Here is a 54,200-nt window from a genome sequence, read left to right as displayed (position 1 = left end):
CGAGACTGGCAGCTTCTCGGACAGGTGCTTCAGCACGGCATTGGCCAGGCCCAGGTTGCCTTCCGAGTTTTCGAAGTCGATCGGGTTGACCTTGTGCGGCATGGTTGACGAACCGATTTCGCCGGCTTTCAGCTTCTGCTTGAAGTAGCCCAGCGAGACGTAGCTCCAGATGTCGCGGTTCAGGTCCAGCAGGATGGTGTTGACGCGGGCGAAGGCGTCGAACAGTTCGGCCATGTAGTCGTGCGGCTCGATCTGGATGGTGTACGGGTTGAACACCAGGCCGAGGCGCTGCTCGATGACGTTTTTCGAGAACGCCGGCCAGTCGAACGATGGGTAGGCCGACAGGTGCGCGTTGTAGTTGCCGACCGCGCCATTCATCTTGCCGAGGATTTCCACCTGTTCGATGCGCTTGACGGCGCGTTGCAGGCGGGCGACGACGTTGGCCATTTCCTTGCCCAGCGTGGTCGGGCTGGCGGTCTGGCCGTGGGTGCGCGACAGCATCGGCAGTTCGGCGTTGGCGTGGGCGATGTCGGTCAGCCGGGCGATCACCTTGTTCAGCGATGGCAGCATGACGTTGTCGCGCGCGGCCTTCAGCATCATGCCGTGCGAGGTGTTGTTGATGTCTTCCGAGGTGCAGGCGAAATGGATGAACTCCGATGCGGCCACCAGTTCCGGCACGTCCTTGACCTGTTCCTTCAGCCAGTACTCCACGGCTTTGACGTCATGGTTGGTGACGGCTTCGATTTCCTTGATGCGGGCAGCGTCTTGCTCGGTGAAGTCGGCAGCGATCTTGTCCAGCAGGGCATTGCCCTCGGCCGAGAACGGCTTGATTTCGTCGAAACCGGCCAGCGACAGCGCTTGCAGCCAGGAGATTTCTACTTTGACGCGGTGGTGCATGAAGCCGGATTCGGACAGGATAGGGCGCAGCAGATCGGTTTTACCAGCGTAGCGGCCGTCCAGTGGCGACAGCGCCGACAGCGTGGAGTAAGGAGTAGTGGTCATGATGGAAAGAGCGAAGTTGAAAGAGCAGAGCGTGATTTTACCATTGGCGGGCGGCCAGCCCGCCGATGTTATACTGAGGCCTGTTCTTCCTCTATAAGTGTCTATGAAACTCATCGGTTCCCTCGCCAGCCCTTATGTCCGCAAGGTGCGTGTTGTTCTCGCGGAAAAAAAGCTCGATTACCAGTTTGAACTGGAGAATGTGTGGGCGGCAGACACCACCATCAGCCAGTTGAATCCGCTCGGCAAAGTGCCCAGCCTGGTCATGGAAGATGGCACGGTGATGTTTGATTCGCGCGTCATGGTCGAGTACCTGGATACGCTGACGCCGGTGTGCAAACTGCTGCCGCCGAACGGCCGCGACCGTGCCGACGTCAAGTGCTGGGAAGCGCTGGCCGATGGCATGCTGGACGCCGCCGTCAGCGTGCGCCTGGAACGCACCATGCGTCCGAAGGAATTGCAAAGCGAAGAGTGGATGGCGCGCCAGATGCGCAAGGTTGACCTCGGCCTGAAGGCGCTGTCGGAGAAACTGGGCGAACAGCCTTATTGCGCCGGCATCCATTACTCGCTGGCCGACGTCGCGGTGGGCTGCACGCTGGGTTGGCTGTCGTTCCGCTTCCCGGACATCAGCTGGCGCGACGATTATCCCAATCTGGCCAAGCTGCATGACAAGCTGGCCGAGCGCCAGTCGTTCAAGGATACGGTCCCGCAATGAAAAACGCCCCGCAAGGGGCGTTTGCTTTCTTACTCGTCGATGCTCATCTGGCTTTGCAGGTAGTTCTGGATGCCCACTTTGCCGATCAGGTCCAGCTGGGTTTCCAGCCAGTCGATGTGTTCTTCGGTGTCTTCCAGGATCATCAGCAGCAGGTCGCGCGACACGTAGTCAGCGGCCTTTTCTGCGGCGGCGATGCCTTCCTTGACGGTGATCTGCGCGCCTTTTTCCAGCTTCAGGTCGCAGCCCAGCATCTCTTCGGTGTTTTCACCAACCATCACCTTGTGCATGGCTTGCAGATTAGGCAGGCCGTCCAGCATCAGGATGCGGTCGATCAGTTTGTCGGCGTGCTTCATTTCGCCGATCGACTCTTCCCACTCTTTCTTGCCGATCTTTTCCAGGCCCCAGTGCTTGTACATCTTGGCATGCAGGAAGTACTGGTTGATTGCGGTGAGTTCGTTGGTCAGCTGCGCGTTCAGCAGACGGATGACTTCTTGATCGCCCTTCATGGCTGTTCTTTCTGTATTAGTTACGAATGGCGCCATTGTGCACGAAATTCCGGAGGATGTGTAGCGAAATTCCCGGTAATTTCGTCGAAATCCTATCTAACTTCGGTTATTGAGAGCATTGGTGCAAATGAAAACTATTAGCATTCGTGTGTGAGGCATCCCACTGTCGGTGGTCGCCCGCGCCGCTACCATGGAAGCTCAACTAAAGGAGCAATGCCATGGATTCCATCAACGCCCAGCAACCAGAACACAATCATCAGGACCTCGTTGGCGAAGACGCCGTGCGCAAGATCCGCGAGTTTGTCGACAGCACCGCAGGCTGCTTCTTCTGTACCAGCGATGCCAGCGGCGGTCCCGGCGATGCCCGTCCGATGACGGCGCTGGATGTGGATGAGCTGGGCAACCTGTGGTTTATCTCCGCCAGCGACAGCCTGAAGAATCAGGAGCTGGCGGCCGATCCGTCGGCCACGCTGTATTTCCAGGGCTCGGCGCATTCCGAATTCATGCACCTGGAGGGCATCGCCACGGTGCTGCGCGATCCAGTCAAGCTGAAGGAGTTGTGGAGTTTTACGATGAAGACGTGGTTCACCGGTGGCGAGGACGATCCGCGCGTGACGCTGATCAAGTTCGCGCCGACCTATGGCTACTACTGGGATACGAAACACGGTAAAGCCGTCGCCAGCGTGAAGATGCTGTTAGGCGCCGTGATCGGCAAGACCCTCGATGATTCCATCGAGGGCCGCCTGGACCTCTGATTAACCGAGCTGGAAGTTGATGGGCACCAGCGCATAGACGGGGATGGCCTTGCCGTCCTCGACATGCGGTTTGTACAGTGCGCGCAGCACCGCCTGGCGGCCAGCTTCGTCCAGGTTGGCGGAGCCCGACGATTTCTGGATCGTCACCTGCTCCGCATTCCCCTTCTCACCGATCAGCACACGCAGCGTGACCGTGCCGCTCTCGCCCATGCGGCGGGCGATGCTTGGGTACACCGGCTGCGGTGCACGGATATATTCGACTCCCGATACCGTTTTAGGCGTGGCCGGCGCTGGTGGCGCTGGCGGTGCTGCCGTGTACGATGGCACGGCATTGGCCGGCGCCGGTTCGCTTGGGCGCGGCTGCGGTGGCGGCAGCGTGATGGTTGGTTCGGTCTGAACGATGTTCACCTGCGGCAGCGGCGGCACGAAGGTCTGCTTCGGCGTAACCAGCGGCACCTCTTTCGGCGGCGGGGTCGGCTTCAGCGGCTCAGGCGAGGCCACGAAGGAGACGTTCACAACTTGCGGGATGATGGCGTGCGTAACGGTACGCAGCAGGCCGGAGTAGGCCAGATAGAAGACCACGGCGTGACCGACAACGATCGCGGTCAGTGGGGCCAGTTTACGGGTGCGGCGTTTGAATTCCAGTGCAAGGCCGGCGTCGTCCGCGGACAGCGGCGACGCCGTCCGACTGTAGCTCATTGTATTCATGATTAGTTGGTGAAGACTGGGCGTTTCAGCACAGTTTCTTGCATGTCGGCAGCGGCTTGCGCGGCCAGGTGTTCATTGAGGATGTCTTCGGCGCAGGAGAAGCATTGACCGCAGCAGGTCGCGACGCCCAGGGCGTTGCGCAGCTCGTCCATCGACGTGATACCAAATTCCATGGCTTGACGGATTTCGCGATCGGAGATGTTGTTGCAAACACAAACAATCATTGATGCACCTTCTGGCTTGGGTAATAAGTTCGGGTTAAGACTTTTCTGACATGATTGCCAGCAACTTAATGCGAATCATTATCATTAAACGTATACTGCCGTAAACCGCAGCAGTATGCAAGCTAAATAGTAGTCATTCGCATTACCGTTTATAATGCTAGTATCTAATTCCATGCCGCAGCCAATCTTGCCAGCGGCAATCTGACCGGATTTGCTCATGACGCATGCTGTTCCCCCGATTACCCTGGATGCACTGAAGGTAGGCGCGACTGCCACCGTGGTGCATGTTTCTGCTGGCGAGGCCGCCGATGATGGCGTCAGCCTGTCGCGCCGCCTGATGGAGCTGGGCTTTGTGCCTGGCGAAAAAATCCGCATGCTCAAGCGTGGCATGCCGGGCGGTGAACCGTTGGCGATCAAGGTCGGCAACGCCACTTTTGCATTGCGCCGCTTTGAAGCTGCGTTGGTCTCGATTCAACCGGAATAAGAATATGGGTGCAGTAGATAAAGAGGTGGCGCAGTCGCCGAATGCGTCCCGCACGCCGATGCTGGCGCTGCTGGGCAATCCGAACTGCGGCAAGACCGCCTTGTTCAACCGCCTGACCGGCGCGCGCCAGAAAGTCGCCAACTACGCCGGCGTCACCATCGAGCGCAAGGAAGGCGCGTTCACCACGGCCGCCGGCAACGGCTTCCGCGTGCTGGACCTGCCGGGCGCCTACAGCCTGAACGCGCAAACGCCGGACGAGGAAATCACCCGCGACGTGGTGGCTGGCCTGCGCAAGGGCGATGCCGCGCCAGACGTGGTGGTGTGTGTGGTCAACGCCACCAATCTGCGCCTGAACCTGCGCCTGGTGCTGGAGATCAAGCGCCTGGGCCTGCCAATGATACTGGCGCTGAACATGGTCGATGTCGCCAGGAAGCGCGGCATCAGCGTCGACGCCGACCGCCTGTCGCAAGAGCTGGGCATGCCGGTGGTGGAAACCGTGGCGGTGCAGGCTGGGGGCGAGAAGTCGCTGCTGCGCGCGCTGGACCAGATGTGGCCGCTGCCGGCGGCGACGCCGAATCCGCTGGCGGCCATCGATGCGGTCAGCGTGGAAGATACGCAGCGCGAGGTGCGCCGCATCCTCGACCTGACGCTGACCGAGCCGGCGCATGCCACCGACAGCCTGAACGAAAAAATCGACAACGTGGTGCTGCATCCGGTGGCCGGCCCGATCATTCTGGCGGTGCTGATGTTCCTGGTGTTCCAGGCCGTATTCAGCTGGGCGGCAGCACCGATGGAGATGATCACCGGCGGTGTCGAGGCGCTGGCCAAGTGGATGACCGCCTCGCTGCCGGAAGGCGTGCTGCACAGCCTGCTGGTGGACGGCGTCATGGGCGGCGTCGGCGGCGTGCTGGTGTTCCTGCCGCAGATCCTAATCCTGTTCTTCTTCATCCTGTTCCTGGAAGACTGCGGCTACTTGCCGCGCGCGGCCTTCTTGCTGGATCGCTTGATGGGGGGCGTCGGCCTGTCCGGCCGCGCCTTCATCCCGCTGCTGTCGAGCTTTGCCTGCGCGATTCCTGGCGTGATGGCGGCGCGTACCATCCAGAACCGTCGTGACCGCCTGGTGACCATCATGATCGCGCCGCTGATGACCTGCTCGGCGCGCCTGCCGGTGTATGCGCTGCTGATCTCGGCCTTCATTCCCGATCGCGACGTGGCCGGCCTGTTCAACCTGCAAGGCCTGGTGCTGTTCGCGCTGTACTTTGCCGGCATCGTTTCGGCGATGGCGGTGGCGTATGTGATGAAGCGCTTCATGGGCGCGCAGGGCAAGCATCCGCTGATGATGGAACTGCCGGCGTATCACTGGCCGCATATGCGCAACCTGGCGCTGGGCCTGTGGGAGCGCGCCAAGATCTTCGTCACCCGCGTCGGTACGGTGATCCTGACGCTGACCATCCTGCTGTGGGTGCTGAGCTCCTTCCCTGGCGCGCCGGAAGGAGCGACCCATCCGCCGATTTACTACAGCCTGGCAGGCATCATCGGCCGTGGCCTGGAATTCATTTTTGCACCGATCGGCTTCAACTGGCAGATCTGTATCGCGCTGGTGCCAGGCATGGCGGCGCGTGAAGTGGCGGTAGGTGCGCTGGGCACGGTGTATGCGCTGTCGCAGACCGGCGATGAAGTGGCGCAGACGCTGGCGCCGATCATCTCGTCGACCTGGTCGCTGGCGACCGCGCTGTCGCTGCTGGCCTGGTATGTGTTTGCGCCGCAGTGCATCGCCACGCTGAGTACCGTGCGCCGCGAAACCGGCAGCGCGCGTTATGCGTGGCTGATGGCGGGTTATCTGTTTGCGCTGGCGTATGTGGCGTCGTTCATCACCTACCATCTGGCCCGCGCGTTGGGAGGCTAATATGTGGCAAGAACTGATTGTGGCATTGATTGTGGTGGTGGCGCTGGTGCACTTCAGCACCAAGTACCTGCCGGTGGCGTGGCGTCGCCGCATCGTCTACACGCTCGGCAAGCGCGGCTTCAATGAGGCCAGGCTGGCCAAGTTTTTCAAGACCAATGGCGGTGGCGGCTGCGGCAGCGGCTGTTCAGACTGCGGCCCGTCGACCACTGCGTCGTCGTGCGACAGCAAATCCACCGCGCCCAAGCAGCGCGTCATCAAGCTGCACGTGCAGCGCTAATCAGCCGCAGAACGGGTCGAAGGATGCGGCTTGGGCCATCGGCCAGTAGTGACCGAAGACTGGCGGCAGGCGCGATAGCTGGCTCGGGTCGAGCAGTTCGCCTGGTTCGAGGTAGGGCAGCAGCGCCGAGGCCAGCTTGACCTGGTTTTCCGAGATGCGCCGCACCAGGTGGCGCGGGCGCAGCTGCGATGGATGCGTCAGGCCGGCGGCAGCGATCAGCTGGGCCAGCGCTTCCATGGTGTTCTCGTGGAAGTTGGCGACGCGCTGAATCTTGTCCGGCACCACCAGCGCGCGCTGGCGTGACGGGTCTTGCGTGGCGACGCCGGTCGGGCAGCGGTCCGTATGACAGCTTTGCGACTGGATGCAGCCCAGCGCAAACATGAAGCCGCGCGCCGAATTGCACCAGTCCGCACCCAGCGCCAAGGTGCGTGCGATATCGAAGGCGGTGATGATCTTGCCGGAAGCGCCGATCTTGATCTTGTCGCGCAGGTTGGCGCCGACCAGCGTGTTATGCACCAGCAGCAGCGCTTCCTGCAGCGGCGTGCCGACGTGGTCGGTGAACTCCACCGGCGCGGCGCCGGTGCCGCCTTCGCCGCCATCAACGACGATAAAGTCCGGTACGATGCCGGTCTCCAGCATGGCCTTGACGATGCCGAAGAATTCCCACGGGTGGCCAATCGCGAGCTTGAAACCGGTCGGCTTGCCTCCCGACAGATTGCGCAGGCGGTCGATAAATTCCAGCATTTCAATTGGCGTACTGAAGGCCGAGTGGCGCGATGGCGAGATGCAGTCACGGCCCACCGGCACGCCGCGCGTGTGGGCGATTTCGATCGTCACTTTCGCGCCCGGCAGCACGCCGCCGTGGCCCGGCTTGGCGCCTTGCGACATCTTCAGCTCGATCATCTTGACTTGCGGCGCGGTGGCGTTGGCGACAAAGTTCGCTTCCGAGAAGCTGCCGTCATCATTGCGGCAGCCGAAATAGCCGGAGCCGATTTCCCATACCAGGTCGCCGCCGTTCTGGCGATGGTAAGGGCTGATGCTGCCCTCGCCGGTATCGTGCATGAAGCCACCCTGTTTGGCGCCGCCGTTCAGCGCCAGGATGGCGTTGGCCGACAGCGCGCCAAAACTCATCGCCGAGATATTGAAAACGCTGGCCGAGTAGGGCTGCGCGCGGCGGCAATCCGGATGGTTGCCGATCTCGATGCGGAAGTCGTGCGGCTGCTCGGGCGCCGGCGCGATCGAATGGTTGATCCATTCGTAGCCGGGCGCGTAGACATTCATCTGCGTGCCGAACGGGCGCTTGTCGCTGTCCTGCTTGGCGCGCTGGTAGACGATGCTGCGCTGGTTGCGCGAGAACGGTTCGGCCACCGTGTCGTCTTCCAGGAAGTATTGGCGGATCTCCGGGCGTATCGATTCGAAGAAGAAGCGGAAGTGCGCCAGGATCGGGTAATTGCGGCGCAACGCGCGCCGTGTTTGCAGCAGGTCGGTGATGCCGACCACCACCAGCGCGGCAGCCACGACGGGAATTTCCCACGGTGCGTGCAAGGCCAGCGAGACCACCAGCGTGACGATAGAAGCATTGAAGGCAAGGTAACGCGGTGACAGCAGATTCATTGACGCTCCGGCGACGGCTCTGGAATTGTCGAGTGTACTGCTGTTTCCAGATGGAATCCATCTCCGAAGCGGGTAGGGCATGGCCGGGGCAACAATGTTAAGCTAGCGGCATTGCGGCGCACGGCCGTTCTTTTTTCAGGATATTCCACATGATCGTCGTTCATCACTTGAATAATTCACGCTCGCAGCGGGTGCTGTGGCTGCTGGAGGAGCTGGGCCTGGAATACGAAATCGTGCGTTACCAGCGCGATCCCAAGACCATGCTGGCGCCGCCGGCGCTGAAGGCCATCCATCCACTGGGCAAGTCGCCGGTGATCACCGATAACGGCATCGTGGTGGCGGAGTCCGGCGCGATTGCCGAGTACCTGATCGACACGTACGGCAATGGCCGCCTGGTGCCGCCGGCCGGCAGCGAGGAGCGTCGCCGCTGGACCTATTTCCTGCATTATGCGGAAGGCTCGGCGATGGCGCCGCTGCTGATGAAGCTGATCTTCGACCGGGTGGAAAGCAGCCCGGCGCCGTTCTTCGTCAAGCCGATTGCGAAAGCGATCGCGGGCAAGGTCAAGGGCAGCTACATCCTGCCGCAGATCGCCATGCACCTGGATTATCTGGAGGCCGAGCTGAGCCAGCGCCCCTGGTTTGCCGGCAGTGAATTCAGCGCCGCCGACATCCAGATGAGCTTCCCGCTGGAAGCCGCCTCCGCGCGTGGCGGCCTCAACGAAAGCCGCCCGCAGCTGGCTGCCTTCCTGCAACGCATCCACAGCCGCCCCGCCTTCCAGCGCGCCCTCGAACGCGGCGGCCCCTACGAGCTGCTTAAATAATTAATTACCAAATGGTTTTTACATATGGATAAGCGTGAATTTTCTTATCCGCCGTCACAAGGGGAATGTCTGGGACTGCACTCCCGCCACCAGATCAGCGCGTGCCTGTCTAGCATAATCATTTGAATGGCTCATATCCATCAGGCTCGATCGGGAAAGTAATATCCTCATCGTTTAGCCTCACGCCCTCTTGGTGATGGGATAGTTGGGGGGCGTGTTGAAATTTTCGGATTTCTATAATTGCACGGCCATTGGTCTCGACGTAAATCGGCCCATCTGATTCGATCAGACGCTGGTAAATTTCTGGCGCATTTTTCTTAAAATCTGATAAGGAAATTGCGGTGGCCACGATGAGCTCCCTGGATTTAGGTGACAGACAAATCATAGGCTTTTTATGAGGTGGAGCAAGGCCGATTCGGCTGAAGTTTGAGATAGGTCGGGTAGAATGACGGCTTGACCAAGCCCGGATGATGTTGAACATGGGTAGACTCCTTGCCATCGACGGCCTCAATATTGTGCGCCGTGTCTACGAAGCCAGTCCTGAACCTGATAGCCCGGAAAAGGCGGACATCGCGCTGCGCCACGCGCTGTCCTCGTTGCGTACGCTGGTCAACGACCACGAACCCACGCATTTGCTGTCGGCCTTCGATTTCGGCGGCCGCACCTGGCGCCACGACCTGTACGGCGGCTATCGCGAAGGCCGCGCGCCGATGCCGTCGCCGCTGCGCGATGCGCTGCCGGCCTTCTATGACAAGCTGCGCGACTTCGGCATGCATGTGGTGACGCTGCCCGAGGTGGAAGCCGATGACGTCATCGGCACCGTGGTGCTGCGCTGGCTGGCCGAGGGGCGTGGCGAAGCCACCATCGCCAGCACCGACAAGGACCTGCATTGCCTGATCGGCCAGGGCGCGCGCGTCTGGGATCACTTCAAGTCGGAATGGCACGACCATGCGTGGGTCGAGAAGAAGTGGGGCGTGACGGCCGAGCAGCTGCCCGACCTGCTGGCGCTGATGGGCGATGCCACCGATTCGATCCCGGGCGTATCCAAGGTGGGCGCCAAAACCGCCGCCAGACTGTTGCGTACTTACGGCAATCTGGACGCCATCATGGCTGGCGCCGGCATTCTCAAGGATACCTTGGGGGAAACACTACGAAAAGAACGTGAAATGCTGTATCTTTCTCGACAACTGGTTCAGTTAAAAACAGATGTGAAGATCGGCGTCACGTGGAAGATGTTGGCCTGGTCCCACTAAGAACAAGGTTTGCAAGATGTTAAAAGCAGTCATTATCGACCCTAGCGCCGTCGCGCGCGGCCTGCTCAACACGGTGCTGCTGGACGGCGGCTACGACGTGGTGGGCGCCACCCATACGTGCGCCAGCGCCATGGTGCAATTGATCAAGCACCACCCGCACATCGTCTGCATCGCCAATGAGCAGATGGTCACCGAGCAGGAGGCGATCCGCGAAATCCGCGCCAAGTGGCCGAAGACGCTGATCTTCATGGTGTCCAGCGAACTCGATGCAGCCACCATCCAGGCGGCCCATGCGACGGGCGTCAGCGGTTTCATCGTCAAGCCGTTCAAGGCCGATACGGTGCTGAACACGATACGCAATGTGGTGATCGCGATGGTCAAGCGCCAGCGCGCAGCGCTAGCCAAGGCGGAAGCGGATGCCGCCGGCGACACGCCGCCGGCAGAGCAAGGCGGCGAGCCCAGCGCCGGCTAGCTATAGCAATGATCAGGCGGCGAAGGTCGAACTGTCGATGATGCCGCCGCCCAGGCACACGTCGCCGTCATACAGCACGGCCGACTGGCCTGGCGTGACCGCCCACTGGGCATCCATGAATTTCAGCGCGAAGTCGGACGCGCCTTGCGGCGCGATTTCGCATGCCACGTCGGCCTGCCGATAGCGGGTCTTGGCCGACATCGCACGCGCTTCCGGCGGCACGCCGGCGATCCAGCTGGCCTGGTCGGCGCGCAAGGTCGACGACAGCAGCCACGGATGGTCATGGCCCTGCACGATGTACAGCACGTTGTTGAGCACATCCTTCTTCGCCACATACCAGGCGTCGCTGGAGCCGTCGGCGTTCTGGTACGACTTCACGCCGCCGACACCGATGCCCTTGCGCTGGCCCAGCGTGTAGAACGACAGGCCAACGTGCTCGCCGACCACCTTGCCGTCCGGCGTCATCATCGGGCCCGGCTTGTACGACAGGTAGCGGTTCAAGAACTCGCGGAACGGGCGCTCGCCGATGAAGCAGATGCCGGTCGAATCCTTCTTGGCCGCATTCGGCAGCTTCAGTTTCTCGGCGATCTTGCGCACTTCGGTCTTCGGGATTTCGCCCAGCGGGAACAGCGTCTTCGACAGCTGCGCCTGATTCAGGCGGTGCAGGAAGTAGCTCTGGTCCTTGGTGTGGTCGACCGCCTTCAGCAGTTCGGCCTTGCCGTTGTGCTGGCGCACGCGCGCATAGTGGCCGGTGGCGATCAGGTCCGCGCCCAGCGACATCGCGTGGTCGAGGAAGGCCTTGAATTTGATCTCGGCATTGCACAGCACATCCGGGTTTGGCGTGCGGCCGGCCTGGTATTCGCGCAGGAAGTCGGCGAACACGCGGTCCTTGTATTCGCTGGCGAAGTTGACCGCTTCAATATCCACGCCAACCACATCGGCCACCGAGGCGGCGTCGATCCAGTCCTGGCGGGTGGAGCAGTATTCGGAGTCGTCATCGTCTTCCCAGTTCTTCATGAACAGGCCGATGACTTCATAGCCTTGTTCCTTCAGCAGCCATGCCGAGACCGAGGAATCTACCCCGCCCGACATGCCGATAACGACCCGTTTTTTGCCCGACCCCTTGCTCATCACTTATCCATTCGCAGTGCTAACCGCTTCCCGATAGACGGAAGCGTGTGTTTGTATCAGTTCCAGCGGCGCCCGCAGGCCCGCAAGGTATTCGTCCACGCATTGCAGCACGGTGGGGCTGCGGTGACGGTCGGCGCAGGCGGCCAGTTCGTCGCGCGTCAGCCACATGGTGCGCAGGATGCCTTCGTCCAGTGGACGGTCATGCTTTTCGCCCGGATAGCCGCAGAAAGTAAAACGCAGATACGTCACTTCCTCGCCGGTGCGGTTGGAGGTGTAGCGCGACATATACATGCCGACCAGCGCGGTCGGCGTGAAGTCGTAAGCGGTTTCCTCCAGCGTTTCGCGGATGACGGCCTGCTGCAACGATTCATACGGGTCGAGATGGCCGGCAGGCTGGTTGATGCGGATGCCATCGCTGGTTTCTTCTTCGATCAGCAAGAATTTGCCATCTTTTTCGACGATGGCGGCAACAGTAACAGAGGGTTTCCAGATACGCGGCATGAGTCATCCTTGAAAGAGCCGATATTTTAGCTTGTTCCAGCCTTTTGGTTTGCGCTGGAACAAATTTACAGGGTAATTAATGACAAATAGTAATACTTGAAATGATGAAACTGGCGTTTCACGGCCTAAAAAGCGTGATAAATTGTAGTCAGTTTATTAATCCTCTGGAGGCACCATGAGAATAAGCGTACCGGCCGAGACCAGGCCGGGGGAGACCCGGGTAGCAGCCACGCCGGAGACCGTTAAAAAGTTGGCGGCCAAGCATCAGATCCTGGTGCAGTCCGGCGCCGGCGCTGCCGCCTCCGTCACCGATGAAGCCTATGTTGCGGCTGGTGCACAGATCGTGCCTGCCGGCGAGGTCTGGTCGGCTGACGTGATCCTCAAGGTACGCGCCCCGAATCCAGAGGAGCGGGCGCAGATCAAGCCGGGCACGGTGGTGATCGGCATGCTCAATCCGTTTGATGCGGACAACAATGCCGCCATGGCGAGCGCCGGCCTGCAAGCCTTCGCGCTGGAGGCGGTGCCGCGCATCACGCGCGCGCAGTCGATGGACGTGTTGTCGTCGCAGGCCAACATCGCCGGCTACAAGGCGGTGATGGTGGCGGCCAACACCTACCAGCGCTTCATGCCGATGCTGATGACGGCGGCCGGCACGGTGAAGGCGGCACGGGTGCTGATCATGGGCGTCGGCGTGGCCGGCCTGCAGGCGATCGCCACCGCCAAGCGCCTGGGTGCGGTGATCGAGGCGTCCGATGTGCGGCCGCCGGTAAAGGAGCAGGTGGAATCGCTGGGCGCCAAGTTCATCGACGTGCCTTACCTGACCGACGAGGAAAAAGAGATCGCCCAGGGCACGGGCGGCTACGCGCGGCCAATGCCGGCCGACTGGATGCGCCGCCAGGCGGAACTGGTGCACGAACGCGCCAAGCTGGCCGACATCATCATCACCACCGCGCTGATCCCGGGCCGCCCGGCGCCGGTGCTGATTTCCGAGGAGACGGTGAAGGCGATGAAGCCGGGCTCGGTGATTGTCGATCTGGCGGTGTCGCAGGGCGGCAACTGCCCGCTGTCGGAACTGAATAAAACCGTGGTCAAGCATGGCGTGCATATTGTCGGCGAGCCGGACCTGGCGACGCTTGTGGCGGCCGACGCGTCGGCGCTGTATGCGCGCAATGTGCTGGATTTCCTCAAGCTGATCATCGACAAGGACGACAAGTTGGTGATTGATCGCGAGGACGAGATCATCAAGGCCACGCTGCTGTGCGCCGGCGGCGAACTGCTGCGCAAATAAGGAGACCGACATGGAAATCAGCCACACCATCATCAACCTGATTATTTTTGTCCTGGCGATCTACGTCGGCTACCACGTGGTCTGGACCGTGACGCCGGCGCTGCATACGCCGCTGATGGCCGTGACCAATGCGGTATCGGCCATCATCATTGTCGGCGCCATGCTGGCGGCAGCGCTGACCGAGGGCCTGGTCGGGCAGATTGCCGGCACGGTCGCGGTGGCGCTGGCCGCCGTCAATGTGTTCGGTGGCTTCCTGGTCACACAGCGCATGCTGGAGATGTTCAAGAAAAAAACCAAACAGGGAGATAAGCAATGAACTTCATCTCCATGAACCTGGTGACGATGATGTATCTGATCGCATCGGTGTGCTTTATCCAGGCGCTGAAAGGCCTGTCGTCGCCATCGACGGCACGCGCCGGCAATGCATTTGGCATGACCGGCATGGCCATCGCGTTTATCACGACCATTGCGCTGATCCTCAAGTTGCAGTCGGAAGCGGCGGCCGCAGCGGCCGCTGGCACTGGTGGTGGCATGGGCCTTGGGCTGGTGGCGGTGGGCGTGATTGTTGGCGGCGGCATCGGCGCGGTGCTGGCCAAGAAAGTCGAGATGACCAAGATGCCGGAGCTGGTGGCGGCAATGCATTCGCTGATCGGCCTGGCGGCAGTGTGCATCGCGGTGGCGGCGGTGTCGGAGCCGCATGCGTTTGGTATCGCGGCGGTGGGCGAGGCGCTGCCGACCGGGAACCGCATCGAGCTGTTCATCGGCACCTTTGTTGGCGCGATTACCTTCTCCGGTTCGGTGATCGCGTTTGGCAAGCTGTCGGGAAAATACAAGTTCCGTTTGTTCCAGGGCGCGCCGGTCAGCTTCCCTGGCCAGCACTTGCTGAACCTGATCCTGGCGATTGTGATGGTCGGCCTGGGCCTGGTGTTTGTGGCGGCCGGCGGCACGGAGCCGGCGTGGACGCCGTTCCTCATCATGACCGCGATTGCGTTCGTGCTGGGCGTGCTGATCATCATCCCGATCGGCGGTGCCGACATGCCGGTGGTGGTGTCGATGCTGAACTCCTACTCCGGCTGGGCGGCGGCGGGCATTGGCTTCTCGCTGAATAACTCGATGCTGATTATCGCCGGCTCGCTGGTAGGATCGTCGGGCGCAATCCTGTCGTACATCATGTGCAAGGCGATGAACCGTTCGTTCTTCAACGTGATCCTGGGCGGCTTTGGTGGTGCGCCGGCGGAAGCTGGCGCCGGCGGCGCGAAGGAGCAGCGCCCGGTCAAATCCGGCTCGGCGGATGACGCCTCCTTCATCATGGCGAACGCGGAAAGCGTCATCATCGTGCCGGGCTACGGCCTGGCGGTGGCGCGTGCGCAGCACTCGCTGAAGGAGCTGGTGGAGAAGCTGACGCACAAGGGCGTGACGGTGAAGTACGCGATCCATCCGGTCGCCGGCCGCATGCCGGGCCATATGAACGTGCTGCTGGCGGAAGCTGAAGTGCCGTACGACCAGGTGTTCGAGATGGAAGACATCAACGGCGAATTCGGCCAGACCGACGTGGTGCTGGTTCTCGGCGCCAATGACGTGGTCAACCCTGCCGCCAAGGATCCAAAATCGCCGATCGCCGGCATGCCGATCCTGGAGGCTTACAAGGCCAAGAGCATCATCGTCAACAAGCGCTCGATGGCCTCCGGCTACGCGGGCCTGGACAATGAGCTGTTCTACCAGGCCAACACCATGATGGTCTTCGGCGACGCCAAGAAGGTCATTGAGGATATGGTGAAGGCGGTTGAGTAGGCGGTACTGGTTGTCGCTTGTGTGGCGAATAATGTCCGATGGCGAGGACGAACACAATCCATGCAGCGATAATCAGCAAGGCAATGCGTGCGATGGAGCGCTGGCGCGGCGGCGTTGGTGAGCTTGGTGGCGTCGCCTCCTGATCGCACGCTTCCAGCGCGTGCTGGAATGCCACGCCGTCGGTCAGCATTGCTGTCAGCGTTGGCGCGATGTGTTTCAAACGGTGCAGGGGCGCGCGCAGATAATCGAGTTCGTCCGGTGTCAGCGGGCGCGGATTGCGCAGCCTTTGGATCGCCAGCCGGAGCGGTTCACTTTCCCGCGCCGGCAGACCGCGCAGTATGTCTTGCTGAGACAATGCCGCCTTCAACATCTGACCGGCATGCTGGAACTGCGCCAGATTCTGGCGTTTGCGATCCCATGAGAACACGCGGTCGGCGGCGGTGAACAAGTGTTCATGGCCGCGCTGCCAGCCATGCGCCAGGGCTTCCACGACCATGCCTTCAAACCAGATGCGGCTCTCCACGCTGACAAGCGTTTCTTCCTCCAGCGTGGCAAGGAGTGTGGCTTCCCATGTCGCGGCGTTTGCGTTTGCTTTGCGTGAAATCACATACTGGAAAAGCTCCCAGGCGGTGTTGGCATTTTCCCTGGGCGCCGGTTCGCTTTTTGGTGCGACAGGTGTCAGCGTGAAGAAGGGGAAGGTCGCTGCTGCGCCCAGGTCGCTGCCTCCCTCGCCGGCGAGTGCCGCTTCGTAGGCGGTGCGCAGCGTCTGGAAGCCGTCGGGGTCGTTTTGCTGGTCGATCTTTTTCAGTTCGCGGGCGTAGGCTTTGCGGATTTCGCGTGCGTCTGCTTCTGGCGACAGGCCAAGGCGATCGAAGGCGTCCTGCATCCCTTAGCGGCGGCCGTACATCATCAGTTCTGCCAGCAGGCCGCGTGCAGGACCGACCATGTCGATGGCGGCCAGCGAGAGGCCGAGCAGGTGCTGGGCGGGCGTGTCGTTGGCGAAGATGCGGGCCATGGTGTCGGTGATGCGCACGGTGGTGCTGCGGTCGCGCTGACGGAGGGCGCTGTATTGCGCCAGCTTGTCCGGCGTGGCGCCTTGCGCCAGCAGGCGCGCCAGTACGGTGACGTCGCGCAGGCCGAGGTTCAGGCCTTGTCCGGCCACCGGGTGCAGCGTCTGCGCGGCGTTGCCGATGGCGACCGTGCGTGCGGTGCTGTGGGCGGCTGCGTTGAGGCCCAGCGGGAAGCCGAGGCGCGGCGAAGCGTGCGTGAAGCTGCCTACGCGTTCGCCGAAGGCTAGTCCCAGTGCTGCCAGGAAGCCGGCGTCGTCGAGTGCCAGCAGGCCGGCGGCGGTTTCCGGACGTACGCACCATACCAGCGAGTATTCGTCATCCTGCGGCAGCAGCGCCAGCGGGCCTTGCCCGGTGAAGCGTTCGTAGGCGCGGTGCGGTGGCGGCGTGCTGCTGCGCACCTGCGCGATGATGGCGGTCTGCTGGTAGTCGCGGTTGGTGCTGCGCACCTGCTGTTCGTTGAACAGGCCACCTTCGGCTTGCACCACGATGGCGGCGCGCACGGTTTGTGCTGCGCCGGCGGCGTCGATGGTCAGCGTGACGGCGTCGCTTTCTTCATCCAGCGCGATCACGCGGGCGGGACGCAGCGAGGCGATGCCGGCCTGTTCGCATACAGCGCCCAAGGCGGTGACGATGTTGCCGTAGCGGGTAACGTAGCCCAGCGCCGGCAGGTCGTAGTCCTTGCGGTCGATCAGGCTGCGGCCAAATTGGCCCCGGCGAGAAACGTGGATCTGCTCGATGGCGGTGGCCGCCGCCGGCCAGGCGCTGATCTCTTCGAGAATTTGCCGGCTACCCCAGGACAGCGCCAGCGAACGCGGATCGTTGCTGGCCTGGGCCAGCGTTTTGGCGTCGATCAGCGCGATGCGGCTGGCCGCCACGCCGCGTTTGACCAGCAATGCCGCCAGCGCCATGCCGGCGGGGCCGGCGCCGCAGATGGCGATGTCGTAGTGCAGCGCCACGCCGGCCTGCATGGCGCCCTCGGCGTCGATCGTCTGTGCGCCGGCTGCGTTCGTGCTGGCACTGGCGGCGGAGACGGTGGCGTTGTGGGTGGTATTCGTCATGGTTGCTGCATCAGTTGTTCGATTTCGTCCACGGTCTTGGGCGCGGCGGCGCTCAGGATGGTGTGGCCGTCGGCAGTTACCAGCACGTCGTCTTCGATGCGGATGCCGATGTTCCAGTATTCTTGCGGCACGCCTTCGGCCGGACGCACGTAGATGCCCGGCTCCACCGTCACCACCATGCCCGCCTGCAGCGTGCGCGAGGGCTTGTCGGCCTGTGTTACATCGCGGTACAGGCCGACGTCATGCACGTCCATGCCCAGCCAGTGGCCGGTGCCGTGCATGTAGAACTGCGTGTAGCGCTTGTCGGCGATGACCTCGTCCAGTGTGCCTTGCAGCAGGCCCAGGTCCAGCATGCCTTGCGCCAGCACCCGCACCGCCGCTTCGTGTGCGCCGGCGTAGGGCAGGCCGGGGGCGATGGCTTCAAAAGCGGCGGCTTGCGCGGCCAGCACCAGTTCATACAGGCGCTTTTGCGGCGCGCTGAACTTGCCGTTGACCGGGAAGGTGCGGGTGATGTCGGAGGCATAGCCATCCAGCTCGCAGCCAGCGTCGATCAGCACCAGGTCGCCGTCCGACGATTGCGCATTGTTGGCGCTGTAGTGCAGCACGCAGGCATTCGCGCCAGCGGCGACGATGGAGTTGTAGGCTGGCGCTTGTGCGCCGTTACGGCGGAATTCGTACAGCAGTTCCGCCTCCAGTTCGTATTCGTACACGCCGGCGCGGGCAGCGCGCATGGCGCGGATGTGGGCTTGGGCCGAGATGTCGGCAGCGCGCTGCATGATCGCTTGTTCGTGTTCGTCCTTCAGCAGGCGCATGTCGTCCAGCAGCGGCAGCAGGTCGACCGCGCTGGCGGGCGGCGTGACGCCGCTGCGCGATTTGGCGCGCACGGCGGACAGCCAGCCGGCCACGCGCGCATCCAGTGCGCTGCCCAGTGCGTAATAGAGCGCTGGCGCGTTCGACAGCAGCTTCGCCATCTCTCCGTCCAGCGTGTCGATGGCGTAGGCTTCGTCGAAGCCGAAGGCTGCACGGGCGGCGTCGGGCCCGTAGCGGAAGCCTTCCCAGATTTCGCGCTCCACATTCTTCTCGCGGCAGAACAGAATGGAGCGCGCCGGCGCTTCGCCGGTGGCGGCGATTAATACAACGGCCGCATCCGGCTCGGTGAAGCCGCTCAGGTAGTAGAAGTAGCTGTCGTGGCGATACAGGTATTCGCTGTCGGCGTTGCGCGTGACTTCCGGCGCGGTCGGCAGCACTGCCACCGCGCCCGGAGGCATCTGCGCCAGCAGGCGCGCGCGTCGCGCCGCATGGCGCTGGATGTCGTGCGTGGCGACGGCCGGCGTCACTGCACGCCCTTGCCGGCGGGCGCCAGCGCGGCCAGCGGTGCGTTCAGCAGGTCGAGCTGCTGAACGGTGCCGACGTTGTGCCATTCGCCTTCATACACTTCGCCGCCGACCTGCTTCCTGTCGGCGTATTCGCGGATCAGCGGACCAAGCTTGGCATAGTCGCCGGCGGCAATGCGTTCGAACATCTCCATGCGATAGACGCCGATATTCCCGAAGGTCCATTTCGGCGAGCCGTCATTGGTCAGCGAGTACATGGTCATGCCGAAATCGCCGTCCGGATGCCAGTCGGGATTCGGCACCATGTACAGCCAGCAGATGTCGCGCTTGTCGGCTGGATAGGGATTGCCCCACATATCCTTGTCGTGCAATACGTCCTTGACCTGCTCGAAGTCGAAGTAGGGCACGTAGATGTCGCCGGAGATGGCGACGAACGGTTCATCGCCCAGCAGGTGGCGCGCCTGGGCGATGCCGCCGGCGGTTTCCAGCGCCTTCTCTTCGTGCGAGTACCGCAGCCTGGCGCCGAACTGGCTGCCATCGCCCAGCGTCGCTTCAATCTGCTCGCCCAGGTGGGCGTGATTGATGACGATTTCGGTGATGCCGGCCTTCACCAGATTCAGGATATGCCAGACGATCAGTGGCCTGCCGCGCACTTTCAGCAGCGGCTTGGGCGTGGTGTCGGTCAGTGGACGCATGCGCTCGCCGCGGCCGGCGGCGAAAATCATCGCTTTCATGCGGCGCGCCTCAGAAGGTGTAGCCGACTTGCGGCTTGGTGTCTTCCAGCAGGTCCAGCAGCTTGATCAGCGGCTTCAGATCCTTGTAGCGGCCGGCGGTCTTGCGCACGTATTCCATCACGGTCGGCAGATCGTCCAGGTACTGCGACTTGCCGTCGCGGTAGTTCAGGCGGCAGAACAGGCCGAGGATCTTCAGGTGGCGTTGCAGGCTCATGTACTCGAAGTCCTTGTAGAAGGCATCGATGTCCTTGTTGACCGGCAGGCCCAGCGACTTGGCGTGCTGCCAGTAGCGGATCGCCCAGTCAAGCACCAGCTCTTCGTCCCACTGCACATAGGCGTCGCGCAGCAGCGAGGCCAGGTCGTAGGTCATCGGGCCGTACAGCGCGTCCTGGAAGTCCAGCACGCCCGGATTGTTGGCGTCGACCACCATCAGGTTGCGCGAATGGAAATCGCGGTGCACGAACACCTGGGCCTGCGCGGTGACGTTGGCCAGGATGGCGTCAAACACGGCTTGCAGCTCGGCTGCCTGTTTGTCCGTCAGCGTGGCGTTCAGGTGCTTGCCGATATACCACTCGGGGAACAGATTCATTTCGCGCAGCAGGAAGGCGCGGTCGTATTCCGGCAGCACGTCCGGGCGGCTGGTGACCTGGAACTTGACCAGCGCTTCCAGCGCCTCGGCGTACATGGTCGAGGCGTTGTCGTGGTTCAGCGCCGACAGGTAGGTGGTGTTGCCCAGGTCGGACAGCAGCATCAGGCCGGCCTCGTAGTCGGTGGCGATGATGCGCGGCACGGTGACGCCGGCATGCGTGAGCATTTCGTCAACCTTGACGAAGCCCAGCACGTTTTCACGCTCGGGCGGCGCGTCCATGGCGATCAGGGTCTGGCCCAGCGCGGCTTGCTGTTCAGGCAACACGTCCAGGCGGAAGTAGCGGCGGAAGCTGGCGTCGGCCGAAGCGGGACGAATACTGTCCACATTGACCACGTTCAGGCCGCGCAGCCACGTTACCAGCAGTTGCAGGCGTGTATCGGAAGTTAAATTCTGTAATAAAGACATCGAAGCATGCCGAGGAAACCGGCGTCAGGTGAAGATTCCCATATAATAAGGGATTCAAATTAAAAAATCGCCTTTCATGGTGCTTGGCCACTTCTTTTCATGACACGCATGCCCAAACTGCAGCGCTTGGCGTATGCCCTGTCCGCTATCTTTACTGTATCGGCGTTGCCTTCCCACGCCTATGCGCAAACGGCGCACAAGCAGCAACGCGCGCCGCGCGTGGAAGACCAGAATGCTCCCACTGTCGTCAAGGCCGAGGATATCAGCGGCCGCCCCGAGCGCGAGGTGGTGCTGGAGCGTGATGCCGAAATCGTCAAGGACAAGACCAAGGTCAAGTCGGATAGCGCCTGCTACCGCCAGGTCGAGAACGAGGTCGAGGCCGAGGGCAATGTGAAAATCTGGCGCTTTGGCGACTATTACACTGGCGATGAGCTGAAGCTGAACATGGACACGGGCAAGGGTTATATGTTGAACCCGACCTACAAGCTGGAAACCAACCAGGCGCAGGGCAAGGCCGAGCGCATCAACTTCATCAATGAGGATGAGGCGCAGGTGGTCAACGGCACCTACAGCACCTGCCAGAGCCTGACGCCGGACTGGTATCTGCGCTCGGAAACGCTGAACCTGGATTCCGGCCGCGATCTCGGCACCGCCGGCAAGACGCTGATCTATTTCAAGGATGTGCCGATCATCGGTACGCCGGCCATGTCGTTCTCGCTGTCCGGCGCGCGCCGTTCCGGCTGGCTGTCGCCGACGCCGGGCTTCGGTTCGAAGAACGGTCCCGAGCTGGTGGTGCCGTATTACTTCAATATCGCACCGAACCGCGATTTGACGCTGTACCCCAAGCTGATCGGCAACCGTGGCCTGCAGGTCGGCGCGCTGGGCCGCTACCTGGGCGAGACCGACGGCGGCCTGTACAAGGGCGAGACTTATCTGGAGTTCATGCCGCGTGACCGCGCCTACGCCGAGGCCAACCCGGACAAGAAGAGCGACCGCTGGATGGTGCGCTCGACCCACGCGCAGGACATCACCCCGGAATGGGCTTACAGCTGGAGCTTCCGCGCCGCGTCGGACAACAACTATCCGAATGATTTTTCCAAGTCCGTGACCAGCTCGACCGAGCGCCAGCTGCTGCGCGAGCTGCGCACCGACTACGTCGGCAGCTTCTGGACGCTGACCGCGCGGGTGCAAAAGTACCAGGTGCTGCAAGACCCGGAATCGGTGAGCGACCCGTCGTTGACCGTCACCCGTCCTTATGACCGCCTGCCGGCGGTGAACTTCCACGCCGCGCAGTACGACGTGGCTGGTGGCTTCGACTGGGCCTTCGATTCCGAGCTGACCCGCTTCTATCACCCGACGCTGATCAACGGCACCCGCCTGCTGGCGATACCGCAGGTCAGCTACCCGATCATCGGGCCAAGCTACTTCATCACGCCCAAGCTGATGGTCAACGCCGCCAGCTACAGCCTGGACGCGATTGGCACGCAGGGTTCGGAAAATCTGTCGCGGGCGATACCGACCTTCTCGCTGGATTCCGGCCTGGTGTTCGAGCGCGACGTCAGCTGGCGCGGCAAGCAGATGACGCAGACGCTGGAACCGCGCCTGTTCTACGTCAACACGCCGTACCGCGACCAGAACCGCTTCCCGACCTTCGACACCGACGCGGCGACGTTCAACTTCAGCCAGATCTTCAGCGAAAACCGCTTCGTCGGCTCGGACCGTATCGGCGACGCCAACCAGCTGACCGCCGCGCTGACCTCGCGCTTCCTCGACGCCAATGGCGCCGAGATGCTGCGCCTGGCGTTCGGCCAGCGCTTCTATTTCCGCGACCAGCAGGTGCAGCTGAATTCCAGCACGCCGGTAGTCGATTCGCGTTCCGACATCCTGCTGGCGGCGACCGGCCGCATTTCGGAAACCTGGGCCTTTGACAGCGCGGTGCAGTACAACCAGGCGCAGAGCAGTGTGATCTCGCAAAGCTACACGGTGCAGTGGATCCCCGGCGCCAAGAAGGTGCTGAACGTTGGCTACCGCTACCTGCGCAACAGCTTCAAGAACGTCGAGCTGTCAAGCCAGTGGCCGATCTTCCAGCGCTGGTATGGCGTTGGCCGCGTCAGCTATTCGATGCAGGACAAGAAGATCCTGGAAAGCCTGCTGGGCCTCGAATACAACGCCGACTGCTGGGTGTTCCGCACCGGCGCGCAGCGCTTCGTGACCACCTCGACCAAGGCCTCGACCCAGATCTTCTTCCAGCTGGAACTGAACGGCCTGTCGCACCTGGGCGTCGGCAGCCCGCTGGAGGCGATGAAGAACAGTATTCCGGGCTATCAGCGTCTGAATGAGGGCTATGCCCGCTAACCCATGTACACTTGGCGTCCGCCGCGCAGTTTTTGCCGTGGCGCTTTTTGACTTTTTTACACCTTTGAGCGTTCTTCTACCATGCGTAATGCCAGTAAGTACCAGATGAAAGTCCTCGCAGTCCTGTTGTGCACGGCCGCGCTCAGCGGTTGTAGCCTGTTCTCGTCGAAGAAGAAAGACGCGCCGGCGCCAGCCCCGGCCGCCGCGCCAGCCGCCACCGCAGCGGCCGCTGCCGCCGCGCCCGCCGCCAAGAAGGACGGCGCCGGCTTCCTGCCGCCTGGCTCGTCTGGCAACGTGGAAATCGACTCGATCGTGGTAGTGGTCAATGACGAAGTCATCACCCAGCGCGAGCTGGCCAACCGCATCAAGAGCGTGACTGCCCGCATGAAGGCGCAGAGCGTGCAGATGCCGGCCCCGGCGGACCTGCGCCGCCAACTGCTGGAGCGCATGATCGTCGAGCGCTCGCAGCTGCAACTGGCCAAGGAAATGGGCGTGCGCGTGGATGACCTGCAGCTGGACCGCTCGATCCAGCGCATCGCCGAAGCGCAGAAGATGAACGTCCAGCAATTGCGCGACCAGATGGAAAAAGACGGCACGCCATACGCTTCCTTCCGCGAAGAAATCCGCGAGGAAATCATCATGCAGCGTCTGCGCGAGCATGAGGTGGACGCCAAGATCCAGATTTCCGACGCCGAGGTGGACAGCTTCATCGCTGCCGAGAAGGCTGCCGCCGCCGAGCAGTTCGAGATCAATATCTCGCAAATCATGATACGCATCCCGGACAACGCCTCGGCCGAGGTGATCGCCCAGCGCCGCGCGCGTGCCGAGGAAGTGATGCGCCAGCTGCGCACCGGCGCCGACTTCGCCAAGATGGCTGCCACCTATTCGGACGCCAGCGATGCGCTGCAAGGCGGCGCGGTCGGCTGGCGCCAGCCTGAGCGCCTGCCGCCGGTGTTTGCCGAAGCACTGGGCAAGCTGAGCCCGGGCCAGGTGACGCCGATCATCAAGAGCACCGGCGCCTTCCACATCCTGAAGGCGGTGGACCGCCGCAGCATGGCCGAGGCGCAAGCCGTGGCCGCCGTGCAGCAGACCCATGCCCGCCACATCCTGATCAAGGTCACGCCGACCATGAGCGCGGCCGACGCCAAGCGCAAGCTGATGGAGCTGAAAGAGCGCCTGGACAACAACGCCGCCAAGTTCGAAGACCTGGCGCGGCTGGTGTCCAATGATGGCTCGGCCTCCAAGGGCGGCGACCTGGGCTGGCTGTATCCTGGCGACACCATGCCGGAATTCGAAGCGGCGATGAACGCGCTGAAGATCGGTGAAGTCAGCCAGCCGGTGGAAACCAGCTTTGGCGTCCACCTGATCGAAGTGTTGGAGCGCAAGAGCGACGATGTGTCGAAGGAACGCGAGCGCAACAACGCCCGCCAGGCGCTGCGTGACCGCAAGCTGGAAGAAGCAGCGGAAAGCTGGCAGCGCGAAGTGCGCGACCGTGCTTATGTCGAGTACCGCAACGACGACGACAAGGCGGCCAACGCCAACGCCAACAAGTAAGCAGAAAGGGGAGCACGCTTGAGCGCCACTTCATCCAAACGGCGCCCGGGAGTGCGCCCTGCCATTGCCGTCACGGTCGGTGAACCGGCCGGCATCGGCCCCGAGATTTCGCTGCGCGCGGCGTGGGCGCGGCGGCACGCGGTCAACTGCGTGCTGCTGGGCGATGCCGCCTACCTGGCCATGCTGGCCGCCGATATTTCCCCTGACATCCGGGTGTCCTCGCTGTCGCTGATGGCGGTGCGCAACGGCGGCCTGCCGCATTTCGGCGCCGACCGCATCACCGTGATCGACGTGCCGCTGGCGGCGCACGTGGTGGCTGGCAAGCTGGACAAGGAAAACGGCCGCACCGTGCTGGACACGCTGGACGCCGCCATCGAAGGCGTGCAGGCCGGCTGGTTCGAGGCGGTGGTCACCGCGCCGCTGCAAAAGAGCACGATCAACGACGCCGGCGTGAAATTCTCCGGCCATACCGAATACTTCGCCGACCAGACCGGCACGCCGCAGGTGGTGATGATGCTGGCTGGCCCGCAACAGCTCAGCGGCCAGCTGAACGGTGCACCGCTGCGGGTGGCGCTGGCGACCACGCACTTGCCGCTGAAGGACGTCGCTGCCGCGTTGAGCCAGGATGGCCTGGCGCGCATCCTGGACATCATCGACGCCGACCTGAAGACCAAATTCGGCATCGCCGCGCCGCGCATCCTGGTCTGCGGCCTGAACCCGCACGCGGGCGAGGGCGGCTACCTGGGGCGCGAGGAAATCGAGGTCATCACGCCAGCCATTGCCGCCGCCCAGGCGCGCGGCATCGACGCCCGGGGCCCGTATCCGGCCGACACGCTGTTCCAGCCGAAATACCTGCAGGACGCCGACTGCGTGCTGGCCATGTACCACGACCAGGGCTTGCCGGTGCTGAAGTACGCCACGTTCGGCAACGGCGTCAACATCACGCTGGGGCTGCCGCTGATCCGCACTTCGGTCGACCACGGCACGGCGCTGGACCTGGCCGCGCAAGGCGTCGGCAAGGCCGACTGCGGCAGCATGGAACAGGCGATCGACACGGCTTTGCTGATGGCGAACGCCGTCAACGCTTAATTATTGGACAATAAAAACATGAAACACGTAGCCCGTAAACGCTTCGGCCAGAACTTCCTGCATGACAAGCACGTGCTGGGTAGCATTACCGACAGCATCAATCCGCAAGCCGGCGACACCGTGGTGGAAATCGGCCCCGGCCTGGCGGCGATGACCGACCAGCTGCTGCGCTCGCTGAAGCATATGCACGTGGTCGAGCTGGACCGCGACCTGGTGGCGCGCCTGGAAAAAGCTTACCCACGCGACAAGCTGACCATCCACTCGGGTGACGCGCTGAAATTCGACTTTGGCGGTATTCCGGTGCCGGAAGGGCAGAAGCTGCGCATCGTCGGCAACCTGCCGTACAACATCTCCAGCCCGCTGCTGTTTCACCTGACGACCTTTGCGCCACTGGTGCAGGACCAGCATTTCATGCTGCAGAAGGAAGTGGTGGAGCGCATGGTGGCCGAGCCGGGCAGCAAGGTGTATGGCCGCCTGTCGGTGATGCTGCAATGGCGCTACGACATGTCGCTGCTGTTTGTGGTGCCGCCGGAGGCGTTCGACCCGCCGCCTAAGGTCGATTCGGCCATCGTGCGCATGATCCCGGTCGCCAATCCGCTGCCGTGCGACGCCGCCACGCTGGAAGCGGTGGTGCAGAAAGCCTTCTCGCAACGCCGCAAGGTGATCCGCAACTGCCTGGCCGGCATGTTCACTGAAGAGCAGATCATTGCCGCCGGCATCAATCCGACAGACCGTCCGGAAGCGGTCGGTCTGGTCCAGTACGTCGCGCTGGCCAACCTGCTCAAATAAAAAAAAGCCCGCTGTTTGGCGGGCTTAAATCCATTTCTTTGAGAGAAGTGGAGGAGACAGATGCAGTATGGTGCGTTGGCAGCTATAACGCTACTTTATTTTCCGAATATCAATTATTTCGATAACGGATATCTCCTCCCGCTCCCTTATTTGTTGGTGCAGACCACCACGATATTGCTGATGGCGGTTTCGTGCATGATGCCTACACCGTTAGTGACGCTGCAAGTCAGGCCATTGTTGCTGTCCACAAAGGTCACGCCATAGGACTGGCCATCCGCCACGGTGCCGATGACGAAGTCGGCGGCGCCATTGGTGGCGCTGCCACTGCTGATGGTGACCGAGCCGGACGAACCGTTGGTCAGCGTGATGCTGCGTGCCGTGCCGTCGGCGGCAGCGGTCAGGCCGCTGATCTGGCCACCCAGACTGTAGGAGTTCTGCGAGCAGACCAGGGCCATCTGGATCGAGACGTTGTAGCCGGCCGAGCCGACGTTGGCGGTGTTCCAGTTGCACGTCATGTGGGCCGGATCCGACTTGATCGCCACGTTATAAGTGGTGCCGTAGCCGATCTGCTTGGGGAAGGCGAAGCTGGTGGCGCCGATCGGCACCGACAGGTCATCGCCGCCGTTATTGGTCAACACCAGGCCGCTGTTGTTCAGGCCGCTGATCGTGCCTTGTACCGTGTACTGCTGCTTGCCACCGCAGCCGGCCAGCGCCGCTATCATGGCCAGCGCCGCAGCGGCGCTTACAAACGAAAATTTCATGTATTTCTCCAAAAATTAGACGGCCGGCGGCTTAGTTGCTGGTACTGCTGGTGTTGTTGGCGCAGTTCACGACCAGGCCCAGCTGGTCGGCGGACGGCATCGTACCCGGATTCAGGGTCGAGCTGACGCTGCAGGTCTGGCCGGTAGGCTGGCTCAGCACGGTCACGCCGTACAGTGCGGCGTTGGCCACCGTGATCGGAAAGCGGAAGGCGACATCGGCGCCGGCGGTCGCTGGCGGCAATACGGCGGTGCTGTCGGTGCCATTGGCCAGGACCAGGCCGGTGCCGCTCAGGCCCTTGACGGTGCCACCCAGCACGTATGGGTTAATGGTGCAGACCACGGCCACGCGATATACGGTGTAGTAGGAGGCGCTGCCGGTGTTCTCGGTCAGCGTGCACACGGCGCCGGTCGGATTGGTTTCAACCTGCACATCGAATTTCTCATCGGTGCCGAGCAGCTTGCCGAACACGAAGGAGGTCTGGCCGGTGGTCAGCGTCACCTTGTCGCCATTGCCCTTGTTAACCAGCACCAGGCCGGAGCTTGGCGTGGCGGTGTACTGGACGGTGCCGGACAGCGCCAGGCTGCCATTGCTGCCGCCACAGGCGCTCAGGATTACGCCACACAGCAGGGCCAGGCCCGCACGCAGAAACGAACTTTTCATAAAAACTCTCTCTCCAAAACGAATAGGGCCCGGCAGCACGCACGGGAGGCAGCATATTACACTTGTGCGGCGTATTTTAGTGCATTTGGTAAGACTGACGCCGCAAATGGATGTAACAGCGTGTGTCCCCGGCAGCGATCAGCCGCATAATTTACCATGCGCTTACAATAGGCATTTCGCCATTCTTTCTGCTCGCATATGACTTCACGCCGCCCGCTCGCCCTGCTGTTCGACCTGGATGACACTTTGTGGCCGATCGCGCCCGTGATCAACGCCGCCGAGGAAAGCTGGCACGCCTGGCTGGCCGTGCACGCGCCGCGCGTGGCAGCAGCGTTCAGCCTGGCCGAGCTGCGCGTGCGCCGCATGGCGCTGCTGGAACGGCGGCCGGAGCTGATCGCCGACCTGTACCAGCTGCGCCGCGAGGCGCTGGCGGAGGTGTTTGCCGAAACCGGCGACGACCCGGCGCATATCGAAGGCTCGATGCAGCACTTTGCCGCCCAGCGCAACCTGGTGGTGCCGTATGCCGACGTGCTGCCGGTGCTGCCGCTGTTGCAGGGCATGTTGCGGCTCGGCGTCATCACCAACGGCAACGCGGATCTTGAAGTGATCGGCATGGACCACCATTTCGAGTACCAGTTGTCGTCATCGATGTTTGGCCGCGCCAAGCCGGACCCGGAAATCTTCCGCAGCGCCTGCACGGCGATGGGCGTGGCGCCGCAGGACGCGGTCTACGTCGGCGACGACCTGCGGCTGGACGTGCAGGGCGCGCAAGGCGCCGGCCTGCGCGCGGTCTGGATGAACCGCCATGGCAGCGAGGCACACCTGGCGGCCGGCGTCACGCCGGATGCCATTTGCGCCACGTTTGACGAGTTGCTGGCGTGGATACGTGGGCAGATGCAGCATAGCGGTGCATAATAAGCACAACATCGTCTTCAGCAATCATTGATACCTAGCATGCAACTCGACAACCGCGCACAAACCCTGCTCAAGGCCCTGGTGGAACGCTATATCGCCGATGGCCAGCCGGTGGGGTCGCGCGCGCTCTCCAAGATCTCCGGGCTGGAGCTGTCGCCGGCCACCATCCGCAACATCATGGCGGACCTCGAGGAACTGGGCTATGTGGCCAGCCCGCACACCTCGGCCGGCCGGGTGCCGACGCCGCGCGGTTACCGCATCTTTGTCGATACCTTGCTGACAGTGCAGCAGATCGACGCACAAGCGGTCGGCGCGCAATTGCGGCTGCAAGCGCCGCAGCCGCAGAAGATGATTAGCAATGCGGCGCAGATGCTGTCGTCGCTGTCGCAGTTTGCCGGCGTGGTGCTGAGCCCGCGCCGCGAGTCGGTGTTCCAGCAGATCGAGTTCCTGCGTCTGGGCGAAAAGCGCATCTTGCTGGTGATCGTGGCGCCGAATGGCGACGTGCAGAACCGTTTGCTGCTGACCGAAGTCGACTACACGCCGTCGCAGCTGGTGCAGTCGGCCAACTACATCAACCAGAATTACGGCGGTCTGGCCTTCGACGAAGTGCATGCGCGCCTGCAAAACGAGGTGCGCCAGCTGCGCGACGACATGGGCCGCCTGATGCAGGTGGCGGTGGAGGCCGGCAGCGAGGCGATGAAGGACGATACCGACGACATGGTCATCGCCGGCGAGCGCAACCTGTTGTCGGTCAGCGACCTGTCGTCGAATATGACGTCGCTGCGGCAGATGTTCGACATGTTCGAGCAGAAAACCGGCCTGATGCAGCTGCTCGACGTGTCAAGCAAGGCCAGCGGCGTGCAGATCTACATCGGCGGCGAATCCAGCCTGGTGCCGATGGACGAAATGAGCGTGGTGACGGCGCCCTACACCGCCAATGGCAAGATCGTCGGCACGCTGGGGGTGATCGGACCGACCCGCATGGCTTACGAACGGGTGATCCCGATTGTGGACATTACGGCCAAGCTGCTGTCAAACGCGCTCAGCCACAACTAGGGGCGGTGCGGGCAGGCGGTCTTGGTGCAGTTGCCGTAGATCGCCAGTGCGTGCTCGGCGATCTTGAAGCCTCGCTCCTTGGCGATGGCGTTCTGGCGTTCTTCAATCGCCTCGTCGAAGAATTCTTCCACACGGCCACAGTCCATGCATACCAGGTGGTCATGGTGCGAGCCGGCGTTCAGCTCGAAGATGGCCTTGCCGGTTTCAAAGTGGTTGCGGTTCAGCAGGCCGGCCTGCTCGAACTGGGTCAGCACGCGGTAGACGGTGGCCAGGCCCACATCCATATTGTCCGCCAGCAGGATCTTGTAGACATCCTCGGCGGTCAGGTGGCGCACTTCACTATTCTGGAAGATATCCAGGATTTTAATGCGTGGCAACGTGGCTTTGAGGCCGCTGGCCTTCAGATCGGCAGGATTATTACCCATGGTCGTGACTCTTAATGTGGTTGGCGAATAGCTAGGCGTTAGTTTAACGTACTCCGACCGGCTCCGCACCACTGATGCGCATTAGATAAAATTGCTTGCAACTCGGTTCATTTACAAAGATTTGCACTTGTTTTGGCGGATAATGCCCCATCCCGCAGCGAGTGCTTTATGATATAGCGTTTTGCAAAGCACTCCCGCTTGACCAGATTGAGGACATTTATGCGCGTCACCCAGGCTTTTTCGCAGTCTTTGTTGCACCGTTTCACTCCTGTCGCCGCCGCTGCGTGCGTTGCGCTGGCGCTGGGCGGCTGCGCGACCAAAACCACGCTGGGCGAGAAATCCACCGAGGTAAAAGACCACGAGCCGACGCTGGACGCCAGCAAGGGCGCGCAAACCACCACCATCACGCGCTTGCAGCGCTTCATGTGGTTCTTCTCGCCGTATCGTCCGGACATCCAGCAGGGTAACTTCGTATCGGAAGAAATGTTGGCGCAATTGAAAGTCGGGATGACGCAGGACCAGGTCCGCTTCATCTTCGGCACCGCGCTGCTGACCGATCCGTTCCACGGTAACCGCTGGGACTATGCTTTCCGCCTGGTCAAGGGCAACGGCGAAATCACCACCAGCCGCGTGATCGTGTTCTTCGACAAGGAAAGCAAGGTCGAGCGCTGGGAAGGCGGCAACCTGCCGACCGAGAAAGAATACATCGCCCGCATCGCCGGCCCGACGCCGAACGCCAAGAAGGAAGCGGCCCAGGAAGCCGCGCTGTCCAAGCCGGCGCCAGCCGCGCCGCTGCCGTCCGGCCCGGACAAGGCCAATGCCGCCCCGGTGGAAGCGACGATCAGCAACGACAAGAAATAACAGGGATTCAAGCATGACGCACATGAACATCGCCATTGCCGGCGCCGGCGGCCGCATGGGCCGCATCCTGATCGAAGCCGTGCAGAACGCCGACGACGCCCGCCTGTCGGGCGCGCTGGACCGCGCCGGTTCCGAGCAGCCTGACGCCGCCGCCTTCCTCGGCAAGCCGGCCGGCGTGGCGGTGGAATCGGCGTTCGATAAAGGCCTGGCGGGCGCGCAATACCTGATCGACTTCACCCGTCCGGAAGCGACACTGGAACACCTGAAATATTGCGCCGAACACGGCATCAAGCTGGTCATCGGCACCACCGGTTTTGATGATGCCGGCAAGGCCGCCATCGTCGCAGCAGCGAAGAAAACCGCCATCGTGTTCTCGCCGAACTTCTCGGTGGGCGTCAACGTCACCATGAAGCTGCTGGAGCAGGCCGCCAAGGCGCTGTCGACCGGCTACGATATCGAAATCGTTGAAGCCCACCACCGCTTCAAGGTTGATGCCCCGTCGGGCACCGCGCTGAAAATGGGCGAGGTGATTGCCGATGCGCTGGGCCGCGACCTGAAGGAACACGGCGTGTTCGCGCGTGAAGGCGTGACCGGCGAGCGCGACCCGTCGTCGATCGGCTTCGCCACCATCCGTGGCGGCGACATCGTTGGCGACCACACCGTGCTGTTTGCCGGCATTGGCGAGCGCATCGAGATCAGCCACAAGTCCAGCAGCCGCGTGACCTACGCGCATGGCGCACTGCGCGCCTGCCGCTACCTGGCCGACAAGCCGACCGGCCTGTTCGACATGTACGATGTGCTGGGCCTGAAAGACCAATGAACCCAGCCGCCAGCCAGTTCACGCTGTCCCGTTTCTGGGAGCAGGGCGATGCCATCAGCCACGCGGTAGCGTTTGTGCTGCTGGCGATGTCGCTGGTCAGCTGGTTCTTCATCCTGTCCAAGGCGTTTGCGGCGTACCGCATCCGCCGCAGCGCGCCGGCGGTGCAAGCGTTCTGGGATGCGCCGAGCATGCAGGATGGCGTGGCCGGCCTGGCGCTGGCCGATGCTGAAAAGATTTTCCTGCCGCTGGCGGAGCAGGGCGCGGCCCAACTGAAGGCGGCGACCAGGCCGTCGCTGGGCGGCGAAATGGATCGTCCGGCGCAAATCACGCGGGTGCTGCGCGATGCGATTCAACGTTCCACCAACCGCCTTGAGGGCGGCCTGACCCTGCTGGCGTCGATTGGCGCTACGGCGCCGTTTGTCGGCCTGCTCGGCACGGTGTGGGGCATCTACCATGCGCTGGCGAATGTGTCGTCGCACGGCACGGTGCAGATCGACAAAGTGGCCGGCCCGGTGGGCGAGGCGCTGGTGATGACTGCCATCGGCCTGACCGTGGCGATTCCAGCCGTGCTGGCGTACAACGGCTTCAACCGCGTCAACCGCCTGACGCTGGCCGAACTGGATGCCTTCGCCCACGACCTGCACGCTTACCTTACCAAGTAAGATCATGGCCTTCGGCGCATTCAACCACCACCGCAATCCCGGCCCAATGGCTGACATCAACGTTACGCCGATGGTGGACGTGATGCTGGTGCTGCTGGTGATCTTCATCCTGGCGGCGCCAATGTTCACCGGCTCGGTGCAACTGGAACTGCCAAAGGCGCAAGCGCCGGCGGCGGAATCCGCGCCGGCGGCGACCGTCACGCTGTCGATCGACAGCAAGGGCAAGATATTCTGGAATAACGATCCGGTCGAACAGGATGCGCTGACTGCGCGCCTGGTCGAAGCGGCCAGGCTGCAACCGCAACCGGAACTGCAGCTGCGCGCCGACAAGGACACGCGCTACGAAGTGGTGGCGCAGGTGATGGCCGCCGCGCAGAGCAATGGATTAACGAAATTGGGCTTCGTCACCGATCCCAAGGAGAAGAAGTAAATGGCAACCGCAGAACTGAATGGCGCAGCCATCAAGGATACCGACACTTTCCACGCCGCGTGCAAGGCGGCGATGGGCTTTCCCGACACCTACGGCAACAGCATGGACGCCTGGGTGGATTGCCTGAGCTACCTGCGCGATGACGACAGCATGAGCAAGTTCCGCCTGAAGCCGAACGAGGTGCTGGAGATCGTCATCAAGGACGCCGCCGCCATGCAGCAGGACATCCTCGAAGAAGTCACCTACTGCGTGGCCGGCCTCAATGAACGCTACGAAGACTACGGCGAGAAGCCGGCGCTGAAACTTACGCTGCGCTGATTTCCACGCCAGCCGGCACGGCGTTCGGGATATTCGCCTTGGCGCCGGTTTCGCCTGGCGCCAGCGTCAGCACCTCGAAGCCGGTTTCGGTCACATGCACCATGTGTTCCCATTGCGCCGACAGCGATTTGTCGCGCGTCTCGACGGTCCAGCCGTCGCTCAATTCCTTGGTTGCCGCCTTGCCGGCGTTGATCATCGGCTCGATGGTGAACAGCATGCCCGGCTTCAGCACCATGCCCTGGCCTGGACGGCCGTAGTGCGTCACCTGCGGATCTTCGTGGTAGACCTGGCCGATGCCGTGGCCGCAGTAATCCAGCACCACGCTGTAGCCGGCTTTCTCGGCCACGGTCTGGATCGCGAAGCCGACGTCGCCTAAAGTGGCTTTCGGCTTGACCGCGCGGATGCCGGCCCACATCGCCGCATAGGTCGTTTCGACCAGCTTGCGGGTTGGCTTGGACGGTTCGCCGACGTAGTACATGCGGCTGGTGTCGCCGTGCCAGCCATCCTTGATGACGGCCACGTCGATGTTGATGATGTCGCCGTTCTTCAGCACCTGCGTTGCCGACGGAATACCGTGGCACACCACATGGTTGACCGAGCTGCACACGGTGGCCGGGAAGCCGCCGTAGCCGACGTTGGCCGGTATCGCCTGCTGCACATTGACGATGTAGTCGTTGCACAGCTGGTCGAGGTAGGCCGTGGTCACGCCCGGCTTGACGTGGGGAGCGATCATGGTCAGCACGTCGGCCGCCAGTTGGGCGGCGACGCGGGCTTGCACCATTTGCTCGGGCGTTTTAATCAGATTGGCGTTACGGCGGGACATGGGACTACCTCTTTGTTTGCAGAGGCAGTATTTTCCCACAATCGCTAGCGCACCGCTTTCAAATCGAAGTGCGGGTTGTAGATCAGGCAAAGCAGATTGCCGAACGGGTCGGCCAGTTCGACCGTTTTGATATTCTCGCCAACCTCTTGAATGGCGCCGTGGATGGTGGCGTCCAGCGCGGTGATGCGGGCGACTTCCGCTTCGATATCCGCCACGCCCCAGTACACCAGCGCGCCGGCCTTGGCGGGCGTGCCGCCATCCGGCAGCAGGCCCAGCTCGAAACCGCCGACGTTGTAGCCGACATAGAAGGGCTGGTCGAAATAAGGTTCGACGCCAAACACCTTGGTGTACCACTCTTTGGCCTTGGCCAGGTCGGCTACCGGGTAGATGGCGGTGCGCAGTCCGTTAATCATTGTGTGCCTCCAGATAGTCAAAACAACATCTTGGCACATCAGGCAAGGGTTTGATTGGAAAAATGGAATCGCTCGGGCGCGCTGCCGGCAAATTCCTGGAAATCGTGGATCAGGTGGGATTGGTCGAAGTAGCCGCATTCCAGCGCCAGTTGTGTCCAGTCGGGCGATGGCGCCGCCTTGATCGCCGCCGTGGCCTGGCGGAAGCGGCAGATCCGCGCAAACAGCTTGGGCGACAGGCCGACATGCTGGCGGAACTGCGCCGCAAGGTGTTGTCGTGATACGTTCAACTGCGTCGCCAGCGCCTCGACGCGCACCTCGCCGCCGCTATCCTCCAGCGTCGCCAACGCCCGCAGCACCAGCGCCGGCGTGCCGGCCGGGCCGGACGCGTCGGCGCTCGCCGCCCGCAAGCGGCGCAGCAACTCCCGCTCGATCAGCGCCAGGCGCATGCGCAGCGGCGCCTCGCTGGTCCACAGTGCATCGCTGAGCCGGTCCGCATCGCTGCGTCCCCACAGCAGATCGATATCCGCGCGCTGGTCGGTGATTTCCTGCAGAGGCGCTTGCAGGAAAGCGCCCGCCATGCCCGGCTTGAAGCGCACCGCCAGGGTCCACACCGGCCGCTCGCTGGCCACCAGTATCGCTGACGACATCATCCCCACAGCAAAGCCGGCCTGCCCGCCATCCTGCCACAGAATATCCACACAATTATCCGGCAACACCCGGTGCGCCTGCGCGCCGCCCGGGGCCCGCGCCGCCCAGACGCAGGCCACATGCGCCGCCAGCGCCGGGTGAGGTGGGTACTCTTTATAAAACAATTTATCGCTCTTTGATATCCGTATGGGAGGAAGTAAAGTAACTCATCTCTCTGATTTTTTGCATGCTATCTGCAAAATCTCCTATGACTTTCATCCTCTTTTCCATCAAAGCGGCATTTTGCCGATAGTCTGTCTGTTGGCTTATTAATTCCAGCAGACTAATGCGTCGTTGCATAGGAACCTCCTGCTATATTTATATTATCGTCGATGAAGGCGGGAGCAAATTCTGCCTGATCCGTCATAAACTGCTCAAGGAACTGGGAAGCGTCAGTCTCTTCCTGGCTTGGACAACTGACGTAGTTAAAAAGTTCCACTGCCTCCGCTCTATCAATTACAGGCGGCCATTTCTCCTGCTATTGGTGTCGATAAATGGCCTTGCTGGCGTATTTCGATAAGGACTTTGAAAAACACGCTCCGTGTATGTGCAGAAATTGCCTCCAATGCTTGGGCAATGTCCAGTACTGAACCATGCTCCAATAATTCGGTAGGCTTTGCGATTTGCATGTCCAGCGGTCCTAACTCGCCCAAATCGCCAATGGCAAGTTCATGAGCGCCGATAGCGATTAGCGTGCCGGCGCTTTTGCAATAGCTTGTGATAACCAGGCGGATGTGCACGTAATGGTCCTGCAGGCAGCGCGCGATGCGGTAACCGGCGTCGGAATCACCGCCCAGCGTACAGAGAAAGATTGTGCAACTAGTGTGATGCTTGCCGTTGGCAATCAGTGTCGCAAGTTCGTGGTGCAGCTTTCGGCTGATGCTGGCGCTGAGTAACAGGAAATCACGTTCAGGATGAGCATGGCGCAGGGCGGCAACGATAGCTGGAGGCAAGGTTGGCATAGCAGACTCCGATCATGGTGCTTTTGTTAAGTTCATTACTACTATTTAGCACCTGCCCGCCAGCGCCGTACTGGCGCGGCTCAAGGTATAATGTCCGGTTCATATTCACTAATTGGCCGTACACCATCATGCAAGATAAATATAGTCCCGCCGACGTCGAAAAAGCTGCTCAATCCCACTGGAAGGCAATCGATGCCTACAAGGCCGTCGAGAACGATCCACGCTTCCCGAAGGGTAAATACTACGCCTGCTCGATGCTGCCTTACCCATCGGGCAAGCTGCACATGGGCCACGTCCGCAACTATACGATTAATGACGTGATGTACCGCTATCTGCGCATGAACGGCTACAACGTGCTGATGCCGATGGGCTGGGACGCGTTCGGCATGCCGGCCGAAAATGCCGCCATGGCCAACAACGTGCCGCCGGCGCAGTGGACCTACTCCAACATCGCCCACATGCGTTCGCAGATGGAGCTGATGGGCCTGGCCATCGACTGGTCGCGCGAAATGACCGCGTGCAAGCCGGAATACTACAAGTGGAACCAGTGGATGTTCCTGAAGATGCTGGAAAAAGGCATCATCTACAAAAAGACCGGCACCGTGAACTGGGACCCGATCGACCAGACCGTGCTGGCCAATGAGCAGGTTATCGATGGCAAGGGCTGGCGCTCGGGCGCGGTGATCGAGAAGCGCGAAATCCCGATGTACTACGCGCGCATCACCGACTACGCCGAAGAACTGCTGGAACACGTCGACAGCAAGCTGCCAGGCTGGCCTGAGCGCGTGCGCATCATGCAGTCGAACTGGATCGGCAAGTCGACCGGCGTGCGCTTCGCCTTCCCGCACGAGATCAAGGACGCCGATGGCGCGCTGATCGGCGATGGCAAGATGTACGTGTTCACCACCCGTCCGGACACCGTGATGGGCGTGACCTTCTGCGCTGTCGCTGCTGAACACCCGCTGGCCGTGCTGGCCGCGCAAACCAATCCGGAACTGGCCGCCTTCAACGCCGAATGCAAACTCGGCTCGGTGATCGAAGCCGACATGGCGACGATGGAAAAGAAGGGCATGCCGACCGGCCTGTTCGTCACCCATCCGATCACCGGCGAACAAGTTGAAGTCTGGGTCGGCAACTACGTGCTAATGACCTACGGCGACGGCGCCGTGATGGGCGTGCCTGCGCACGACGAACGCGATTTCGCGTTCGCCAAAAAATACAATCTGCCGATCGAGCAAGTCATCACCACCGCCGACGCGCCGGAATATTCGACCGACGCCTGGCAGGAATGGTATGGCGACAAGGAAGTCTCGGTTGTCACCAATTCCGGCAAGTACGATGGCCTGCGCTACAAGGAAGCGCTGGACGCGGTGGCCGCCGACCTGGAAGCCAAGGGCCTGGGCGAGAAGAAGACCACCTTCCGCCTGCGCGACTGGGGCATCTCGCGCCAGCGCTACTGGGGCACGCCGATCCCGATGATCAACTGCGCCGATTGCGGCTCGGTGCCGGTGCCGGAAAAAGATCTGCCGGTGGTACTGCCGGAAGACTGCGTCCCGGATGGCAGCGGCAACCCGCTGAACAAATACGAGGCCTTCCTGAAGTGCGACTGCCCGCAGTGCGGCAAGCCGGCACGTCGCGAAACCGACACGATGGATACCTTCGTCGATTCGTCGTGGTACTACATGCGCTATACCTCGCCAGGTTCCAACGACGCCATGGTCGATGCACGCAACGATTACTGGATGCCGATGGACCAGTACATCGGCGGCATTGAACACGCCGTGCTGCACCTGCTGTACGCGCGCTTCTGGACCAAGGTCATGCGCGACTTCGGCCTGGTGAAATTCGACGAGCCATTCACCAACCTGCTGACCCAGGGCATGGTGCTGAACGAGACCTACTACCGCGAAGAAGCATCCGGCAAGAAGATCTGGTTCAACCCGGCCGACGTTGACCTGTCGCTGGACGACAAAGGCCGTCCGCAAGGCGCGCTGCTGAAGGAAGACGGCCAACCGGTGCAGATCGGCGGCACCGAGAAGATGTCGAAATCGAAGAACAACGGCATCGATCCGCAAGCGCAGATCGAGCAATACGGCGCCGACACCGCGCGCCTGTTCACCATGTTCGCTTCGCCGCCAGAGCAAACGCTGGAATGGTCGGGCAGCGGCGTCGAAGGCGCCAACCGCTTCCTGCGCCGCGTCTGGGCTTTCGGCTACGCGCAGCGCGAGGCGATTGCCACCGCTGGCGCGCCAGTCAGCGCCGCCGCCACCTCGGACGCCGGCAAGGCGCTGCGCCGCGAAGTGCACAAGGTGCTGCAACAGGCCGACTATGACGTCAAGCGCATACAGTACAACACCGTGGTGTCGGCCTGCATGAAGATGCTGAACACGCTGGAATCGGCCAAGGACGTGGAAGCGGCCGTGCTGTCGGAAGGCTATGCGATCTTCCTGCGCCTGCTGAATCCAGTGGCGCCGCACATCACCCACGTGCTGTGGAAAGAACTGGGCTACGCTGGCGACATCCTGGATGCGGCCTGGCCGCAGGTTGATCCGGCCGCGCTGGAACAGTCGGAAATCGAGATGATGATCCAGGTGAACGGCAAGCTGCGCGGCAGCGTGGTGGTAGCGAAGGGCGCCGACAAGGCAGCCATCGAAGCTGCCGCACTGGCCAACGAAGCGGTGCAGAAGTTCATCGAGGGCACGCCGAAGAAGGTCATCGTGGTGCCGGGCAAACTGGTCAACATTGTGGTGTAAAGAGAGCTATGGCGACTACTTCGAAGTTTTTGTGTGCGGCATTGCTGGCAACGTCGCTGACGCTGTCGGGCTGCGGTTTCCACCTGCGCGGCGATGGCGGCCATTACACGCTGCCGTTCCCGACCATCTATGTGGGGCTGCCGGAGGCGTCGCCATTGGCGATTGATTTGAAGCGCAACATCCGCGCCAACGGCGGCACCACGGTGGTCAGCAGTCCGAAAGAAGCCGATGGCGTGGTCGAGGTCTTGTCCAATCCGGAAAAGACCAAGACCAAGACCATTCTGTCGCTGAACAGCAATGGCCGCGTGCGTCAGTACCTGCTGACGTATAACATCATCTTCCGCATTGTCGACAAGCAGGGCAAGGAGCTGCTGGCGCCAACGCAAATCACGCTGACGCGCCCGATCGACTTTAACGAAACCCAGCTGCTGGCCAAGGAGCAGGAAGAAGCGCTGCTGTACAAGGACATGCAAACCGACCTGGTACAGCAGATGATGCGCCGCATCGCTGCCGTCAAGACGGCCGGCGTGTCGCTGCCGCCGCCTGGCGCAGCACCGCTGCCGGCCGACAAGCAGCCATCGGCGCAGCCGTCGACCATCCCGCCGGCTGTGCCGATTCAGTAAAGGCGCCGCATGCAATTACGGTTGGAGGCGCTGGACGGCCATTTGAGCAAATCGCTGTCGCAGCTATACGTCATCACCAGCGATGAACATTTGCTGGCGCTGGAGGCTGCGGACAAAATCCGCAAGACCGCGCGCGCGCAAGGCTATTCCGAGCGCGACGTGCTGACCGTGGAGCGCAGCTTCAAGTGGGGCGAGCTGCTGGCAGCCAACCAGGCGCTGTCGCTGTTTGGCGATAAAAAGCTGATCGAGCTGCGCATCCCGACCGGCAAGCCGGGCAAGGATGGCGGCGCGGCGCTGCAAAACTATGTAAAAGATCTGAGTCCGGACAACCTGACTTTGATCACGCTGCCGAAGCTGGACTGGCAGACGCAGAAGGCGGCCTGGGTGGCCGCGCTGCAACAGGCGGCGGTGTATATCGACATCCCGCAGGTGGAACGGGCGCATTTGCCCAATTGGATAGGCCAGCGCCTTGCCGCACAGGGGCAAAGCGCGGACCGGCAGAGCATTGATTTCATCGCCGATCGCGTGGAAGGCAATCTGCTTGCGGCCCATCAGGAGATTCAGAAACTGGCCTTGCTGCACGAGCCGGGCAAGCTGAGCTACGAGCAGGTACACGAAGCGGTGCTGAATGTGGCGCGCTACGATGTGTTCAAGCTCAGTGAGGCGATGCTGGCAGGCGATCCGGCGCGGTTGATCCGCATGCTGGATGGCCTGAAAGGCGAGGGCGAAGCCTTGCCGCTGGTGCTGTGGGCGGTGTCGGAGGAAATCCGCACGCTGCTCAAGCTGAAGGCGGGCATGGCGCAAGGCCGGCCCTTGGGTGCGCTGCTGAAGGAGCATCGCATCTGGGGACCGAAGGAACGCATGATGGACCCGGCGCTGCGCCGCATTTCGCTGCCGACGCTGGAAGCGGCAATGAAAGAGGCCGCGCAAGTGGACAAGATGATTAAAGGGCTGCGCGCGAAAGCGTACGCCGGCGATGCCTGGGACGCCATGCTGCAACTGGCCCTGAAAGTCGCCCGCGGCTAAACACGCCGTCATTCCGGCCGGCGCCGGAATGACGCTGCAGGGGATACGAATGGACATCAAGCAGTACATGGAACAACTGGGCCGGCAGGCGCGCGAGGCTTCGCGCGGCATGGCCCGCGCCGACACGGCAACGCGCAACCGCGCGCTGACGCTGATCGCCGACGCCATCGAACGCGACGCCGACGCGCTGCGCGCCGCCAATCAGCTGGACATGGATGCCGCAGCCGCCAATGGCCTGGAAGCCGCGATGCTGGACCGTCTGGCGCTGTCGGACAAGGCGATTGCCACGATGGTCGAAGGCTTGCGGCAGATCGTCGCGCTGCCGGACCCGATCGGCGAAATCTCCGGCCTGAAATTCCGCCCGACCGGCATCCAGGTCGGCCAGATGCGCGTGCCGCTGGGCGTGATCGGCATCATCTATGAATCGCGCCCGAACGTGACGGTGGACGCGGCCGGCCTGTGCATCAAGAGCGGCAACGCCACCATCCTGCGCGGCGGCTCGGAAGCGATCCACTGCAACCGCGCATTGGCGAAACTGGTCAAGCAAGGGCTGGAAGGCGCGGGCCTGCCAGCCAACGGCGTGCAAGTGGTGGACACCACCGACCGCGCCGCTGTCGGCGCGCTGATCACCATGCCGCAATACGTCGACGTGATCGTGCCGCGCGGCGGCAAGAGCCTGATCGCGCGGCTGATGGCAGAAGCCACGGTGCCGATGATCAAACACCTGGACGGCATCTGTCACGTCTACATCGACGCCAAGGCCGATCTGAAGAAAGCGCTGGACATCGGTTTCAACGCCAAGTGCCATCGCTACGGCACCTGCAACACGATGGAAACGCTGCTGGTGGCGCGCGCGATTGCGCCGCTGGTGCTGCCAGAACTGGCCAGGCTGTACGCGACCAAACAGGTCGAGCTGCGCGCCGATGGGGAAGCCGCCGCGATCCTGCAAGACTACCCGCACCTGGCGGCGGCGACGGAGGAAGACTGGTCCACCGAATACCTGGCGGCGATTCTGTCGGTAAAAATCGTGGCGGACATGGACGAAGCGATGGAGCACATCAACACTTACTCGTCCAAGCACACCGAAGCGATCATCACCGAAGACCACTCGGCGGCGATGCGCTTCCTGCGCGAAGTGGATTCGTCTTCGGTGATGATCAACGCCTCGACCCGCTTCGCGGACGGATTTGAGTACGGCCTGGGTGCGGAGATCGGCATCTCCAACGACAAGCTGCACGCACGCGGCCCGGTTGGCCTGGAGGGCCTGACCTCGCTGAAATACGTGGTATTCGGCCACGGAGAAGTACGAAACTAAGGATTAAACAATGCTGTACCTCTGGACCAAAGCACTGCACATCTTCTTCGTCATCGCCTGGATGGCCGGCGTGTTCTACCTGCCGCGCATCTTCGTCAACCTGGCGATGGAGACTGACAAGAACACCACGGCGCGCCTGCTGCTGATGGCGCGCAAGCTGTATCGCTTCTCGATGTGGATTGCGGTGTTTGCGGTGATCCTTGGTATCAGCCTGATTTACCAGCTGTACGGCTGGCATATTCCCGGCGGCTGGCTGCACGCCAAGCTGACGCTGGTGGTGCTGTTGATCGGCTATCACCACGCCTGCGGCCCGCTGCTGAAAAAGTTTGAGCGCGGTGAAAACAAACGTAGCCACAAGTGGTTCCGCGTATTTAACGAGGTGCCGGTATTCCTGATGCTGGGCATCGTCATTTTTGTAGTAGTCAAGCCGTTCTGACCGCAGGACGGATTATTTTTTTAACGGACAAAAGGTACACCTATGGCATCCTTCTTTTGCCCATGCCCGCGCGGCATGGAAGCGGCGTTAGCCGAAGAACTGCGCGAGATCGCGCAACAAAGCACCACCCTGAAGGTGCACAACGAAGTGCCCGGCGGCGTGCACGCCTCGGGCGAGCTGACCGATGCCTACCTGATGAATCTGCACTCGCGCATCGCGTCGCGCGTGCTGATGCGCATGGCGGTCGGCGGCTACAAGAACGAGAACGATATCTATGACCTGGTGCTGGAGCAGCCCTGGGAAGAGTGGTTCAGCTACGACCATACCATCCGCGTCGATCTCACTGCCGTCAAGTCGCCGCTGAAAAGCCTGGAATTCACCACGCTGAAGATCAAGGACGCCATTTGCGACCGCTTCCTCGATCAGTATAAAAAACGTCCGTCGGTCGATACCAAGGAACCGGATATGCGTATCTTCGGTTTCGTCGATGCGCGCCAGTTCATCGTGTACCTGGATACCTCGGGCGAGGCGCTCTTCAAGCGCGGCTGGCGTACCGAGACTGGTGACGCGCCGCTGCGCGAGAACCTGGCGGCCGGCCTGCTGCGCGTGGCTGGCTGGAAGCCGGGCATGCCGCTGTTCGACCCGATGTGCGGTTCCGGCACCATCCTGTGCGAAGCGGCGCAGATGGTGCAGGGCGTGCCGCCGGGCGCGCGCCGCCGTTTCGCGTTCGAGAAGTTCCATGACTTTGAAGCCAATGTGTGGCAGGACATGAAGGCAGCCATCAAGCCGAATCCGCTGCCGGCCGAGCCGACCATTTTCGGTTCCGATATTTCGGGCGATATGGTGGCGATGGCGCGTCACAATCTGCGCAGCGCCGGTATTCTGTTTGACGTGCCGCTGAAGCAGATCGAAGCGCAGCAGGTGCAGGCGCCGACCGCGCAGCCGGGCATTTTGTTGACCAACCCGCCGTATGGCGAGCGGATTGGCGTGCGTGGCGACAGCACCATGCCGCAGGATGAACTGGCCAACAGCTTCTACGCAGAACTCAGCTCGACGCTGAAGCAGCGCTTTGCCGGCTGGACGGTGTATCTGTTCACGGCGGACCTGGGCGTGCCGAAGCTGCTGCGCTTGAAGGAGTCGCGCAAGACGCCATTCTTCAATGGTGCGCTGGAGTGCCGACTGTTCCGCTTCGATATGGTGGCCGGCTTCAATCGTCGCGAAGCCGCCAAGCCCAAAGAGTAAGCCCCGTCGTTCCGGCGCAAGCCGGAACCCATGCTGAGCGCGCCGGCCGGCTCAGTATGGACTCCCGCGTTCGCGGGATGACGCGTTCCGGGGCCGGGGCATTTGCAAGGAAACCGTTATGCTGCCAACTCCTCCCGCCAACCTGCCCGACCAGGACATCGAACACGATGTCCCACCCCCGGAACCACCGCACCGCAAGCCACTCACCGCACCCGCGCTGGCGGTGATGCTGGCCGGCCTGTCGATGATCGGCCCGTTCTCGATCGACGCCTACCTGCCAGCCTTCCCCAACATCCAGGCCACGCTGCACGCTACGCCGCTGGAAGTACAGCAAAGCCTGACCTTCTACATGCTGGCCTTCGCTGGCATGGTGCTGTGGCACGGCGCGCTGTCCGACGCCTTCGGCCGCCGCAACGTCATCCTGGTGTCGCTGGCCATGTTCGCCATTGGCACGCTGGGTTGCGCTGCCGCCCACACCGTCCACTACCTGTGGGTGTTCCGCATCATGCAGGGTATTTCGGCCGGCGCCGGCGTGGTGGTGGGGCGTGCCATCATCCGCGACCTGTATGAAGACGCCGCCGCCGCGCGCCTGCTTTCGCTGGTGACGATGATCTTCTCCATCGCGCCTGCCATCGCCCCCATCCTCGGTGGCTGGATCGTCACACTGTTCGACTGGCGCGCCATCTTCCTGTCGCTGCTGGCCTACAGCGTGCTGCTGCTCATCTTCTGCTACCGCCGCCTGCCGGAGACGCTGCCGCCGGAAAAACGCCACCCGTTCAATCCGCGCTTCCTGGCGCGTAACTATGGCGAGATCCTGCGTTCGCCGCTGTTCCACCTGAAGACCGGCGTGGTGGCGCTGAACTTTGCCGGCCTGTTTATCTATATCTCGGCGGCGCCGGTGTTCTTGCCGGAGCAGTTGCACCTGGGCGCGTCGGAGTTTGCGTGGCTGTTTATTCCCTCGGTGGGCGGGATCTTCCTCGGCGCGCTGGCGGCCAACCGCATCGCCGGCAAGATGACGTTTGCGCGCCAGATCGGCATCGGCTTCTGTTTCCTGCTGGCCGCGTCGACGGTCAACCTGCTGTACCACAGCTTCCTGCCGCCGGCGCTGCCCTGGACCGTGCTGCCGATGCTGTTCTATACCTTCGGCATGTCGGTGGTGGCGCCGGGGGCGACGCTGCTGGCGCTGGACCTGTTCCCGCATATCCGTGGCACCGTCGCCTCGGTGCAGTCGTTCGCGGTGACGCTGCTGGGCGCCATCGTGGCGGGCGTGATTGCCCCTGTCCTATCACATTCCGCACTATGGCTAGCCGCAGGACAGATGGCATTTAGTGCCTCTGCTCTCGCTTTGTGGTTGACGTCGCGGCATTACCGGAGCATGCTAACGCGCAATATTGGCCGGTAATCATTAACGGCAGGAAAGTGGCTTAGTTTAGGAAGAAATTTTTCCTAGTGTTAAGTTAACATCAGACTTTATGCTAAGATAATTTTTTGGCGGGAATTATTTTAGGTCTGAATCGCGCTGTAACCCGCATGAACCCTAACGTTGACGGATTTGTTGTGATAGTCCGCTTCTTGATTGATGGGCAATGTTCGATACGATGCATCAACAATCTGATCATGATATTCGCAATCGACTGCTGATCGCGCGGCTGCCGGCCATGCCGCAGATCCTGATCAAGTTGATTGAGCACCTGCAAGCCGACGATGCCGGCATGCCGGAGCTGGCCGCCCTCATCGCCAAGGATGCGGCCATGACCAGCAAGATCCTGACCGTCGCCAACAGCTCGGCCTACCATCGCAATCAGCGCGCGGTAGGCCTGGAGCAGTCGCTGGTGTCGCTCGGCACCGACATGATCAAGACGCTGGTGATCAGCGAATCGGTATTCCAGACCTTTAACAGTTTCCCGCATTCCGCCAGCACCGACCTGCGCGGCTTCTGGAAAGGCTCGCTGACCACTGCCGTCATCGCGCGCGATGTCGCCAAACAGATGGAATACCCGCACGTGGAAGAAGCCTACCTGGCCGGCCTGCTGCACAACGTCGGCCGCCTGGCGCTGCTGGCCACCGCGCCCAAGGAATATGCATTCAACTTTACCGCGCGCGATGACGAAGACCTGTGCGCGGTCGAACAGCGCACGCTGCAAATCACCCACTCGGAAGCCGGCGCCTGGCTGATCGAACGCTGGAACCTGGATTCCTTCCTGGCCGACAGCGTGCTGTATCACCACGAGCCGGTGACGCGGCTGGAGGCGGCGCATCCGCTGATCCGCATCGTGCGCCTGTCGCACCTGCTGTGCTGCCATGAAGACCAGGAGCAGGCGATCGAAGAAGCCGCGCGCCTGTGCAATCTGGATAGCGAGAAGCTGGAACAGATCGTCAGCAACGCTGCGCGCCAGGTGGAGAAGTCCGCCAACTATCTGGGCATCGACCTGGCCGGCGCCGACGATATCGTTGCGCCAACGGCCTATGCACCGCCGGTGGTCGATCCGGTGCAGCAGCGGCTGTCGGAGGAAGTGCGCAACATCATGCTGGTCTCCGAGATGGGGCAGACCTTCGCCCGCCAGAACGGCGAAGCCAGCCTGCTGGAAGCCATCACGCGTTCGGCGCGCATCCTGTTCGACCTGGAAAACGCTGTGCTGTTGCTGGAGAATCCTACCGGCCACGCGCTGCACGGCATGGCCACCGGCGAGCACCAGCAACGGCTGGCCGAATTCGTCATCCCGCTCAACAAGGGCGGCCCGGTGGCGCAGTCGGCGCTGGAGCGCAAGCTGGCCTACGTCAGCCGCGAAGGTCAGGCGCATAACGTTGCGGAAGAACAGCTGTTCCGCATTCTCGGCAGCGACAGCATGGTGTGCCTGCCGCTGGTGGCCAACCAGCGCTGCCTCGGTGTGCTGATCGGCGGTGCGCCGGCATGGCAACTGGCCACGCTGCAAAAGCGCGAGCGCTTCCTGCTGTCGTTCGGCACCCAGGCCGCTGCTTCGCTGGAAACCGCAATGAGCGAGCGTGGTCACGCCAAGCGCCAGATCGCGCATGTGGCGGAAGAGTATCGCGAAGCTTCGCGCCGCGTGGTGCATGAGGTGAACAACCCGCTGTCGATCATCAAGAACTACCTGTCGGTGCTGGATAGCAAACTGGCGCGCCGCGAGCCGGTGGTCGGCGAGATGTCGATACTGAACGAAGAGATCGACCGCGTCGGCCAGCTGATTAATGGCCTGGCCGATTTGCAGCCGACCGAAACCTCGCGCGTCACCGATGTCACCAAGGTGGTGGACGACGTGCTGCGCCTGTTCCGCGCCACCGACTTCGTGCCGGCCTCGGTGCAACTGGTGGTGCGCATGCAGGAGGAGCCGGCGGAGATCGACGGCGACGCCGACATGCTGAAACAAATCCTGGTCAACCTGATCAAGAACGCTATCGAGGCAATGACTGATGGCGGCAAGATTGAAATTGCCAACCGTGGTCACGTCAATCGTGAACGCAAGCTGTATCTGGAGCTGGTGGTGAGTGACACCGGCCCAGGTTTGTCGGCAGACGTGCTGGCCAACCTGTTCTCTCCTGTGCGCAGCAACAAGGAGGGCGCTCACCATGGCCTGGGACTGTCCATCGTCCACAGCCTGGTCAAGAAAATGCAAGGCCTGATTACCTGCCGTTCCGGAAAAACCGGTACGACTTTTGAAATCCTGCTGCCCGCCAAGGGCAGTAACAGCCAACTCGCCGGCGTGAAAACGCAGGTGATGGATTCCGCTTAAGGCCATGATGAACCTGAACTCTTTCGACCTAGCCCCCGTCGAATCTCTGTCTTCTGATAACCGCCCCCGCCTTCTGCTTGTCGACGATGAACCGCGTCTGCTGTCGTCGTTGTATGAGCTGCTGCGAGACCGTGATTACCACCTGGTGACCGCGACCTGTGGCAGTGAGGCGCTGGCCCAGTTGACCAAACTGAAATTCGATCTGATCCTGCTTGATCTCCGCCTGCCCGACATGAGCGGGCATGAGATCATGGACTACATCAACGCGCGCGAAATCGACGGCGACGTGATCGTGATGAGCGGCGATGTCGGCATCGAAGCCGCCATCGGCGCGCTGAAGCGCGGCGCCTATGATTACCTGCGCAAGCCGTACAGCCGCGAGGAGCTGCTGAAGACGGTGGAGAACGCGCTGCAAAAGCGCCGCCTCGCCATCGACAACGAGCGCATCGCCTCCAAGCTGGAAAACTCGGAGAAGATGTACCGCTACCTGGTGGACTCGTCGCCGGACATCATCTACACGCTGAACCACGAAGGCAAATTCACGTTTGTGAACGACCGCGTGCAGCAACTGCTGGGCTTTAGCCGCGAGGAGCTGATCGGCAAGCACTACTCGGTGCTGGTGCATGACGAGGACCAGGAGCGCGCGCGCTATGCCTTCAACGAGCGCCGCGTCGATGAGCGGGCCTCGCGCAACGTCGAGCTGCGCCTGAAGTGCAATACCGGCACTGGCGCCGGCGGCGGCATCGAGCGCACCTTCAACAATACGCTGATGACGATTTCGCTGAACGCGATCGGCATGCATCTTCCCGATCATGAAGTGAAGACGCGCGAGTTCTTCGGCACCTATGGCGTGGCGCGCGACATCACCGACCGCAAGCGCGCCGAGGAAGTGATTTCCTACCAGGCCTACCACGACATTCTGACCGACCTGCCGAACCGCATGCTGTTCAAGGACCGCCTGGGCCTGGCTGTAATCCAGGCCAAGCGCAAGCTGACCGAGCTGGCGGTGATGTTCGTCGACCTGGACCGCTTCAAGCTGGTCAACGACACGCTGGGCCACGTCAAGGGCGACGAACTGCTGCAGCAGGTCGCCACGCGCCTGAAGGATTGTTTGCGCCGTGGCGACACGCTGGCGCGCCAGGGCGGCGACGAATTCACCATCGTGCTGCCGGAACTGCGCGACCGCCAGGACGCCAAGGCGATCGCCGACAAATTCCTCGAAAGCCTGCAACGTCCGTTCGACCTGGATGGGCATGAGGTGCATATCTCGGCCTCGATCGGCATCGCTGTGTATCCGACCGATGGCGAAACCATCGACGAGCTGCTGCGCCATGCGGATATCGCCATGTACCAGGTGAAGGCGCTGGGCAAGAATGGACACAGCTTCTATCACAACTCGATGCTGGATGTGTCGCACCAGAAGATCGCGCTGGAACAGGCGCTGCGCAAGGCGCTGGAGCACAACGAGCTGGAAATGTATTACCAGCCGCAGGTCGATGTGGCCACCGGCCGCATCATCGGGGCCGAAGGCTTGATGCGCTGGAACCATCCGCAGCGCGGTCTGCTGGCGGCTGGCGAGTTCCTGCCGTTTGCCGAAGAGAATGGCCTGATGCTGCCGATCTCCGACTGGATGCTGGGGGCGCTGTGCCGCGACCTGTTGCAGTGGAATGCTGCGGGTGGCGAAGCGCTGCGCCTGTCGCTGAATCTGTCGCCGCAGTATCTGGACCGCGGTGATTTCTTCGAGAAGATGCGCGGCGCGCTGACGCGCTACGGCATTTCGCCGGCGCAGATCGAGGTGGAGATCACCGAGAATATCTGCATCCGCAATCCGCAATATGCGATCGAACAGCTGAACAAACTGTGCCAGCTGGGCGTGTCGGTGGCGATCGACGATTTCGGTACCGGCTATTCGTCGCTGGCCTATCTGCACCGCTTCCCTATCCACACCATCAAGATCGACCAGTCCTTCGTCAAGGAGATCCATGACGAGAACGGCCACTATCCGGTGATCCTGGCGATCATCTCGATCGCACGCGGCCTCGGCCTGCACCTGGTGGCGGAAGGCGTGGAGACCGACGTGCAGTCGCGCTACCTCGAAGCCAACGGCTGCACCACCATGCAGGGCTATCTGTATCACCGGCCGATTTCGCTGCACAGCTTTATCGACGTGCTGCAGGAGCAGAACCGCTTGTCGTCGCCGCCGGTGCCGGTGGTGGAGTATGAACCAGCCATGATAGCGATCCAGGCCTGATGTCGAAGTACAGTCCCAACGAAGACGAAGCCAGTAACGGCAGCACGTACACCGCAGAATTCCTGCGCGTGAAGGGACTGGCCGAGCGCGGCGTCGCCAACGCCCAGCATAGCCTGGGCTTCATGTATTTCAACGGCCACGGTGTGGCGCAGAGCTACGAGATGGCGGTGGTGTGGTATCGCCAGGCCGCGCAGTCCGGGCTGGAACACGCGCAGTACAACCTGGGCGTGATGTACCAGAAGGGCCAGGGTGTCGCGCAGAGTTTCGAGGAAGCGGCGGCGTGGTATCGCAAGGCGGCGGAGCAGGGCTATGCGGCCGCGCAGTACAACCTGGGCTGGCTGTACGCCAAGGGCCAGGGCGTGCCGAATGATACGCAGCAGGCGATGCACTGGTTCAGCAAGGCGGCCGAGCAGGGCGACGCCGGCGCGCAAAATAACCTCGGCATGATGTACGACACCGGCAAGGGCGTGCCGCAGGATTTCAAGCAGGCGATCTTCTGGTATCGCAAGGCGGCCGAGCAGGGTTACGCGCGCGCGCAGTTCAACCTCGGCCTGCGCTACGACAATGGCCAGGGCGTGCCGCAGGACGTGGGTCAGGCGATGTCCTGGTATCGCAAGGCAGCTGATCAGGGCTATGCGCCGGCGCAGTTCAATCTGGCGCTGCGCTTTGATAAAGGCGACGGTATCGCGCAGGATGCGCAGAAGGCCATCCTGTGGTATCGGCGCGCGGCGGAGCAGGACCATGCCAGCTCGCAGTTCAACCTGGGCCTGATCTACGATAACGGCCAGGGCGTGCCGCGCGATGAGCAGAAGGCGCTGGACTGGTATCGCAAGGCGGCCGAGCAGGGTCACGCGGCGGCGCAGAATAACCTGGGCCTGCGTTACGATCACGGCCAGGGCGTCGAGCAGGATTACGTGCAGGCGCAGCACTGGTATCGCAAGGCGGCGGAGCAGGGCTTCCCCGGCGCACAATATCACCTTGGCCTGCTGTATGACGCCGGCCATGGCGTACCGCAGGATCATCAGGAGGCGATCTTCTGGTATCGCAAGGCGGCCGACCAGGGCCATTTGCGCGCCCAGTTCGACCTCGGGCTACGCTATGAAACGGGACGCGGCGTGCAGCGCGACTATCGCAAGGCGATGGCCTGGTATCGCCGCGCCGCCGAGCAGGATTATGTGGCGGCCCAATACAGCCTTGGCCTGTTGCATGATAACGACGAAGGACCGCAACCGGATTGCATGCAGGCCTATCACTGGTATCGCAAGGCGGCCGAGCAGAATCACACGCAGGCGCAGTTTGCGCTGGCGCTGCGGCATGACAATGGCCTGGGTGTGGCGCGCGATTACGCGCAGGCGCATCACTGGTATCTGCAGGCCGCGACGCAAGGCCATACGCGCGCGCAGTTCAACCTGGGGCTGATGTATTTGGCCGGGCAGGGCGTGCACGCGGACGCTGGTCAGGCGTGGCTATGGCTGGCGATGGCGGAACGGGCCGGCTTCAGCACCGCCGCCCGCTACCTGAAGAACGCCGCCAGCCGCATGGACCCCGCCCAGTTGGCGCAGGCACGCGAGCGCATTGAAATACTTCCTGGTTGATATCGTCAATTTCGGTGGTATGATTGGTTTTTATGTAACCATAACTCGGGGGAAGTGATGAACAAGATTTACGTTGCCGCCACGATGGCGATTTGCGCAAGCCTGACCGCATGCGCTACGGCGGAGCAGCCAGCTGTTGCTTCGGATGCCGCAGCTGCTCCCAAGATGGCTAACCTGAGCAATGATTCCACCCTGACTGGCAGCCGTATCCCGTCGAAGAAATCGGAGAAGATGGTGTCGGGTATCACCGGCCAGGATTACCAGCGCGAGATGCTCAATCAGTCCAACCCTTACGAATCGCGCTAAGCCGGCGCTGATACGTGGCCAACGCCGTAGTGCTGTTCGGCTGCGGCGTTGGACGGCCTGTCGCGCCACAGGCATAAACGGGTGACGGTCCACGTCACCGGTTCAAATCCCACCACCACCGCCAGTGCGCCGTGTTGCAGCGCGTGCCGCGCATATTCCTCTTCCTGTTCCCGTAATTCAGTTAGCGCACTGTAAGGCGCAATGCTGCTCGTGCTGCGTGTTGCATGATGCGCCTGCCGCACGTCGGCGCCGATGCTGGTGTGCCATGGCGTCCAGGTTTGCACGGACGGCCAGCCGAAGGCACGCGCCACGCCGGCAAACGCCGGGCCGTTGAGGAAATCGTGCATCGCCTGCTCGTCGCGCCACAGGTAGAACGGCGCGTAGGCGTGCTCCGGCTCTTCCGCGTGCAGATAGGCCTTGAATATCAGGCCCGGCAAGTCATCCAGCAGCGGACCTTTGCTGGCGATGCGTTCGCGGATGATGGCCATGTCGTAATCGGCCGGCAGCACGAAGCTGTACTGCATGGCGATCATGACCGTATTCCCAGCAGCGAGGCCGCCGGCCGGCCGCCGCCGAACGACCAGTCCTCGCCCTGCGCGGCGGTAACCACCACCATCACATCCTCGGACGGAATGCCGGGCGACTCGGCCAACAAAGCCACCAGCCGCTGGTAGAACGCCTGCTTGACCTCTGTGCTGCGCGGCTTGCCGATGGTGATGGCGATCAGCACAAAGTTATCCGAGCGCGGCCCGCCCTCGTAGCCCGGATCGATCATCATTTCATGTTGCTCATGTTGATGGATCAGCTGGAAGCGGTCGCGCGGCGGCACGTTGAACGCTTCTTCCATGGCGCGTTGCAGACTGTCGCCCAGCGCGCGCAGGTAGGCGGGCGATCTTCCCTTCAATAGCGAAATGCGGCTCATCGGCATGGCAGGCTCCTTGTGGTTGACAGCACCACGATACGCGCCTATCTTGATCCTGAAAATCGGGAATATTTTGATAGTCGGTTCAGGAAAACAGGATGGTTATGCGGCGGATTACCTTTGATCTCGACGTGTTACGCACTTTCGTTACCGGAGTGGACATGGGCAGCTTCGCCAAGGCGGCGGACAAGCTGGGACGTTCCACCTCGGCCGTCAGCGCGCAGCTGAAAAAGCTGGAGGAACAGTTGGGCATGCCGGTGCTGAGGAAGGAGGGGCGCGGCATGGTTACCACGCCGGCCGGCGAATCGCTGCTGGGCTACGCGCGCCGCCTGCTGGAACTGAACGACGAAGCCGCCACCGCTGTGCGGGGCGCCGAACTGGCGGGCAGCGTGCGGCTTGGCATCCAGCAGGACTTCGGCGAGCAGATGCTGACCGAGGTGCTGGGACGCTTCAGCCGCGTGCATCCGCAGGTGCGCATCGAGGCGCGCGTGGCGCGCAATGTGGAATTGATGGAGCAGCTGAACAGCGGCCGCCTCGACCTGGCGCTGGCCTGGGATGGTGGCGCCGGCTCGCCGCACTGTGTCGATGTCGGCCGTCTTGCCATGCGCTGGATCGGTCCTGCCGATGCCGCACGGCTGGCGCTGCCCGGCGCCGGCCAGGACGCGCTGCCGCTGGTGATGATGGACGCGCCCTGCATCATGCGCAGTGCCGCCACAGCGGCCCTGGACCGGAGCGGCATCGCATGGCGCATTGCCTTCACCAGTCCGGGATTGTCGAGCGTGTGGGCGGCGGTGAGCGCGGGACTGGGCATCACGGTGCGCACTGCCGCCGGGCTGCCGCCATCGCTGCGCGTGCTGGACGCCCCACGCTTGCCGCCGCTGCCGGATGTCGGCCTGCGTTTGCATCGCGCCGCCGCTGAACTGAATGCGCCGGCGCAGCGTCTGCACGACATTGTGTTGCAAGCGTTGCAACCGCTGGTGAGTATTGGATAGATTATAAGCGAAGGAAATCTATAAAATTTCCCATTGGAATTTATGTTGCAAAACAGGAATTCCCAACCACTAGGGAAAATATGAAAACAATCAAAATTACGCAACTGTTGGCAGCGTCGTTGGCGCTGTCTGTTTTGGCTGGCTGTGCCACGGAAAGCTCGCAAGCGGTAGCTGTGGCCACGGTGGCCAGCGCCGCCAAGCCATACGCCGGGCCGCGCGCGCCTATCGCCGTCGGTAAGTTCGACAACCGCTCTAGCTTCATGCGCGGCGTGTTCTCCGACGGCGTTGACCGTCTCGGCGGCCAGGCCAAGACCATCCTGATCTCTCACCTGCAACAAACCAACCGCTTCAATGTGCTGGACCGCGACAATCTGGCCGAGATGAAGCAGGAAGCCGGCTTCAAGCAGCAGGCGCAAAGCATCAAGGGCGCCGACTACATCGTCACCGGCGACGTCACCGAATTCGGCCGCAAGGAAGTGGGCGACCATCAGCTGTTCGGCATCATGGGACGCGGCAAGACCCAGGTGGCGTATGCCAAAGTGACGCTGAACGTGGTCAACATCTCCACTTCGGAAGTGGTGTACTCCACCGCCGGCGCTGGTGAGTACAGCCTGTCCAACCGCGAAGTGCTGGGCTTTGGCGGCACCGCCAGCTACGACGCCACGCTGAACGGCAAGGTGCTGGACCTGGCCATGCGCGAAGCGGTCGACAAGC

Annotated in this window: 58 protein-coding genes (2 of these 58 cut by a window edge); 35 read left to right on the top strand and 23 right to left on the bottom strand. The window is 62.2% G+C overall.

Features of this window, described 5'->3' with window-relative positions; genetic code table 11:
- Positions 1–1,002, bottom strand: the 5' portion of a protein-coding gene (gene purB / locus BLS51_RS11945; protein WP_090182403.1) for an adenylosuccinate lyase. The gene continues 375 nt to the left of window position 1, outside the view; 1,002 of the gene's 1,377 nt are visible here — the first part of the coding sequence; its start codon is at positions 1,000–1,002; the stop codon falls past the left edge of the window.
- A gap of 103 nt (positions 1,003–1,105) precedes the next feature.
- Between purB and BLS51_RS11940 the strand changes: the two genes are divergently transcribed.
- Positions 1,106–1,714, top strand: coding sequence for a glutathione S-transferase N-terminal domain-containing protein (locus BLS51_RS11940; RefSeq protein ID WP_090182405.1), 609 nt, complete (start codon positions 1,106–1,108; stop codon positions 1,712–1,714).
- A gap of 29 nt (positions 1,715–1,743) precedes the next feature.
- Here the strand turns inward: BLS51_RS11940 and bfr are convergent, their stop codons facing one another.
- Complete coding sequence (gene bfr / locus BLS51_RS11935) at positions 1,744–2,220, bottom strand: bacterioferritin (protein ID WP_090182408.1); 477 nt, start codon at positions 2,218–2,220, stop codon at positions 1,744–1,746.
- 218 nt (positions 2,221–2,438) lie between these two features.
- On the opposite strand from bfr, the gene BLS51_RS11930 reads away from it, so the two are divergent.
- Positions 2,439–2,975 (top strand): pyridoxamine 5'-phosphate oxidase family protein, encoded by a 537-nt coding sequence (locus tag BLS51_RS11930; protein WP_090182410.1) that lies wholly within the window; start codon positions 2,439–2,441, stop codon positions 2,973–2,975.
- On the opposite strand, the gene BLS51_RS30515 is transcribed toward BLS51_RS11930, so the two are convergent.
- On the bottom strand, positions 2,976–3,674 hold the full coding sequence (locus BLS51_RS30515) for an energy transducer TonB (protein ID WP_304529050.1): 699 nt from the start codon (positions 3,672–3,674) through the stop codon (positions 2,976–2,978).
- A gap of 11 nt (positions 3,675–3,685) precedes the next feature.
- On the bottom strand, positions 3,686–3,907 hold the full coding sequence (locus tag BLS51_RS11920) for a (2Fe-2S)-binding protein (RefSeq protein ID WP_090182415.1): 222 nt from the start codon (positions 3,905–3,907) through the stop codon (positions 3,686–3,688).
- Positions 3,908–4,124: 217 nt separating this feature from the next.
- On the opposite strand from BLS51_RS11920, the gene BLS51_RS11915 reads away from it, so the two are divergent.
- From BLS51_RS11915 to BLS51_RS11905, 3 genes are read left to right on the top strand one after another with little or no spacing between them, the layout of a single operon-like run.
- Positions 4,125–4,391: a FeoA family protein gene (locus BLS51_RS11915; protein WP_090182417.1), complete on the top strand. Its 267-nt coding sequence runs from the start codon at positions 4,125–4,127 to the stop codon at positions 4,389–4,391.
- Positions 4,392–4,395: 4 nt separating this feature from the next.
- Entirely contained in the window at positions 4,396–6,297 is a 1,902-nt protein-coding gene (locus BLS51_RS11910; protein WP_090182419.1) for a ferrous iron transporter B, read from the top strand.
- Position 6,298: 1 nt separating this feature from the next.
- Positions 6,299–6,574 (top strand): hypothetical protein, encoded by a 276-nt coding sequence (locus BLS51_RS11905; protein ID WP_090182422.1) that lies wholly within the window; start codon positions 6,299–6,301, stop codon positions 6,572–6,574.
- On the opposite strand, the gene BLS51_RS11900 is transcribed toward BLS51_RS11905, so the two are convergent.
- Positions 6,575–8,188 carry an FMN-binding glutamate synthase family protein gene (locus BLS51_RS11900; protein ID WP_090182425.1) on the bottom strand — a complete coding sequence of 538 codons (1,614 nt, stop codon included), beginning with the start codon at positions 8,186–8,188 and terminating at the stop codon, positions 6,575–6,577.
- 149 nt (positions 8,189–8,337) lie between these two features.
- On the opposite strand from BLS51_RS11900, the gene BLS51_RS11895 reads away from it, so the two are divergent.
- A complete protein-coding gene (locus tag BLS51_RS11895) occupies positions 8,338–9,009 on the top strand; it encodes a glutathione S-transferase (protein ID WP_090182428.1) in 672 nt (223 codons plus the stop codon).
- Between the two features lie 118 nt (positions 9,010–9,127).
- Here BLS51_RS11895 and BLS51_RS11890 read toward each other — a convergent pair whose 3' ends face one another.
- Entirely contained in the window at positions 9,128–9,490 is a 363-nt protein-coding gene (locus tag BLS51_RS11890; protein WP_139168690.1) for a hypothetical protein, read from the bottom strand.
- On the opposite strand from BLS51_RS11890, the gene BLS51_RS11885 reads away from it, so the two are divergent.
- Both BLS51_RS11885 and BLS51_RS11880 read left to right on the top strand, forming a co-directional pair.
- Positions 9,489–10,262, top strand: coding sequence for a 5'-3' exonuclease (locus BLS51_RS11885; protein WP_090183454.1), 774 nt, complete (start codon positions 9,489–9,491; stop codon positions 10,260–10,262). The two genes, BLS51_RS11890 and BLS51_RS11885, sit on opposite strands and share 2 nt — an antisense overlap.
- Positions 10,263–10,278: 16 nt before the next feature.
- Complete coding sequence (locus BLS51_RS11880; protein WP_090182430.1) at positions 10,279–10,734, top strand: ANTAR domain-containing response regulator; 456 nt, start codon at positions 10,279–10,281, stop codon at positions 10,732–10,734.
- Between the two features lie 12 nt (positions 10,735–10,746).
- Here BLS51_RS11880 and mnmA read toward each other — a convergent pair whose 3' ends face one another.
- Positions 10,747–11,865, bottom strand: a complete 1,119-nt coding sequence (gene mnmA / locus BLS51_RS11875; protein WP_090182433.1) for a tRNA 2-thiouridine(34) synthase MnmA — start codon at positions 11,863–11,865, stop codon at positions 10,747–10,749.
- 3 nt (positions 11,866–11,868) lie between these two features.
- Positions 11,869–12,366 carry an NUDIX hydrolase gene (locus BLS51_RS11870; protein WP_090182436.1) on the bottom strand — a complete coding sequence of 166 codons (498 nt, stop codon included), beginning with the start codon at positions 12,364–12,366 and terminating at the stop codon, positions 11,869–11,871.
- A 175-nt stretch (positions 12,367–12,541) separates the two neighbouring features.
- On the opposite strand from BLS51_RS11870, the gene BLS51_RS11865 reads away from it, so the two are divergent.
- From BLS51_RS11865 to BLS51_RS11855, 3 genes are read left to right on the top strand one after another with little or no spacing between them, the layout of a single operon-like run.
- A complete protein-coding gene (locus tag BLS51_RS11865; protein WP_090182438.1) occupies positions 12,542–13,654 on the top strand; it encodes a Re/Si-specific NAD(P)(+) transhydrogenase subunit alpha in 1,113 nt (370 codons plus the stop codon).
- Between the two features lie 10 nt (positions 13,655–13,664).
- The gene (locus BLS51_RS11860; protein ID WP_090182441.1) at positions 13,665–13,970 is read left to right on the top strand and encodes an NAD(P) transhydrogenase subunit alpha part 2; all 306 of its coding nucleotides are present in this window, start codon (positions 13,665–13,667) and stop codon (positions 13,968–13,970) included.
- A complete protein-coding gene (locus BLS51_RS11855) occupies positions 13,967–15,445 on the top strand; it encodes an NAD(P)(+) transhydrogenase (Re/Si-specific) subunit beta (protein WP_090182444.1) in 1,479 nt (492 codons plus the stop codon). The genes BLS51_RS11860 and BLS51_RS11855 overlap by 4 nt, the downstream gene beginning before the upstream one ends.
- Here BLS51_RS11855 and BLS51_RS11850 read toward each other — a convergent pair.
- The 5 genes from BLS51_RS11850 to BLS51_RS11830 form a co-directional block, all read right to left on the bottom strand.
- Positions 15,414–16,331 carry a J domain-containing protein gene (locus tag BLS51_RS11850; protein WP_090182446.1) on the bottom strand — a complete coding sequence of 306 codons (918 nt, stop codon included), beginning with the start codon at positions 16,329–16,331 and terminating at the stop codon, positions 15,414–15,416. The two genes, BLS51_RS11855 and BLS51_RS11850, sit on opposite strands and share 32 nt — an antisense overlap.
- A 3-nt stretch (positions 16,332–16,334) precedes the next feature.
- On the bottom strand, positions 16,335–17,483 hold the full coding sequence (locus BLS51_RS11845) for a UbiH/UbiF/VisC/COQ6 family ubiquinone biosynthesis hydroxylase (RefSeq protein ID WP_090183456.1): 1,149 nt from the start codon (positions 17,481–17,483) through the stop codon (positions 16,335–16,337).
- 86 nt (positions 17,484–17,569) lie between these two features.
- Entirely contained in the window at positions 17,570–18,994 is a 1,425-nt protein-coding gene (gene pepP, locus BLS51_RS11840; RefSeq protein WP_090182447.1) for a Xaa-Pro aminopeptidase, read from the bottom strand.
- Positions 18,907–19,641: an N-acetylmuramate alpha-1-phosphate uridylyltransferase MurU gene (gene murU, locus BLS51_RS11835; RefSeq protein WP_090182449.1), complete on the bottom strand. Its 735-nt coding sequence runs from the start codon at positions 19,639–19,641 to the stop codon at positions 18,907–18,909. Before murU ends, pepP begins: the two co-directional genes overlap by 88 nt.
- A gap of 10 nt (positions 19,642–19,651) precedes the next feature.
- Complete coding sequence (locus BLS51_RS11830) at positions 19,652–20,695, bottom strand: aminoglycoside phosphotransferase family protein (RefSeq protein WP_090182452.1); 1,044 nt, start codon at positions 20,693–20,695, stop codon at positions 19,652–19,654.
- Positions 20,696–20,803: 108 nt separating this feature from the next.
- Between BLS51_RS11830 and BLS51_RS11825 the strand changes: the two genes are divergently transcribed.
- The 4 genes from BLS51_RS11825 (at position 20,804) to rsmA (ending at position 26,482) form a co-directional block, all read left to right on the top strand.
- Positions 20,804–23,050, top strand: coding sequence for an LPS-assembly protein LptD (locus BLS51_RS11825; protein ID WP_229207530.1), 2,247 nt, complete (start codon positions 20,804–20,806; stop codon positions 23,048–23,050).
- Positions 23,051–23,155: 105 nt separating this feature from the next.
- A complete protein-coding gene (locus BLS51_RS11820) occupies positions 23,156–24,604 on the top strand; it encodes a peptidylprolyl isomerase (protein ID WP_090183458.1) in 1,449 nt (482 codons plus the stop codon).
- 51 nt (positions 24,605–24,655) lie between these two features.
- Entirely contained in the window at positions 24,656–25,693 is a 1,038-nt protein-coding gene (gene pdxA / locus BLS51_RS11815) for a 4-hydroxythreonine-4-phosphate dehydrogenase PdxA (RefSeq protein WP_229207531.1), read from the top strand.
- Between the two features lie 18 nt (positions 25,694–25,711).
- A complete protein-coding gene (gene rsmA / locus BLS51_RS11810) occupies positions 25,712–26,482 on the top strand; it encodes a 16S rRNA (adenine(1518)-N(6)/adenine(1519)-N(6))-dimethyltransferase RsmA (protein ID WP_090183460.1) in 771 nt (256 codons plus the stop codon).
- Between the two features lie 146 nt (positions 26,483–26,628).
- Here the strand turns inward: rsmA and BLS51_RS11805 are convergent, their stop codons facing one another.
- Positions 26,629–27,243, bottom strand: a complete 615-nt coding sequence (locus tag BLS51_RS11805) for a hypothetical protein (protein WP_090182459.1) — start codon at positions 27,241–27,243, stop codon at positions 26,629–26,631.
- Positions 27,244–27,274: 31 nt separating this feature from the next.
- A complete protein-coding gene (locus tag BLS51_RS11800; RefSeq protein WP_090182461.1) occupies positions 27,275–27,904 on the bottom strand; it encodes a hypothetical protein in 630 nt (209 codons plus the stop codon).
- A gap of 198 nt (positions 27,905–28,102) precedes the next feature.
- Between BLS51_RS11800 and BLS51_RS11795 the strand changes: the two genes are divergently transcribed.
- The gene (locus BLS51_RS11795) at positions 28,103–28,819 is read left to right on the top strand and encodes an HAD family hydrolase (RefSeq protein ID WP_090182463.1); all 717 of its coding nucleotides are present in this window, start codon (positions 28,103–28,105) and stop codon (positions 28,817–28,819) included.
- Positions 28,820–28,858: 39 nt separating this feature from the next.
- Positions 28,859–29,875, top strand: coding sequence for a heat-inducible transcriptional repressor HrcA (hrcA, locus tag BLS51_RS11790; RefSeq protein ID WP_090182466.1), 1,017 nt, complete (start codon positions 28,859–28,861; stop codon positions 29,873–29,875).
- On the opposite strand, the gene fur is transcribed toward hrcA, so the two are convergent.
- Positions 29,872–30,300: a ferric iron uptake transcriptional regulator gene (fur, locus tag BLS51_RS11785; RefSeq protein ID WP_090182468.1), complete on the bottom strand. Its 429-nt coding sequence runs from the start codon at positions 30,298–30,300 to the stop codon at positions 29,872–29,874. The two genes, hrcA and fur, sit on opposite strands and share 4 nt — an antisense overlap.
- A gap of 219 nt (positions 30,301–30,519) precedes the next feature.
- Between fur and BLS51_RS11780 the strand changes: the two genes are divergently transcribed.
- Genes BLS51_RS11780 through BLS51_RS11760 form a run of 5 tightly spaced genes read left to right on the top strand, consistent with a single transcriptional unit; the run spans position 30,520 to position 33,391 of the window.
- Positions 30,520–31,161 carry an outer membrane protein assembly factor BamE gene (locus tag BLS51_RS11780; RefSeq protein WP_090182470.1) on the top strand — a complete coding sequence of 214 codons (642 nt, stop codon included), beginning with the start codon at positions 30,520–30,522 and terminating at the stop codon, positions 31,159–31,161.
- A 13-nt stretch (positions 31,162–31,174) separates the two neighbouring features.
- Complete coding sequence (gene dapB, locus BLS51_RS11775) at positions 31,175–31,981, top strand: 4-hydroxy-tetrahydrodipicolinate reductase (protein WP_090182473.1); 807 nt, start codon at positions 31,175–31,177, stop codon at positions 31,979–31,981.
- Positions 31,978–32,643, top strand: a complete 666-nt coding sequence (locus tag BLS51_RS11770; RefSeq protein ID WP_090182476.1) for a MotA/TolQ/ExbB proton channel family protein — start codon at positions 31,978–31,980, stop codon at positions 32,641–32,643. Before dapB ends, BLS51_RS11770 begins: the two co-directional genes overlap by 4 nt.
- 4 nt (positions 32,644–32,647) lie before the next feature.
- On the top strand, positions 32,648–33,073 hold the full coding sequence (locus BLS51_RS11765) for an ExbD/TolR family protein (RefSeq protein WP_090182478.1): 426 nt from the start codon (positions 32,648–32,650) through the stop codon (positions 33,071–33,073).
- Positions 33,074–33,391, top strand: a complete 318-nt coding sequence (locus BLS51_RS11760) for a barstar family protein (protein WP_090182481.1) — start codon at positions 33,074–33,076, stop codon at positions 33,389–33,391.
- Here BLS51_RS11760 and map read toward each other — a convergent pair.
- From map to BLS51_RS11740, 5 genes are all read right to left on the bottom strand, one after another.
- On the bottom strand, positions 33,378–34,214 hold the full coding sequence (map, locus tag BLS51_RS11755) for a type I methionyl aminopeptidase (RefSeq protein ID WP_090182483.1): 837 nt from the start codon (positions 34,212–34,214) through the stop codon (positions 33,378–33,380). The genes BLS51_RS11760 and map overlap by 14 nt on opposite strands.
- 44 nt (positions 34,215–34,258) lie before the next feature.
- Positions 34,259–34,627, bottom strand: coding sequence for a VOC family protein (locus BLS51_RS11750; protein ID WP_090182485.1), 369 nt, complete (start codon positions 34,625–34,627; stop codon positions 34,259–34,261).
- A 38-nt stretch (positions 34,628–34,665) separates the two neighbouring features.
- Positions 34,666–35,439, bottom strand: coding sequence for a helix-turn-helix domain-containing protein (locus BLS51_RS11745; RefSeq protein ID WP_090182488.1), 774 nt, complete (start codon positions 35,437–35,439; stop codon positions 34,666–34,668).
- A gap of 1 nt (position 35,440) precedes the next feature.
- Positions 35,441–35,614 (bottom strand): hypothetical protein, encoded by a 174-nt coding sequence (locus tag BLS51_RS29705; protein ID WP_175472558.1) that lies wholly within the window; start codon positions 35,612–35,614, stop codon positions 35,441–35,443.
- Positions 35,615–35,766: 152 nt separating this feature from the next.
- On the bottom strand, positions 35,767–36,276 hold the full coding sequence (locus BLS51_RS11740) for an SDH family Clp fold serine proteinase (RefSeq protein ID WP_090182490.1): 510 nt from the start codon (positions 36,274–36,276) through the stop codon (positions 35,767–35,769).
- Between the two features lie 128 nt (positions 36,277–36,404).
- On the opposite strand from BLS51_RS11740, the gene leuS reads away from it, so the two are divergent.
- The 11 genes from leuS (at position 36,405) to BLS51_RS11685 (ending at position 51,572) form a co-directional block, all read left to right on the top strand.
- Positions 36,405–39,029, top strand: coding sequence for a leucine--tRNA ligase (gene leuS / locus BLS51_RS11735; RefSeq protein ID WP_090182493.1), 2,625 nt, complete (start codon positions 36,405–36,407; stop codon positions 39,027–39,029).
- A gap of 8 nt (positions 39,030–39,037) precedes the next feature.
- A complete protein-coding gene (gene lptE, locus BLS51_RS11730) occupies positions 39,038–39,652 on the top strand; it encodes an LPS-assembly lipoprotein LptE (RefSeq protein ID WP_090182496.1) in 615 nt (204 codons plus the stop codon).
- Between the two features lie 9 nt (positions 39,653–39,661).
- Positions 39,662–40,678, top strand: coding sequence for a DNA polymerase III subunit delta (holA, locus tag BLS51_RS11725; protein ID WP_090182499.1), 1,017 nt, complete (start codon positions 39,662–39,664; stop codon positions 40,676–40,678).
- 49 nt (positions 40,679–40,727) lie between these two features.
- On the top strand, positions 40,728–41,993 hold the full coding sequence (locus BLS51_RS11720; RefSeq protein WP_090182501.1) for a glutamate-5-semialdehyde dehydrogenase: 1,266 nt from the start codon (positions 40,728–40,730) through the stop codon (positions 41,991–41,993).
- Positions 41,994–42,003: 10 nt separating this feature from the next.
- Positions 42,004–42,429 carry a CopD family protein gene (locus tag BLS51_RS11715; RefSeq protein ID WP_090182504.1) on the top strand — a complete coding sequence of 142 codons (426 nt, stop codon included), beginning with the start codon at positions 42,004–42,006 and terminating at the stop codon, positions 42,427–42,429.
- Positions 42,430–42,471: 42 nt separating this feature from the next.
- Positions 42,472–43,671 carry a THUMP domain-containing class I SAM-dependent RNA methyltransferase gene (locus tag BLS51_RS11710; protein ID WP_373994324.1) on the top strand — a complete coding sequence of 400 codons (1,200 nt, stop codon included), beginning with the start codon at positions 42,472–42,474 and terminating at the stop codon, positions 43,669–43,671.
- Positions 43,672–43,789: 118 nt separating this feature from the next.
- Entirely contained in the window at positions 43,790–45,073 is a 1,284-nt protein-coding gene (locus BLS51_RS11705) for a multidrug effflux MFS transporter (protein WP_090182510.1), read from the top strand.
- A gap of 196 nt (positions 45,074–45,269) precedes the next feature.
- Positions 45,270–47,420 (top strand): HDOD domain-containing protein, encoded by a 2,151-nt coding sequence (locus BLS51_RS11700; RefSeq protein WP_175472557.1) that lies wholly within the window; start codon positions 45,270–45,272, stop codon positions 47,418–47,420.
- A 7-nt stretch (positions 47,421–47,427) separates the two neighbouring features.
- Entirely contained in the window at positions 47,428–49,671 is a 2,244-nt protein-coding gene (locus BLS51_RS11695; RefSeq protein WP_090183464.1) for an EAL domain-containing protein, read from the top strand.
- Entirely contained in the window at positions 49,671–51,266 is a 1,596-nt protein-coding gene (locus BLS51_RS11690) for an SEL1-like repeat protein (RefSeq protein ID WP_090182511.1), read from the top strand. Before BLS51_RS11695 ends, BLS51_RS11690 begins: the two co-directional genes overlap by 1 nt.
- Positions 51,267–51,323: 57 nt before the next feature.
- Positions 51,324–51,572 carry a hypothetical protein gene (locus BLS51_RS11685; protein WP_090182514.1) on the top strand — a complete coding sequence of 83 codons (249 nt, stop codon included), beginning with the start codon at positions 51,324–51,326 and terminating at the stop codon, positions 51,570–51,572.
- Here BLS51_RS11685 and BLS51_RS11680 read toward each other — a convergent pair.
- Both BLS51_RS11680 and BLS51_RS11675 read right to left on the bottom strand, forming a co-directional pair.
- Positions 51,569–52,105, bottom strand: a complete 537-nt coding sequence (locus tag BLS51_RS11680; protein ID WP_090182517.1) for a DUF4865 family protein — start codon at positions 52,103–52,105, stop codon at positions 51,569–51,571. The genes BLS51_RS11685 and BLS51_RS11680 overlap by 4 nt on opposite strands.
- Positions 52,102–52,500 carry a tautomerase family protein gene (locus tag BLS51_RS11675; RefSeq protein WP_090182519.1) on the bottom strand — a complete coding sequence of 133 codons (399 nt, stop codon included), beginning with the start codon at positions 52,498–52,500 and terminating at the stop codon, positions 52,102–52,104. Before BLS51_RS11675 ends, BLS51_RS11680 begins: the two co-directional genes overlap by 4 nt.
- 98 nt (positions 52,501–52,598) lie before the next feature.
- On the opposite strand from BLS51_RS11675, the gene BLS51_RS11670 reads away from it, so the two are divergent.
- Both BLS51_RS11670 and BLS51_RS11665 read left to right on the top strand, forming a co-directional pair.
- A complete protein-coding gene (locus tag BLS51_RS11670; RefSeq protein WP_090183466.1) occupies positions 52,599–53,486 on the top strand; it encodes a LysR substrate-binding domain-containing protein in 888 nt (295 codons plus the stop codon).
- Between the two features lie 80 nt (positions 53,487–53,566).
- A protein-coding gene (locus BLS51_RS11665) for a CsgG/HfaB family protein (RefSeq protein WP_090182522.1) crosses the window boundary here: on the top strand, positions 53,567–54,200 show its 5' portion. The gene runs 44 nt beyond the window's last position; the window shows 634 of its 678 coding nt (coding positions 1–634); its start codon is at positions 53,567–53,569; the stop codon falls past the right edge of the window.

Source organism: Duganella sp. OV510 (genome assembly GCF_900100205.1).
Taxonomy (GTDB): domain Bacteria; phylum Pseudomonadota; class Gammaproteobacteria; order Burkholderiales; family Burkholderiaceae_D; genus Rugamonas.
This window is presented reverse-complemented; position numbering and strand designations above follow the sequence as displayed.

What these genes read in the sequence shown, in the direction of transcription:
- BLS51_RS11940 (WP_090182405.1), top strand. Translation starts at nt 1,106, where the DNA reads ATGAAACTCATCGGTTCCCTCGCCAGCCCTTATGTCCGCAAGGTGCGT.
- bfr (WP_090182408.1), bottom strand. Translation starts at nt 2,220, where the DNA reads ATGAAGGGCGATCAAGAAGTCATCCGTCTGCTGAACGCGCAGCTGACC.
- BLS51_RS11930 (WP_090182410.1), top strand. Translation starts at nt 2,439, where the DNA reads ATGGATTCCATCAACGCCCAGCAACCAGAACACAATCATCAGGACCTC.
- BLS51_RS30515 (WP_304529050.1), bottom strand. Translation starts at nt 3,674, where the DNA reads ATGAGCTACAGTCGGACGGCGTCGCCGCTGTCCGCGGACGACGCCGGC.
- BLS51_RS11920 (WP_090182415.1), bottom strand. Translation starts at nt 3,907, where the DNA reads ATGATTGTTTGTGTTTGCAACAACATCTCCGATCGCGAAATCCGTCAA.
- BLS51_RS11915 (WP_090182417.1), top strand. Translation starts at nt 4,125, where the DNA reads ATGACGCATGCTGTTCCCCCGATTACCCTGGATGCACTGAAGGTAGGC.
- BLS51_RS11910 (WP_090182419.1), top strand. Translation starts at nt 4,396, where the DNA reads ATGGGTGCAGTAGATAAAGAGGTGGCGCAGTCGCCGAATGCGTCCCGC.
- BLS51_RS11905 (WP_090182422.1), top strand. Translation starts at nt 6,299, where the DNA reads ATGTGGCAAGAACTGATTGTGGCATTGATTGTGGTGGTGGCGCTGGTG.
- BLS51_RS11900 (WP_090182425.1), bottom strand. Translation starts at nt 8,188, where the DNA reads ATGAATCTGCTGTCACCGCGTTACCTTGCCTTCAATGCTTCTATCGTC.
- BLS51_RS11895 (WP_090182428.1), top strand. Translation starts at nt 8,338, where the DNA reads ATGATCGTCGTTCATCACTTGAATAATTCACGCTCGCAGCGGGTGCTG.
- BLS51_RS11885 (WP_090183454.1), top strand. Translation starts at nt 9,489, where the DNA reads ATGGGTAGACTCCTTGCCATCGACGGCCTCAATATTGTGCGCCGTGTC.
- BLS51_RS11890 (WP_139168690.1), bottom strand. Translation starts at nt 9,490, where the DNA reads ATGTTCAACATCATCCGGGCTTGGTCAAGCCGTCATTCTACCCGACCT.
- BLS51_RS11880 (WP_090182430.1), top strand. Translation starts at nt 10,279, where the DNA reads ATGTTAAAAGCAGTCATTATCGACCCTAGCGCCGTCGCGCGCGGCCTG.
- mnmA (WP_090182433.1), bottom strand. Translation starts at nt 11,865, where the DNA reads ATGAGCAAGGGGTCGGGCAAAAAACGGGTCGTTATCGGCATGTCGGGC.
- BLS51_RS11870 (WP_090182436.1), bottom strand. Translation starts at nt 12,366, where the DNA reads ATGCCGCGTATCTGGAAACCCTCTGTTACTGTTGCCGCCATCGTCGAA.
- BLS51_RS11865 (WP_090182438.1), top strand. Translation starts at nt 12,542, where the DNA reads ATGAGAATAAGCGTACCGGCCGAGACCAGGCCGGGGGAGACCCGGGTA.
- BLS51_RS11860 (WP_090182441.1), top strand. Translation starts at nt 13,665, where the DNA reads ATGGAAATCAGCCACACCATCATCAACCTGATTATTTTTGTCCTGGCG.
- BLS51_RS11855 (WP_090182444.1), top strand. Translation starts at nt 13,967, where the DNA reads ATGAACTTCATCTCCATGAACCTGGTGACGATGATGTATCTGATCGCA.
- BLS51_RS11850 (WP_090182446.1), bottom strand. Translation starts at nt 16,331, where the DNA reads ATGCAGGACGCCTTCGATCGCCTTGGCCTGTCGCCAGAAGCAGACGCA.
- BLS51_RS11845 (WP_090183456.1), bottom strand. Translation starts at nt 17,483, where the DNA reads ATGCAGGCCGGCGTGGCGCTGCACTACGACATCGCCATCTGCGGCGCC.
- pepP (WP_090182447.1), bottom strand. Translation starts at nt 18,994, where the DNA reads ATGGCACAACGTCGGCACCGTTCAGCAGCTCGACCTGCTGAACGCACC.
- murU (WP_090182449.1), bottom strand. Translation starts at nt 19,641, where the DNA reads ATGAAAGCGATGATTTTCGCCGCCGGCCGCGGCGAGCGCATGCGTCCA.
- BLS51_RS11830 (WP_090182452.1), bottom strand. Translation starts at nt 20,695, where the DNA reads ATGTCTTTATTACAGAATTTAACTTCCGATACACGCCTGCAACTGCTG.
- BLS51_RS11825 (WP_229207530.1), top strand. Translation starts at nt 20,804, where the DNA reads ATGCCCAAACTGCAGCGCTTGGCGTATGCCCTGTCCGCTATCTTTACT.
- BLS51_RS11820 (WP_090183458.1), top strand. Translation starts at nt 23,156, where the DNA reads ATGAAAGTCCTCGCAGTCCTGTTGTGCACGGCCGCGCTCAGCGGTTGT.
- rsmA (WP_090183460.1), top strand. Translation starts at nt 25,712, where the DNA reads ATGAAACACGTAGCCCGTAAACGCTTCGGCCAGAACTTCCTGCATGAC.
- BLS51_RS11805 (WP_090182459.1), bottom strand. Translation starts at nt 27,243, where the DNA reads ATGAAATTTTCGTTTGTAAGCGCCGCTGCGGCGCTGGCCATGATAGCG.
- BLS51_RS11800 (WP_090182461.1), bottom strand. Translation starts at nt 27,904, where the DNA reads ATGAAAAGTTCGTTTCTGCGTGCGGGCCTGGCCCTGCTGTGTGGCGTA.
- BLS51_RS11795 (WP_090182463.1), top strand. Translation starts at nt 28,103, where the DNA reads ATGACTTCACGCCGCCCGCTCGCCCTGCTGTTCGACCTGGATGACACT.
- hrcA (WP_090182466.1), top strand. Translation starts at nt 28,859, where the DNA reads ATGCAACTCGACAACCGCGCACAAACCCTGCTCAAGGCCCTGGTGGAA.
- fur (WP_090182468.1), bottom strand. Translation starts at nt 30,300, where the DNA reads ATGGGTAATAATCCTGCCGATCTGAAGGCCAGCGGCCTCAAAGCCACG.
- BLS51_RS11780 (WP_090182470.1), top strand. Translation starts at nt 30,520, where the DNA reads ATGCGCGTCACCCAGGCTTTTTCGCAGTCTTTGTTGCACCGTTTCACT.
- dapB (WP_090182473.1), top strand. Translation starts at nt 31,175, where the DNA reads ATGACGCACATGAACATCGCCATTGCCGGCGCCGGCGGCCGCATGGGC.
- BLS51_RS11770 (WP_090182476.1), top strand. Translation starts at nt 31,978, where the DNA reads ATGAACCCAGCCGCCAGCCAGTTCACGCTGTCCCGTTTCTGGGAGCAG.
- BLS51_RS11765 (WP_090182478.1), top strand. Translation starts at nt 32,648, where the DNA reads ATGGCCTTCGGCGCATTCAACCACCACCGCAATCCCGGCCCAATGGCT.
- BLS51_RS11760 (WP_090182481.1), top strand. Translation starts at nt 33,074, where the DNA reads ATGGCAACCGCAGAACTGAATGGCGCAGCCATCAAGGATACCGACACT.
- map (WP_090182483.1), bottom strand. Translation starts at nt 34,214, where the DNA reads ATGTCCCGCCGTAACGCCAATCTGATTAAAACGCCCGAGCAAATGGTG.
- BLS51_RS11750 (WP_090182485.1), bottom strand. Translation starts at nt 34,627, where the DNA reads ATGATTAACGGACTGCGCACCGCCATCTACCCGGTAGCCGACCTGGCC.
- BLS51_RS29705 (WP_175472558.1), bottom strand. Translation starts at nt 35,614, where the DNA reads ATGCAACGACGCATTAGTCTGCTGGAATTAATAAGCCAACAGACAGAC.
- BLS51_RS11740 (WP_090182490.1), bottom strand. Translation starts at nt 36,276, where the DNA reads ATGCCAACCTTGCCTCCAGCTATCGTTGCCGCCCTGCGCCATGCTCAT.
- leuS (WP_090182493.1), top strand. Translation starts at nt 36,405, where the DNA reads ATGCAAGATAAATATAGTCCCGCCGACGTCGAAAAAGCTGCTCAATCC.
- lptE (WP_090182496.1), top strand. Translation starts at nt 39,038, where the DNA reads ATGGCGACTACTTCGAAGTTTTTGTGTGCGGCATTGCTGGCAACGTCG.
- holA (WP_090182499.1), top strand. Translation starts at nt 39,662, where the DNA reads ATGCAATTACGGTTGGAGGCGCTGGACGGCCATTTGAGCAAATCGCTG.
- BLS51_RS11720 (WP_090182501.1), top strand. Translation starts at nt 40,728, where the DNA reads ATGGACATCAAGCAGTACATGGAACAACTGGGCCGGCAGGCGCGCGAG.
- BLS51_RS11715 (WP_090182504.1), top strand. Translation starts at nt 42,004, where the DNA reads ATGCTGTACCTCTGGACCAAAGCACTGCACATCTTCTTCGTCATCGCC.
- BLS51_RS11710 (WP_373994324.1), top strand. Translation starts at nt 42,472, where the DNA reads ATGGCATCCTTCTTTTGCCCATGCCCGCGCGGCATGGAAGCGGCGTTA.
- BLS51_RS11705 (WP_090182510.1), top strand. Translation starts at nt 43,790, where the DNA reads ATGCTGCCAACTCCTCCCGCCAACCTGCCCGACCAGGACATCGAACAC.
- BLS51_RS11700 (WP_175472557.1), top strand. Translation starts at nt 45,270, where the DNA reads ATGCATCAACAATCTGATCATGATATTCGCAATCGACTGCTGATCGCG.
- BLS51_RS11695 (WP_090183464.1), top strand. Translation starts at nt 47,428, where the DNA reads ATGAACCTGAACTCTTTCGACCTAGCCCCCGTCGAATCTCTGTCTTCT.
- BLS51_RS11690 (WP_090182511.1), top strand. Translation starts at nt 49,671, where the DNA reads ATGTCGAAGTACAGTCCCAACGAAGACGAAGCCAGTAACGGCAGCACG.
- BLS51_RS11685 (WP_090182514.1), top strand. Translation starts at nt 51,324, where the DNA reads ATGAACAAGATTTACGTTGCCGCCACGATGGCGATTTGCGCAAGCCTG.
- BLS51_RS11680 (WP_090182517.1), bottom strand. Translation starts at nt 52,105, where the DNA reads ATGATCGCCATGCAGTACAGCTTCGTGCTGCCGGCCGATTACGACATG.
- BLS51_RS11675 (WP_090182519.1), bottom strand. Translation starts at nt 52,500, where the DNA reads ATGCCGATGAGCCGCATTTCGCTATTGAAGGGAAGATCGCCCGCCTAC.
- BLS51_RS11670 (WP_090183466.1), top strand. Translation starts at nt 52,599, where the DNA reads ATGCGGCGGATTACCTTTGATCTCGACGTGTTACGCACTTTCGTTACC.